General features: G+C 67.0%; 59 protein-coding genes (2 of these 59 only partly in view). 35 read left to right on the forward strand and 24 right to left on the reverse strand.

The genetic code is table 11. The annotated features are described in order from the left end of the window. The 5 genes from DFR24_RS21060 to ettA all read right to left on the reverse strand — a co-directional run. Positions 1–1566: the 5' portion of a serine/threonine-protein kinase gene (locus DFR24_RS21060; protein WP_133883407.1), read on the reverse strand. The gene continues 867 nt to the left of window position 1, outside the view; 1566 of the gene's 2433 nt are visible here — the first part of the coding sequence; it begins with the start codon at positions 1564–1566; its stop codon lies off the left edge, out of view. A 59-nt stretch (positions 1567–1625) separates the two neighbouring features. After that, on the reverse strand, positions 1626–2276 hold the full coding sequence (locus tag DFR24_RS21065; protein WP_133883408.1) for a response regulator transcription factor: 651 nt from the start codon (positions 2274–2276) through the stop codon (positions 1626–1628). Between the two features lie 98 nt (positions 2277–2374). Continuing rightward, positions 2375–4384 carry a hypothetical protein gene (locus DFR24_RS21070; protein ID WP_133883409.1) on the reverse strand — a complete coding sequence of 670 codons (2010 nt, stop codon included), beginning with the start codon at positions 4382–4384 and terminating at the stop codon, positions 2375–2377. 36 nt (positions 4385–4420) lie between these two features. Then, on the reverse strand, positions 4421–5443 hold the full coding sequence (locus DFR24_RS21075) for a hypothetical protein (protein WP_133883410.1): 1023 nt from the start codon (positions 5441–5443) through the stop codon (positions 4421–4423). 212 nt (positions 5444–5655) lie between these two features. Beyond that, the gene (gene ettA / locus DFR24_RS21080; protein ID WP_133883411.1) at positions 5656–7317 is read right to left on the reverse strand and encodes an energy-dependent translational throttle protein EttA; all 1662 of its coding nucleotides are present in this window, start codon (positions 7315–7317) and stop codon (positions 5656–5658) included. 168 nt (positions 7318–7485) lie between these two features. On the opposite strand from ettA, the gene DFR24_RS21085 reads away from it, so the two are divergent. After that, complete coding sequence (locus DFR24_RS21085; RefSeq protein ID WP_133883412.1) at positions 7486–8031, forward strand: DinB family protein; 546 nt, start codon at positions 7486–7488, stop codon at positions 8029–8031. Positions 8032–8134: 103 nt separating this feature from the next. Here the strand turns inward: DFR24_RS21085 and DFR24_RS21090 are convergent, their stop codons facing one another. The 3 genes from DFR24_RS21090 to DFR24_RS21100 are packed head-to-tail and all read right to left on the reverse strand — an operon-like array spanning position 8135 to position 10332. Further along, positions 8135–8590 (reverse strand): MaoC family dehydratase, encoded by a 456-nt coding sequence (locus tag DFR24_RS21090; RefSeq protein WP_133883413.1) that lies wholly within the window; start codon positions 8588–8590, stop codon positions 8135–8137. 39 nt (positions 8591–8629) lie between these two features. Further along, a complete protein-coding gene (locus DFR24_RS21095) occupies positions 8630–9376 on the reverse strand; it encodes an SDR family NAD(P)-dependent oxidoreductase (RefSeq protein WP_133883414.1) in 747 nt (248 codons plus the stop codon). 41 nt (positions 9377–9417) lie between these two features. Continuing rightward, positions 9418–10332: an SDR family NAD(P)-dependent oxidoreductase gene (locus DFR24_RS21100; RefSeq protein WP_162851359.1), complete on the reverse strand. Its 915-nt coding sequence runs from the start codon at positions 10330–10332 to the stop codon at positions 9418–9420. Positions 10333–10544: 212 nt separating this feature from the next. On the opposite strand from DFR24_RS21100, the gene DFR24_RS21105 reads away from it, so the two are divergent. The 4 genes from DFR24_RS21105 (at position 10545) to DFR24_RS21120 (ending at position 14988) form a co-directional block, all read left to right on the forward strand. Continuing rightward, the gene (locus DFR24_RS21105; protein ID WP_133883415.1) at positions 10545–11024 is read left to right on the forward strand and encodes a hypothetical protein; all 480 of its coding nucleotides are present in this window, start codon (positions 10545–10547) and stop codon (positions 11022–11024) included. Between the two features lie 94 nt (positions 11025–11118). After that, the gene (locus DFR24_RS21110; protein WP_133883416.1) at positions 11119–11493 is read left to right on the forward strand and encodes an FmdB family zinc ribbon protein; all 375 of its coding nucleotides are present in this window, start codon (positions 11119–11121) and stop codon (positions 11491–11493) included. A gap of 79 nt (positions 11494–11572) precedes the next feature. Next, positions 11573–13366 carry an aspartate--tRNA ligase gene (aspS, locus tag DFR24_RS21115; RefSeq protein WP_133883417.1) on the forward strand — a complete coding sequence of 598 codons (1794 nt, stop codon included), beginning with the start codon at positions 11573–11575 and terminating at the stop codon, positions 13364–13366. A 35-nt stretch (positions 13367–13401) separates the two neighbouring features. Next, on the forward strand, positions 13402–14988 hold the full coding sequence (locus tag DFR24_RS21120; protein ID WP_133883418.1) for a hypothetical protein: 1587 nt from the start codon (positions 13402–13404) through the stop codon (positions 14986–14988). A gap of 16 nt (positions 14989–15004) precedes the next feature. On the opposite strand, the gene xseA is transcribed toward DFR24_RS21120, so the two are convergent. Continuing rightward, positions 15005–16339 (reverse strand): exodeoxyribonuclease VII large subunit, encoded by a 1335-nt coding sequence (gene xseA, locus DFR24_RS21125; RefSeq protein ID WP_246051741.1) that lies wholly within the window; start codon positions 16337–16339, stop codon positions 15005–15007. Between the two features lie 58 nt (positions 16340–16397). On the opposite strand from xseA, the gene guaB reads away from it, so the two are divergent. Then, positions 16398–17864, forward strand: coding sequence for an IMP dehydrogenase (gene guaB, locus DFR24_RS21130; RefSeq protein WP_133883420.1), 1467 nt, complete (start codon positions 16398–16400; stop codon positions 17862–17864). A gap of 91 nt (positions 17865–17955) precedes the next feature. Further along, positions 17956–18954 carry an NAD-dependent epimerase/dehydratase family protein gene (locus DFR24_RS21135; RefSeq protein WP_133883421.1) on the forward strand — a complete coding sequence of 333 codons (999 nt, stop codon included), beginning with the start codon at positions 17956–17958 and terminating at the stop codon, positions 18952–18954. A gap of 21 nt (positions 18955–18975) precedes the next feature. On the opposite strand, the gene ygfZ is transcribed toward DFR24_RS21135, so the two are convergent. Continuing rightward, on the reverse strand, positions 18976–19674 hold the full coding sequence (gene ygfZ, locus DFR24_RS21140) for a CAF17-like 4Fe-4S cluster assembly/insertion protein YgfZ (RefSeq protein ID WP_162851360.1): 699 nt from the start codon (positions 19672–19674) through the stop codon (positions 18976–18978). Positions 19675–19961: 287 nt separating this feature from the next. Between ygfZ and DFR24_RS25430 the strand changes: the two genes are divergently transcribed. Genes DFR24_RS25430 through DFR24_RS21165 form a run of 5 tightly spaced genes read left to right on the forward strand, consistent with a single transcriptional unit; the run spans position 19962 to position 23564 of the window. Next, positions 19962–20081, forward strand: coding sequence for a DUF1674 domain-containing protein (locus tag DFR24_RS25430; RefSeq protein WP_366518957.1), 120 nt, complete (start codon positions 19962–19964; stop codon positions 20079–20081). Between the two features lie 44 nt (positions 20082–20125). Next, positions 20126–20533, forward strand: coding sequence for a succinate dehydrogenase, cytochrome b556 subunit (gene sdhC, locus DFR24_RS21150; RefSeq protein ID WP_133883424.1), 408 nt, complete (start codon positions 20126–20128; stop codon positions 20531–20533). A 15-nt stretch (positions 20534–20548) separates the two neighbouring features. Then, positions 20549–20926: a succinate dehydrogenase, hydrophobic membrane anchor protein gene (sdhD, locus tag DFR24_RS21155; protein WP_133883425.1), complete on the forward strand. Its 378-nt coding sequence runs from the start codon at positions 20549–20551 to the stop codon at positions 20924–20926. A 5-nt stretch (positions 20927–20931) separates the two neighbouring features. Beyond that, positions 20932–22734, forward strand: coding sequence for a succinate dehydrogenase flavoprotein subunit (sdhA, locus tag DFR24_RS21160; RefSeq protein ID WP_133883426.1), 1803 nt, complete (start codon positions 20932–20934; stop codon positions 22732–22734). Positions 22735–22778: 44 nt separating this feature from the next. Beyond that, positions 22779–23564, forward strand: coding sequence for a succinate dehydrogenase iron-sulfur subunit (locus tag DFR24_RS21165; RefSeq protein ID WP_133883427.1), 786 nt, complete (start codon positions 22779–22781; stop codon positions 23562–23564). A 167-nt stretch (positions 23565–23731) separates the two neighbouring features. Here DFR24_RS21165 and DFR24_RS21170 read toward each other — a convergent pair whose 3' ends face one another. After that, positions 23732–24640: a metal-dependent hydrolase gene (locus DFR24_RS21170; RefSeq protein WP_162851361.1), complete on the reverse strand. Its 909-nt coding sequence runs from the start codon at positions 24638–24640 to the stop codon at positions 23732–23734. A 153-nt stretch (positions 24641–24793) separates the two neighbouring features. Here DFR24_RS21170 and DFR24_RS21175 point away from each other — a divergent pair, with 153 nt between their 5' ends. Then, positions 24794–25183, forward strand: a complete 390-nt coding sequence (locus tag DFR24_RS21175) for a VOC family protein (RefSeq protein ID WP_133883429.1) — start codon at positions 24794–24796, stop codon at positions 25181–25183. Between the two features lie 90 nt (positions 25184–25273). On the opposite strand, the gene DFR24_RS21180 is transcribed toward DFR24_RS21175, so the two are convergent. Beyond that, positions 25274–25675 (reverse strand): hypothetical protein, encoded by a 402-nt coding sequence (locus DFR24_RS21180; RefSeq protein WP_133883430.1) that lies wholly within the window; start codon positions 25673–25675, stop codon positions 25274–25276. A 31-nt stretch (positions 25676–25706) separates the two neighbouring features. Further along, the gene (locus tag DFR24_RS21185) at positions 25707–26477 is read right to left on the reverse strand and encodes an NYN domain-containing protein (protein WP_133883431.1); all 771 of its coding nucleotides are present in this window, start codon (positions 26475–26477) and stop codon (positions 25707–25709) included. Between the two features lie 88 nt (positions 26478–26565). On the opposite strand from DFR24_RS21185, the gene DFR24_RS21190 reads away from it, so the two are divergent. From DFR24_RS21190 to DFR24_RS25210, 5 genes are all read left to right on the forward strand, one after another. After that, positions 26566–26811 (forward strand): succinate dehydrogenase assembly factor 2, encoded by a 246-nt coding sequence (locus DFR24_RS21190; RefSeq protein WP_133883432.1) that lies wholly within the window; start codon positions 26566–26568, stop codon positions 26809–26811. After that, positions 26808–27260, forward strand: coding sequence for a protein YgfX (locus DFR24_RS21195; RefSeq protein ID WP_133883433.1), 453 nt, complete (start codon positions 26808–26810; stop codon positions 27258–27260). Before DFR24_RS21190 ends, DFR24_RS21195 begins: the two co-directional genes overlap by 4 nt. Further along, the gene (locus tag DFR24_RS21200) at positions 27257–27811 is read left to right on the forward strand and encodes a lipocalin family protein (protein WP_133883434.1); all 555 of its coding nucleotides are present in this window, start codon (positions 27257–27259) and stop codon (positions 27809–27811) included. The genes DFR24_RS21195 and DFR24_RS21200 overlap by 4 nt, the downstream gene beginning before the upstream one ends. A gap of 143 nt (positions 27812–27954) precedes the next feature. Then, positions 27955–29400 carry a DNA-3-methyladenine glycosylase 2 family protein gene (locus DFR24_RS21205; protein ID WP_133883435.1) on the forward strand — a complete coding sequence of 482 codons (1446 nt, stop codon included), beginning with the start codon at positions 27955–27957 and terminating at the stop codon, positions 29398–29400. Continuing rightward, entirely contained in the window at positions 29397–29903 is a 507-nt protein-coding gene (locus tag DFR24_RS25210) for a methylated-DNA--[protein]-cysteine S-methyltransferase (RefSeq protein WP_133883436.1), read from the forward strand. The genes DFR24_RS21205 and DFR24_RS25210 overlap by 4 nt, the downstream gene beginning before the upstream one ends. Positions 29904–29979: 76 nt before the next feature. On the opposite strand, the gene nadB is transcribed toward DFR24_RS25210, so the two are convergent. Further along, the gene (gene nadB / locus DFR24_RS21215; RefSeq protein ID WP_133883437.1) at positions 29980–31575 is read right to left on the reverse strand and encodes an L-aspartate oxidase; all 1596 of its coding nucleotides are present in this window, start codon (positions 31573–31575) and stop codon (positions 29980–29982) included. Positions 31576–31686: 111 nt separating this feature from the next. On the opposite strand from nadB, the gene rpoE reads away from it, so the two are divergent. The 13 genes from rpoE to recO all read left to right on the forward strand — a co-directional run bounded on the left by rpoE (position 31687) and on the right by recO (position 43165). Continuing rightward, positions 31687–32265, forward strand: coding sequence for an RNA polymerase sigma factor RpoE (rpoE, locus tag DFR24_RS21220; RefSeq protein WP_133883438.1), 579 nt, complete (start codon positions 31687–31689; stop codon positions 32263–32265). Positions 32266–32379: 114 nt separating this feature from the next. Continuing rightward, a complete protein-coding gene (locus tag DFR24_RS21225) occupies positions 32380–32979 on the forward strand; it encodes a sigma-E factor negative regulatory protein (RefSeq protein ID WP_133883439.1) in 600 nt (199 codons plus the stop codon). Continuing rightward, positions 32976–34019 carry a MucB/RseB C-terminal domain-containing protein gene (locus DFR24_RS21230; RefSeq protein WP_133883440.1) on the forward strand — a complete coding sequence of 348 codons (1044 nt, stop codon included), beginning with the start codon at positions 32976–32978 and terminating at the stop codon, positions 34017–34019. Before DFR24_RS21225 ends, DFR24_RS21230 begins: the two co-directional genes overlap by 4 nt. 124 nt (positions 34020–34143) lie before the next feature. Next, complete coding sequence (locus tag DFR24_RS21235) at positions 34144–35604, forward strand: DegQ family serine endoprotease (protein WP_133883441.1); 1461 nt, start codon at positions 34144–34146, stop codon at positions 35602–35604. A 6-nt stretch (positions 35605–35610) separates the two neighbouring features. Beyond that, a complete protein-coding gene (locus tag DFR24_RS21240) occupies positions 35611–36978 on the forward strand; it encodes an adenylate/guanylate cyclase domain-containing protein (protein ID WP_133883442.1) in 1368 nt (455 codons plus the stop codon). Then, positions 36971–37231 carry a glutaredoxin family protein gene (locus DFR24_RS21245; RefSeq protein WP_133883443.1) on the forward strand — a complete coding sequence of 87 codons (261 nt, stop codon included), beginning with the start codon at positions 36971–36973 and terminating at the stop codon, positions 37229–37231. The genes DFR24_RS21240 and DFR24_RS21245 overlap by 8 nt, the downstream gene beginning before the upstream one ends. An 87-nt stretch (positions 37232–37318) precedes the next feature. Continuing rightward, complete coding sequence (locus DFR24_RS24760; RefSeq protein WP_210772474.1) at positions 37319–37675, forward strand: hypothetical protein; 357 nt, start codon at positions 37319–37321, stop codon at positions 37673–37675. 126 nt (positions 37676–37801) lie between these two features. Next, positions 37802–39604 carry a translation elongation factor 4 gene (gene lepA, locus DFR24_RS21255; RefSeq protein WP_133883444.1) on the forward strand — a complete coding sequence of 601 codons (1803 nt, stop codon included), beginning with the start codon at positions 37802–37804 and terminating at the stop codon, positions 39602–39604. An 8-nt stretch (positions 39605–39612) separates the two neighbouring features. Further along, a complete protein-coding gene (gene lepB, locus DFR24_RS21260) occupies positions 39613–40407 on the forward strand; it encodes a signal peptidase I (RefSeq protein WP_133883445.1) in 795 nt (264 codons plus the stop codon). Positions 40408–40437: 30 nt separating this feature from the next. Beyond that, positions 40438–40833, forward strand: coding sequence for a DUF4845 domain-containing protein (locus DFR24_RS21265; RefSeq protein ID WP_133883446.1), 396 nt, complete (start codon positions 40438–40440; stop codon positions 40831–40833). An 11-nt stretch (positions 40834–40844) separates the two neighbouring features. Then, positions 40845–41534: a ribonuclease III gene (gene rnc, locus DFR24_RS21270; protein ID WP_210772473.1), complete on the forward strand. Its 690-nt coding sequence runs from the start codon at positions 40845–40847 to the stop codon at positions 41532–41534. 24 nt (positions 41535–41558) lie between these two features. Continuing rightward, positions 41559–42443 (forward strand): GTPase Era, encoded by an 885-nt coding sequence (gene era / locus DFR24_RS21275; RefSeq protein ID WP_210772486.1) that lies wholly within the window; start codon positions 41559–41561, stop codon positions 42441–42443. Further along, on the forward strand, positions 42440–43165 hold the full coding sequence (recO, locus tag DFR24_RS21280; RefSeq protein WP_133883448.1) for a DNA repair protein RecO: 726 nt from the start codon (positions 42440–42442) through the stop codon (positions 43163–43165). The genes era and recO overlap by 4 nt, the downstream gene beginning before the upstream one ends. A 6-nt stretch (positions 43166–43171) precedes the next feature. Here the strand turns inward: recO and DFR24_RS21285 are convergent, their stop codons facing one another. Continuing rightward, positions 43172–43417 (reverse strand): hypothetical protein, encoded by a 246-nt coding sequence (locus tag DFR24_RS21285; protein ID WP_133883449.1) that lies wholly within the window; start codon positions 43415–43417, stop codon positions 43172–43174. A gap of 332 nt (positions 43418–43749) precedes the next feature. Here DFR24_RS21285 and astB point away from each other — a divergent pair, with 332 nt between their 5' ends. The 4 genes from astB to DFR24_RS21305 all read left to right on the forward strand — a co-directional run bounded on the left by astB (position 43750) and on the right by DFR24_RS21305 (position 48300). Beyond that, positions 43750–45117 (forward strand): N-succinylarginine dihydrolase, encoded by a 1368-nt coding sequence (astB, locus tag DFR24_RS21290; RefSeq protein ID WP_133883541.1) that lies wholly within the window; start codon positions 43750–43752, stop codon positions 45115–45117. Beyond that, positions 45114–45599 (forward strand): GNAT family N-acetyltransferase, encoded by a 486-nt coding sequence (locus tag DFR24_RS21295; RefSeq protein ID WP_133883450.1) that lies wholly within the window; start codon positions 45114–45116, stop codon positions 45597–45599. The genes astB and DFR24_RS21295 overlap by 4 nt, the downstream gene beginning before the upstream one ends. 48 nt (positions 45600–45647) lie before the next feature. Then, positions 45648–47420, forward strand: coding sequence for an ExeA family protein (locus DFR24_RS21300; protein ID WP_133883451.1), 1773 nt, complete (start codon positions 45648–45650; stop codon positions 47418–47420). Between the two features lie 91 nt (positions 47421–47511). Further along, complete coding sequence (locus DFR24_RS21305) at positions 47512–48300, forward strand: general secretion pathway protein GspB (protein WP_133883452.1); 789 nt, start codon at positions 47512–47514, stop codon at positions 48298–48300. Between the two features lie 184 nt (positions 48301–48484). Here DFR24_RS21305 and DFR24_RS21310 read toward each other — a convergent pair whose 3' ends face one another. The 9 genes from DFR24_RS21310 to DFR24_RS21350 form a co-directional block, all read right to left on the reverse strand. Beyond that, complete coding sequence (locus DFR24_RS21310; RefSeq protein ID WP_246051742.1) at positions 48485–49228, reverse strand: S-methyl-5'-thioinosine phosphorylase; 744 nt, start codon at positions 49226–49228, stop codon at positions 48485–48487. Further along, a complete protein-coding gene (locus DFR24_RS21315; protein ID WP_133883453.1) occupies positions 49225–49785 on the reverse strand; it encodes a hypoxanthine-guanine phosphoribosyltransferase in 561 nt (186 codons plus the stop codon). The genes DFR24_RS21310 and DFR24_RS21315 overlap by 4 nt, the downstream gene beginning before the upstream one ends. Next, positions 49782–50765: a beta-N-acetylhexosaminidase gene (nagZ, locus tag DFR24_RS21320; protein ID WP_246051743.1), complete on the reverse strand. Its 984-nt coding sequence runs from the start codon at positions 50763–50765 to the stop codon at positions 49782–49784. Before nagZ ends, DFR24_RS21315 begins: the two co-directional genes overlap by 4 nt. A gap of 29 nt (positions 50766–50794) precedes the next feature. After that, entirely contained in the window at positions 50795–51271 is a 477-nt protein-coding gene (locus DFR24_RS21325; RefSeq protein WP_133883454.1) for a L,D-transpeptidase, read from the reverse strand. Then, entirely contained in the window at positions 51261–51737 is a 477-nt protein-coding gene (locus tag DFR24_RS21330) for a CYTH domain-containing protein (protein WP_133883455.1), read from the reverse strand. Before DFR24_RS21330 ends, DFR24_RS21325 begins: the two co-directional genes overlap by 11 nt. Positions 51738–51800: 63 nt before the next feature. After that, entirely contained in the window at positions 51801–53141 is a 1341-nt protein-coding gene (rlmD, locus tag DFR24_RS21335; RefSeq protein ID WP_133883456.1) for a 23S rRNA (uracil(1939)-C(5))-methyltransferase RlmD, read from the reverse strand. Continuing rightward, positions 53138–53911, reverse strand: a complete 774-nt coding sequence (locus DFR24_RS21340; protein WP_133883457.1) for a 3'-5' exonuclease — start codon at positions 53909–53911, stop codon at positions 53138–53140. The genes rlmD and DFR24_RS21340 overlap by 4 nt, the downstream gene beginning before the upstream one ends. Positions 53912–54054: 143 nt before the next feature. Continuing rightward, on the reverse strand, positions 54055–54945 hold the full coding sequence (gene cysM, locus DFR24_RS21345; protein WP_133883458.1) for a cysteine synthase CysM: 891 nt from the start codon (positions 54943–54945) through the stop codon (positions 54055–54057). 156 nt (positions 54946–55101) lie between these two features. Continuing rightward, a protein-coding gene (locus tag DFR24_RS21350) for an FHA domain-containing protein (protein ID WP_133883459.1) crosses the window boundary here: on the reverse strand, positions 55102–55439 show its final stretch. Its footprint extends 385 nt past the window's final position; 338 of the gene's 723 nt are visible here — the last part of the coding sequence; its start codon lies beyond the right edge, outside the window; its stop codon occupies positions 55102–55104.

The following is a 55439-nucleotide window of genomic DNA, read 5'->3' on the forward strand; positions in this document are numbered from 1 at the left end:
GAGCAGGCGCTCTGCGTCGGCGCGCAGCGGCGCGGCGGCATCGGCGGCCTCGCGCGTGCGGCCGAGCGTGGCGACGGCGCTCAGCGCCTGGCTGCGTGCCTCGATCCACTGGCGCAGCGCCAGTGCATCCCGCGGCGCCTCGGGCCGCAGCAGCGGCTGGAGCTGCGCGAGCGCGTCGGCATACCGGCCCGCGGCCGCGAGAATCTCGGCGCGCGCCAGGCGAAGACGATCGCGCGTGTAGGCGTCGGCATTGCCGGCGGCGTCGAATGCGGTCTGCGCCTGGTCGATCAGCGCGAGTCCGCGCTCGACGTCGCCGCTGCGTGCGTAGGTGAGCGCCATCGTCCGCGCCGCGATCGCGCGTACCGGTGGCGGCATCGATAGATCCGAATCGAGCGACAGTCGCGCGGCGTCGAGAAAATCGCGCAGGTTGCGCGGGCGGCTTTGCGCGGCCTCGGGATCCGATGCGCTCAGGATGTTCTCGACGAAGGCGTTCGAGGCGTCGAGCTGCAGCGCACGCGTCTCGGCCTCCTGACGGGCCCTGCCTTCGAGCACGGCGAAGCGCAGCGACACCGCGCTGCCCGCGATCAGCGCGAGCGCGGCGACCAGCAGCGCCGCGGACACGCCGCGATGACGCCGCACGAACAATCCCAGCACGTAGGCGGCACCGGGCGCACGTGCCTCGATCGGCCGCTGGTCGATCACGCGCTCGAAGTCGACGGCCATTTCCGCAGCCGATCCGTAGCGCCGCGAGGACTCGGTCGCCATTGCCTTCATGACGACGGTCTCGATGTCGCCACGCGTCGCGGGTACGTGCCGCGACAGTCGCTCGGCACGGCCGGAGCGGATCATCGAGATCGCTTCGATGACGGTGGACTTCGACAGGCCCGGATATGGCAGGCGGCCGCTCAGCAGTTCGTAGGCGATCACGCCGAGCGAGTAGACGTCGCTGCGCGGATCGCTGCGCTCGGCGCCGCCGGCGAGCTGTTCGGCGCTCATGTACGGCACCGTCCCCAGCACCTGGCCGACGCGCGTCATCTGCGAGCCGTCGTCCTCGATCATGCGAGCGACGCCGAAATCGAGAATCTTGGGCTGGCCGTGCGCGTCGACCAGGATGTTGGCCGGCTTCAGGTCGCGATGGACGATGCCGCGAGTGTGCGCGTAGTGCACCGCGCGGCAGACCGCGGCCATCAGCGCGAGCTTGCCGTGCAGGTCGAGCGCGCGTTCGCGCGCGAAGCTCAGCAGATCGCCGCCGCGCACGTACTCGATCGCGAGATAGGGCTGCGGGCCTTTCTCGTCGTCGATCAGCCCGGCGGCGTAGAGCCGCGCGATGCCCGGGTGTTCGAGCGGTGCGAGCAGCGCCGCTTCGCGACGAAATCGCTGACGTGATTCAGACGACAGATCGATGCCGCGGAGCAGCTTGAGCGCGACTTCGCGTGCCGGCTCGGCCTGCTCGGCGAGATACACGCGGCTGGTGCTTCCCTCGCCGAGCAGCGACAGGATGCGATAGGGCCCGACGCGCGATGGCAGGCCGGCACCATCGCCATGCGTCTGCTCCTGCGCTGTCATGAGGTTCTCGAGGGGGTCAGCCGGAAATCATAGCCGAGCGCTGCATCGGTTCCCGGCGTTCACAGGTGCGGATTGATCAGTCCGCGTCGCGTGGCTTCGACCGCCGCCTGCGCGCGATTGCTGATGTTGAGCTTGCGATAGATGCTCTTGATGAAACCGTGGGCGGTGTTGCGGGTGATGCCCAGGCTCGTGGCGACTTCGGCGATCTTGTAGCCCTTGGCGATCAGCGCCAGCGTTTCGCTTTCGCGCGTGGTCAGGTGCTGAGCGGGTGCGCCGGATGCTGAAGGCCCGTCGGCGGCGAACAGGCGCAGCAGACGCCGTGCGATCTCGGCGGACAGCGGCGGCTCGCCGGCGGCGATGCCGCGCAGCGCGGCGATCGTCCGCTCCCGGGGCTGATCCTTGAGCAGGTAGCCGCTCGCACCCGCGGTCAGCGCGGGGAACAGGTGCCGATCGTCCGCGTAGATCGTGGTGACGACGCAATGACAGGCAGGCCCGCTGGCGCAGATCTCGCGGATCAGGTCGGTGCCGTTGCCGTCCGGCAGGCCCAGATCGATCAGCGCGATCTCCGGTCTTCGCGCCTGCAGGGCGCGCCGCGCCTCGGCCAGCGTCGCGGTCACCGTGATCTCGATGCCGGTGAAACTCTCGCGCAGCGTCTCGCCGAGCCATTGCGCGAGCGAGGGCTGGTCTTCCACCACGAGCCCGTACTTCATCGGAATGCCGATCGTTTTCTCATGCGCTTCAAAAAAAGCAGGCCCGGCTGATCATCAGCCGAGCCTGGGTGACGACGCCGCGAAGCGTCAAGAACGGATCAGGGCGCGCAGGTTCCGCGCTCGAGGCCGATCACGTAGTCCAGCGACACCGTCGCCTGCGTGACGGGGTCGAGCGCCACGACGTAGGTATAGCCGTTGGCGGAGACCCGCAGCGCCGATTTCGAATAGAAGAACGGCGCCGAGTCGTGAAGCAGGAACGTATGCGCGTCGGTGAACGTGAAGTTCTGCGAGGCCAGGTACTGCGCCGGCGTGATGCTCAGGCTGCCGAGCGTCAGGCCGCCGTCGCTGGCGATCGTGAACAGCGTCGGTCCTGCCGGGAGGCTGGCGGTTCCCGGGCAGTTCAGGGTTTCGCTCCTTGCGAACAGCGCCATCGCGTCGTCGACGAAGTCCTTGGTCGTGGTCGTCGAGCCCGAGACGGCGGTGCTGCAGGTCACTGGCGCCGCGCCGGCGGTGAACAGGATGGACGCCGAGGACACGCTGCCGTTGTTGAAGATCAGGCTGTAGCTGGGCGGCAAGGCGCTGCCCAGGTCGTCCGCGCGGCGTTCGAAGCTCACGACGTTGCCGCGGGTGCCGACGATGCCCGGATGTGTGCCGTCCACCACAGCGACACCGTTCACGCTGGACGTGCCGTCCGCGTTCACGACGATCGTCTGCTGGCCCCGGTCACCGCAACCCACCACGTAGGTGCCCTGGTAGCCCGCGCCGATCAGCGAGGCCAGCGTCGTGCCGCTCACCGGCGGGACGGTCGTGGAGACCTCGCCGATGCGGAAGTGACCGGTCACGGCGATCGAGTCCGGCAGGTTCACCGCCTGGCCGGTCTTGTAGAGCCGCGCGTCGAAGCTGCCTTCCACGGCGCCCTCGTAGGTTCCGCCGGGCGTGCGCAGGCCGGCCTTGGTGACGACCAGCGTGCAGTGGAAGCCGGTCGCGCCCAGGGTGCCCGCGGTGTTGTAGCCGTGACCGGCCGCGAAGCCGATCTCGATGTTGCGCGGACGCGTGACGCCCAGCGCGTCGCCGCAGTCGTAGGTGCCGGGTGCGTCGGGCAGGTTGCGGAAATTGACGTAGCTGTTGGGCGTGGGCCCGTTGGCGGTGACTTCGTCGAGGAATCCCGCGAGCGTTCCGGCGCTGATCGTGCCGGGACCCGGGAAGAAGCGCAGCGCATGGCTCTGGGCCGCGCCCTGCACCGTGCCGCTGGTCTCGAAACGCACGCCGGTTTCGTTCGCACCGAGCGCCGTGTCCGGCGTCTCCCCGACAGGGTCGGGATCGGGGCCAGGACCCGGACCCGGACCCGGACCTGGATCAGGACCAGGGCCGGGACCCGCACCCGGCGCGCGCGGAACCGTCGGTTGGGACGCCCGGCTGAAACCATCGAGCGCGGCCTGGTAGGCCTGGGGCGCGGTCAGTCCTTCGCCGGTGGCGGCGGCGATGCCCTGCGCGAAGGTTTCGAGGAACTGGTCGTAGATGTCGCCGGCGACGCCCGGCGCGATGGATGAGAAGAACGGATCGAACCCGCCCTGCGGATACGCGTAGCCGGCGTTGTCGAGCACGGTCTTGAGCAGGTCGCGCCCGGCCGGCAGCCCGGTGGCCACGTCCGAGAGCCGCGGCAGCGTCGTGGTGCCATTGCCGAACCAGGTCGCCATGTCGGCGCCGGTGGACAGGAAGACGGCGCGCGCGAGCGCGAAGTCGGTCAGCGGCGTGATGTTGGCCGTGGTCGTGGCGCCGGTGACGCCGCTCATCGAATACAGCGTCAGCAGGTTGGCGGGCCCACCGGCGCCGAGCGTGCCGCCGTTGACGCGCGCCACGCAGGGTAGTGCGGAGGTCGGCAAGGTCAGCGTCCAGCTTCCGTTGGCCGCAGTCGTCGTGTTGTCGGTGTAGGCGTTGCAGGTCGCCGCGACCGCGCCGCCACTGATCGGCAGGCCGACCGCTGCGACGCCGGTGATCGTGCTCCGTGGCATCGCGGGAAAATCGTCATCGTGGTTGGACGAACAGGCAGCGACCGCGGTCAGCGCGAGCAGCGGCAGGCCGTGGCGGAAAAGACGTTCGAGCGTCATGGGCGAGGCGATCCGGAAAATGGGGAGAGTGGGAACTCAGCGATTGGCCGCGAGCGTGCCGACGAGCGCCGTGGCGGCTTCGCCGATCAGCGCCTGATAGGTGCTGCGGTAGTTGTCTTCGTTCGAAACCGCGACCTCGTTGGCCTTGTTCTTCTCGGCGGCGCTGCTGCCGAGCAGGCTGCCGACGGCGTTGAACATGCCGTCGGCACGCTTGGTTTCGGCAGTGGTGGTCTCGGTCAGCGCAAACAGGTCGGCCACCGGCGAGACCAGCGGCTCGTCGAGATACACGGCGCCCGTGTGGCGCGGCCGCTTGCTGTTGGTGAACGTGCGCTTGCCGGCGGAGGTGACGAACTGGATCTGCGTTTCTTCGGCGACCAGCAGCGGCTTGGCGTCGATGGAGACGCGCGCCTTGCCGGCGATGCCGGCGAGCAGTCCGTTCTTCGTCGCCGAGGTTTCGCCGAAGCTGACGAGGTAGTTCACGTGCAGCAACGTGGCGCCGACCGCCTTGGCGAGTTCGCCCTCGCGATCGCCGCGCGCCTGGTTCTGCACGTCGATGCGCTGCCGCAGGTCGCCGCGGGCCTTGCCAGAGGCGATGAACACCTTCATGCCGGCGGGCGCGAAGATCCGGCTCAGCGAGGGCTGGCTGTCGACGATGCTGCCGTCGGAGAACAGGAACGGTGCGGGCTGGCCGTATTTCCCGGCCAGCTCCTGGTAGATCGGTTGCGACTGCAGCGCCGCGCTGTCCATCACCTGGAAGCCGGCGGCGGTGAGTGCCGACACCGTGTCGGCATAGGCCTGGTCGGTGATCGCCTGCAGGCTGGCGTCGCTCACGCCGACGAGGTGCGTGGTGATCGCGGCGCTGGCGCCGCCCGCGCGGCCCTGCGCATGGATCTGGGTGTAGAACTCGACGCCGAACTCGGCGATGACGACCTGGGTCTGCCCCTTGATCGAACCGGCGTTGTCCTTCGCGATGTCCGGCGCGGCCTGCGCGGTGGCGACGGACAGCGGGAGCAGCAGCGCCAGCAGCGGGCGCGAGAGGTGTCGCGTGAAAGGAAGCATTCGGAGGGGCGGGCTCGTGACGACGGAGAACTAAGGTCGTCGCTGATGCCCGACAGGGGCCACCCCCTGTTCTGGGGGTGCTCGCCGCGCGGTGCGGATGCGCAGATGTGCGGTCGCGGGTAGACGTGCCGCGGACAGCAAAAGCCCCGGACTTCGTCCGGGCTACGAGAGGCGCTTCCCCGTAGCCCGGACGAAGTCCGGGGCTTGTGACATCAGGCCAGCTTCTTGTGCCGCGACTTGCGGTTCACGCCCGGCTCGCTGCCGGTACGACGACGGAAGTCGTCTTCGTATTCGCGGTAATTGCCTTCGAGATACACGATCTCGCCGGAGTCCTCGAACGCGAGGATGTGCGTCGCGACGCGATCCAGGAACCAGCGATCGTGCGAGATCACGAGCGCGCAGCCGGAGAAGTCGAGCAGCGAATCCTCGAGCGCGCGCAGCGTTTCGACGTCCAGGTCGTTGGTCGGTTCGTCGAACAGCAGCACGTTGCCGCCGGAGAGCAGCATCTTGGCCAGGTGCAGACGGTTGCGCTCACCACCCGACAGGTCCTTCACGCGCTTCTGCTGCGAGTCGCCCTTGAAGTTGAAGCGGCCGATGTAGGCGCGCGCCGGCATCTCGAAGTTGCCGATGCGGACCAGGTCGCTGCCGCCCGAGATTTCCTGGAACACGGTCAGATCGCCGTTGAGCGCGTCGCGGCTCTGGTCGACGTAGCCGAGCTTCACGGTCTCGCCGATGCGGATCGTGCCCTCGTCCGGCTTTTCCTGGTCGAGCAGCATGCGGAACAGAGTGGTCTTGCCGCGGCCGTTGGCGCCGATGATGCCGACGATGGCGCCCTTGGGCACCGTGAAATCCAGGCCCTTGTAGAGCCAGCGATCGCCGTACTTCTTGCCGACGTTGCTGACCTCGATGACGACGTCGCCCAGGCGCGGGCCGGGCGGGATGTACAGCTCGTGCGTCTCGGAGCGCTTCTGGAATTCCTGGCTCGCCATTTCCTCGTAGGCCTTGAGGCGCGCCTTGGACTTGGACTGCCGGCCCTTGGCGTTCTTGCGCACCCACTCCAGCTCTTCCTTCATCGCCTTGGTGTGCGCGTCCTCCTGCTTCTGCTCGGTCTCGAGACGATTGCTCTTCTGCTCGAGCCAGGACGAGTAGTTGCCCTGCCAGGGGATGCCGTGCCCGCGGTCGAGTTCGAGGATCCAGCCGGCGACGTTGTCGAGGAAATAGCGGTCATGCGTGACCGCGATGATCGTTCCCGGGAAATCCTTCAGGAACTTCTCGAGCCACGCGACGGATTCCGCGTCGAGATGGTTGGTCGGTTCGTCGAGCAGGATCATGTCGGGCTTGGACAGCAGCAGCCGGCACAGCGCGACGCGGCGACGCTCGCCGCCGGACAGGCGCGTGACGTCGGCGTCCCAGGGCGGCAGGTTCAGCGCTTCACCGGCCTTGTCGAGCACGACGTCGATGTTCTCGCCGCCGCCGGCCGCGAGCTTGGACTCCAGCTCGGCCTGCTTGGCTGCGAGCTTGTCGAAGTCCGCGCCTTCCTCGGCGTAGGCCGCGTAGACGGCGTCGAGCTGCGCCTGCACGTCGGTGACGTCCGAGAGCGCTTCCATGACGTTCTCGCGCACGTTCTTCGCAGGATCGAGCTGCGGTTCCTGCGGCAGGTACCCGACCTTCAGGTTGGGCGCCGGGCGCGCTTCGCCGATGAACTCCTTGTCGATGCCCGCCATGATCTTGAGCAGGGTCGACTTGCCGGCGCCGTTGTAGCCGAGCACGCCGATCTTGGCGCCAGGGAAGAACGACAGCGAGATGTTGCGAAGGATTTCCTTCTTCGGCGGGACGATCTTGCCCACCTTGTGCATCGTGTAGACGTATTGCATGGCTTCTCGGTACGGGTGCGGGGCCTGGCGTCGACGGCAGCGCGACGCGGATCCGGCGGGGGGGGCTTCGACGCGTTGCGGGCGCAAGGGCGTCTTGGGGCGGGCATTATCCACGGCGCACCGGGGAATGTTGTACCCCCTGGCCCAAATTCCACCCAGGGAGACCGCATGGACCGCTGCGCGAACCTCAGGCTGCTCGCCGAATACAACCGCTGGATGAACGACAAGGTCTACGAGGCTGCCGGCCGCCTCGACGCCGGGGCGCTGGCGGCCGATCGCGGGGCCTTCTTCGGCTCGATCCTGGGCACCTTGAATCACCTCGTCGCGGCCGACCTGATCTGGCTGGGCCGATTCCGGGAGCATCCGGCGCGCCCCGCGCTGCTCGACGGGCTGGACGCCTGGCCGGTCCCGGCCTCGCTCGATCACCTGCTCTACGCGGATTTCGCCGAGTTGCGCGGGCATCGCCGAAGGCTCGATGCGCTGATCGTGGACTGGGCCGCCGCGCTGCGGGAGCCGGATCTCGACATCCCGCTGGAATACCGCAATACCCGGGGCGTGCTCGCCAGGCGCGATCTGGGCAGCCTGGCCGTGCACCTGTTCAACCACCAGACCCATCACCGCGGGCAGGCGACGACCTTGCTGACGCAGGCGGGTGAGGATGTGGGCGTCACCGACCTGCTGATGCTGATTCCGAATCTGGCGGAGATCGGCTGAAGGGGGTGTTGTAGCCCGGATGCAGTCCGGGACGGCGGCGCGAGGAGTGCGCGCGTTCTGCGAAGTGTCATCCCGGACTGCGTCCGGGCTACGGGGGCTGGGTTCAGCGATAGCGGCGCTGGATGAATTCCGCGATGCACACCGGCTTGGCCTCGCCTTCGCGCTGCACTTCCATGTTGAACGTGAGCTGCAGGCCGTCGTCGGGCACGGGTTCGCAGGCGCCGAGCACGACGCGGCAGCGCAGTCGGCTGCCGACCGGAACCGGCGCCGGGAAGCGCACCTTGTTGAGGCCGTAGTTCAGGCCCATGCGCGTGCCTTCGAGCCGCACGGCGGATGCAAAGAGCTGGGGCAGCAGCGACAGCGTCAGGAATCCGTGCGCGATCGTGCGGCCGTAAGGCCCTTCCTTCGCGCGCTGCTGGTCCACGTGGATCCACTGGTGATCGCCGGTGACGTCGGCGAACAGGTCGATCTGCGCCTGGGTCACGGTGACCCACTCGCTGATCGCGAGTTCCTGGCCGACGCAGGGGATCAGTTCATCGAGGGTCTTGAACGTTCTCATCGGGATCGTCCGGTCTTCAGCGTTCGCCGGGCGCGAGCCTCAGCCCACCATCGTCAGCCCGCCGCTGACGCTGAGCACCTGGCCGGTGACGTAGCTGGATCTCGGACTCATCATGAAGGCGATCGCGTTGGCGATGTCCTCCGGCTGCGCCAGGCGCCGGAACGGGATGGCATTCATCAGCGCCTCGCGCAGGTTCCCTTCCACCTGCGTGTTGAACAGCGGCGTGTCGGTGGGGCCGGGGCACACACAGTTCACGTTGATCTGGTAGCGCGCCATCTCGCGCGCCAGCGACTTCGTGAACGCGATCAGTCCGCCCTTGGTCGCCGCGTACACCGTCTCGCCCATGCTGCCCACGCGGCCGGCGTCGCTGGCGATGTTGACGATCTTGCCGGCCTTGGCCTCGATCATCGAGGGCAGCACCAGCTGCGTTAGGCGGATCGCGCCAAGCAGATTCACGGCGACCAGGCGATCCCACAGCGCGGGGTCGTTCTTCATGAACGGCCCGATCTTGTCGAATCCGGCGGCGTTCACCAGGCCGTCCACGCGACCGTGCGTCTTCATGATGGTGTCCGCGTAGGTCTTCACCGAGGCGGCGTCGGCCAGGTCCAGCGGGTAGGCGTGCAGACTCCCGGCGCCGGTGCCATCCGCTGCGGTGCGCTCGGCGCCGGCAACGTCGAGCTCGCCGATGCAGACGGTGGCGCCCTGCGAGGCGAGCAGCAACGCGGTGGCGCGGCCGATGCCGGAGGCGCCCCCGGTGAGCGCGATGATCTTGTTCTCGAGTTCCATCGTTGTCGTTCTCTTCAGTGATCGATCAGGGTTTCGTGCGGTCAGACGGGGTCCCAGCAGAACACGTCCTGCGAGCGCTCCAGTGGCGTGAACTGCGCCTGCAAGGCCGGCATCGCGTGCTGCGCGATGCGCTCCGGCGTCCATCCCCGTGCGTCGTGCACCGAGCGCACCGGGCGCGGTTGCGAGAACAGGAAGATCTCGTTGGCGCGCACACCGAAGATCTGGCCCGTGACCTGCGCCGCGAGGTCGCTGCCCAGGTACACGGCCAGCGGCGCGATTTTCGCGCTCTCCATCGTCTTGAGCCGCGCGACGCGCTCCACCTGGTCCGGCGTGTCGGTGGGAATGGCGCCGATCATGCGGCTCCACGCGAACGGCGCGATGCAGTTGGAACGCACGCCGAATTTCGCCATGTCGAGCGCGATGGAACGCGACAGTCCGGCGATGCCGAGCTTGGCGGCCATGTAGTTGGCCTGGCCGAAGTTGCCGATCAGCCCCGAGGTCGACGTCATGCTCACGACGGCGCCGCTGCCCTGCTTGCGAAAGTGCGGCGCGGCGGCGCGCGACATGAAGAACGAGCCATGCAGGTGCACGTCGATCACCGACTGCCATTCCTCGACCGACATGTTGAAGAAGAAGCGGTCGCGCAGGATGCCGGCATTGTTCACGAGCACGTCGATGCGGCCGAACGTGTCGACCGCGGTGGCGATGATGCGACTCGCCGATTCCCAGCTCGCCACGCTCTCGGTGCTGGCGATCGCGCTGCCGCCGGCCGCCACGATCTCGGCGACGACCTTGTGCGCGGTCGTCTGGTCGGCGCCTTCGCCGGAGAGCGACGCGCCGAGGTCGTTGATCACCACGCTGGCGCCGTCGCGGGCCATCGCCAGCGCGATGTCGCGCCCGATACCGCCGCCGGCGCCCGTGACCACGACCACCTTGCCTGCCATCAGCGATGTCATCCCGCCTCCCAGCGCATCGGTTTCACGGCGCGAACCTGCGACCCATGGAGATTCGCGCCGGTCCTCTCGTGCCATGCACCGTAGTTCACCCCTGAATCCAGCATCAATACGGACGCCCACCCGTCCGGCGTCGGGCCTGTGCGAACGCCCGTGTCAGGAGCGGCCGTCGCGGCGCTAGCGTGGCGTGGCGATCTCGAAGGGAGGTTTCGTCCATGCGCTGCCTGCTGGTCCTGTGCGTCCTGGCCATGATTCCGACGGCCGAGGCGGTCGTGTACCGCTGCGAGGTGGACCAGAGGCCGGTGTACACCGACCGGCCTTGTGCGGCCGGCACCGCGCCACACGACCTGCCGGTCATCAGCGTCCTGCCGTCGCCCGGCGAGGCCGACCTCGTGGCGGATCACGATGCGCGCCGCGAACGTCATCTGAAATCGAAGGCCGGGGACGACGCGAAATGGCTCAAGGATCACCGCAAGCGCAAGGCGACCGACGAGCGCCTGTCTGCGGCCGCTGCGGACCACAAGGTCCTGAAGGACATGAGCGCCGACCAAGTCCGCCGCGCTCTCGGCAGCCCGGACGAGGTCAAGCGCAAGGACGGCGTCGAGCGATGGACGTATGTCGACGGCAAGCAGCGGCGCACCGTGGTGCTGCAGAACGGCCGTGTTTCGAGCACCGGCGGACCCAAGGGCAAGTAATGGGGGACGCATCCGGCTTGAGTCCATGGCACCGCTCTTGAAACAATGACGGCAGCGTCCATTCCGGCGTCATCGATCCATCGCGTCTTTTGCCATGCCTCTCTACGAATACAGCTGCGCTGCCTGCGGCGCCACGTCGGAAATCAACCACCGGATGTCCGATCCTGCCCCGACCGATTGCCCGGTCTGCGGCGCGCCCAAGCTCTCCAAGATGATTTCGGCCGCCGGTTTCCGGCTCAAGGGCGCCGGCTGGTACGAGACCGACTTCAAGTCGGACGGCAAGCGCAACCTCGCGGGGGACAGCGGCGAATCCTCGGGCGCAGACAGCAAGTCGGCCGGCAAGCCGGCCGCGAAGCCCGCCGCCGATGCCAGTCCTGCGCCGGCCAAGGCCGAGACCAAGAGCGAATCCAAGCCTGCTGCAGCCCCGGCCGCCACATCGCCGAGCCCCGGCAGCAGCGCCGCCACCTGAGCTCCTCGCCGGGCCGCCAAGCAGGGGCAGGGGCACGCGGCTACAATCCGCGACTCTTTTTTAGCCGTGCCCTGCATACATGCGTTCCCATTACTGTGGTCAGGTCACGGAAGCCCTGACCGGTGAGACTGTCACCGTCTGTGGTTGGGTCCATCGCCGTCGCGACCATGGCGGCGTGATCTTCATCGACCTTCGCGACCGCGAGGGTCTGCTCCAGTGCGTGTTCGACCCCGATACCGCCGAGGCCTTCGCGCTCGCGGACCGGTTCCGGTCGGAATACGTGGTCAAGATCACCGGTCGCGTGCGCCCGCGTCCGGCCGGCACCGAGAACGCCAACCTGACCACCGGCAAGATCGAACTGCTGGCCAAGCAGGCCGAGCTGCTGAACCGCGCCGAAACGCCACCGTTCCAGCTCGACGACGACAACGTCGGCGAGGACACGCGCCTCAAGTTCCGCTACATCGACCTGCGCCGCCCGGCGCTGCAGAAGAGCCTGCGGCTGCGCCACGACGTCATTCGTCGCATGCGCAACTACATGGACGAGAACGGCTTCGTCGATGTGGAGACGCCGATCCTGACGCGCGCCACCCCCGAGGGCGCCCGCGATTACCTGGTGCCTTCACGCACCCATCCGGGCCACTTCTTCGCGTTGCCGCAGTCGCCGCAGCTGTTCAAGCAGCTGCTGATGGTGGGCGGACTGGATCGCTACTACCAGATCGCGCGCTGCTTCCGCGACGAGGATCTGCGCGCGGACCGCCAGCCGGAATTCACCCAGCTCGATATCGAGACCTCGTTCCTCACGCAGGTCCAGATCATGGAGATCGTGGAAGGCCTGGTGAAGGAGCTGTTCAAGTCCGTGCTGAACGTGGACCTCGGCCAGCTGCCGCACCTGGCCTACGACGAGGCCATGGCGCGCTACGGCTCGGACAAGCCGGACCTGCGCAACCCGCTCGAGCTGGTCGACATCAAGGACCTCGTCGCGGATTCCGATTTCAAGGTGTTCGCCAATCCCGCCAAGGATCCGAAGTGCCGTGTGACGGCGCTGCGCGTGCCGGGCGGCGCCGAGAAGCTGTCTCGCGGCCAGATCGATTCGTACACCGGCTTTGTCGGCCAGTACGGCGCCAAGGGCCTGGCCTGGATCAAGGTCAACGACACCAGCAAGGGCCGAGAGGGCCTGCAGTCGCCGATCGTGAAGAATCTCTCGGATGCGGCGCTGAACGGCATCCTGGAGCGCACCGGCGCGGGCAACGGCGACCTGCTGTTCTTCGGCGCGGACAAGTCCAGCGTCGTCAGCGACGCCCTGGGCGCGCTGCGCCTGAAGGTCGGTCGCGACGTCGGCCTGGTCTCCGAGGGCTGGAAGGCGCTCTGGGTGGTCGACTGGCCGATGTTCGAGCACGACGACAAGGAAAACCGCTGGATCTCGCCGCATCATCCGTTCACCGCGCCCAAGCAGTTCGATGCCGAAGCGATCCGGGCCAACCCTGGTGCGATCGTTTCGCAGGGTTACGATTTCGTGCTCAACGGCGTCGAACTCGGTGGTGGCTCGGTACGTATCCACCGCACCGACGTGCAGCAGGCGGTGTTCGACCTGCTGGGCATCGGGCCGGAGGAGCAGAAGGAAAAGTTCGGCTTCCTGCTGGAGGCGCTTTCCTACGGTGCGCCGCCGCACGGTGGCTTGGCGATCGGCGTGGATCGCCTGGTGATGCTGATGGCCGGCGGAGCCTCGATTCGCGAGGTCATCGCGTTCCCGAAGACGCAGACCGCGCACGATCCGCTGACCAATGCCCCGGGCACGGTCGACACCAAGAGTCTGCGCGAACTCAACATTCGCAGCACTTTCGTCAAGACAACTGAAACCACGGAGCCGCGGTGACGGTCCAAGCCCCCGCGAGCCTCCCGAGGAAGACAATGCCCAAGATGATCAAGACCGTTGCGGCCAGCTGCGCCGCTGTACTGCTGCTGGGTTCCTGCAGCGGTATCGGAGACGGCGCGAGCCCCGAATCGCTGAAGATCCTCCAGGTCACACCGGAGACGACGTTCGACGAGGCTTTCATCCGCGGCGAGCAGATCCCGGGCCAGGCTTACACCTGCGTCCGCGGGGTGCTGCAGGCTTTCATCTTCTTCGACGATGACGACGTCGGTAACTTCACGCGCCGCGTGAAGTGGAGCAGCAGCGACACGAGCGTCCTGACGGTCAGCAATTTCGACGAGGTCGTTCCCGGCAGTCCGGACAACCGGTTCGATTACGGCTCGATCGCGCCGCTGTCCCCCGGCACGGCCACGGTCACCGCGACGTACCTCAATATGACCGCGACGATCCCGGTCACCGTCGAGGAGGCCGGCGCGATCACGATCACGCCGAACGATCTGAAGATGGTGCCGCGCTCGTTCCAGCAGCTCCAGGCGACGGCGATTATCGCCGGGAAGAAGACCGATCTGACTGCACAGACCATCTTCGAATTCACCAACGCTGACCCGGAAGAGGTCGCGGAATTCGCGACGCTGTCCGAGACCGGGTCCATCGGGGCGATCGCGCCCAGCGCGCCGCTGCCCATCACCGCCAAGCTCAATGTCCGCGGCGGCGCCTGCGCCACGAAGCCGGCCACGACGGCCCAGGCCGATCTGCAGGTCATGGCGATTCCGACGCCTCCGACGCCGAATCCGCAGAAGCTGGGCCTGCGTCTCGAGCCCGAGGATGGTTACGTGGCGACCCTCGCGGAGGGCACCTCGCAGTTCCTCAAGCTGATCGCCCGCTTCGGCGATGCCAACGGCGACGGCGACTCGGACGATGCGAACGAGTTCCAGGACCTGTCCTTCCAGCCGGGTGCGGTGGGTGCGTTCACGTCCTCGGACACCGACGTCGCGACGTTCATCGGCTCGACCCTGCTGGGTCGCGGAACGCTGGTCTACGCCGTGCCCGACAATGCGACGACGGCGGGCACGCCCGAGTCGGACGGCACTTCGGACCTCAGTGCCGTCTTCGGCGCCAGACCCACGGATACGCCGCCGGTGGTGGGTACGACCTCGAACACGCTGCCGCTGCTGGTGCGCGACGTGCTGCTGCGGTCGATCGAGATTACCTCCAGTCCGCAGCGCAATTCGGAAGACGGCGTCTGCAAGGTCAACGAAACGACGTATGGCGCAGTCCCCGCGGAGCTCACCGGCGGCAAGTTCCTGTGCCTGCGCGCCACCGGGACTTTCGGGCCCGACGCGGCCGGTGCCGATTACGTCCAGGACATCACCAAGGACGTGGTGTGGACGACCAAGGCCAGCGGCACGCTGGGCATCACCAGCGGCCGCGTCCTGGGCGCCGGTATTCTTGCCAGCGCAACCAAGGCCCCGACCAGCGGAACGCAGTGCGTGAACGCGACGAGCTGTGCCGAAGAGATCACGGCGACGTTCACGACGAATCAGACCAACGCCACCACCGGCGTTGCGATCACGGTCGTCAAGACCGTTCCGATCACGGTCCTGATCCCCGCAGCGACCGACTGATCGATCGGCGCTCCGCTCAACCCGTGCGCTTCGCGCGCACGCGGTTGCGCGGCAGCGTGAGTTCGAACTCTTCGCCCATCGGCAGCGTGTCCGCGTCGCGGATCACCGTACCGTCCATCGTTCGCGCGATCGAATAACCGCGATCGAGAACCGCCGCGGGATTGAGGCTGCGCAGCAGGGCGTCGCTGCGCTCCAGGCGCTGACGCGTCAGCGCGAGCCTGGCCTTCAACGCCAGCGCACCGCGCACCTGCAAGGCATCGATCCGTGCGCTGCCAGCGGAAAGATCGGCGGCGTAGCGGGTGATCGACAACTGCTGCCGCGCGGCGTTGAAGCGGGACCTCGAGTCGCGCAGATGCCTGAGCATCGCGGCCGACAATCGTGCCTCGGCGTCGTCGACCCGTTGTGCACGCAGGTGCAGGGCACGCGAGGGATGAAGCTGGGCCAGGCGTTGCGTCATGCGCTGCAGGCGCTCGCCCGAGCGCGCCATCGAACGCGCCATCGCGCCTTCGATGGTGCTTGCCAGACCTTCGAGCCGGGCGCCCAGCACCGCGGCATCGGGGGTGATCAGTTCGGCGGCCGCAGTGGGTGTCGGCGCACGAAGATCAGCCACGAAATCGGCGATCGTGGTGTCGGTCTCGTGACCGACGCCGGTCACGACCGGAACCGCACACGCGCGGATCGCGCGCGCCACGCTCTCCTCGTTGAATGACCACAGGTCTTCGAGCGAACCGCCGCCGCGCACGAGCAGGATGGCGTCGACCGGCGCCCGTCGGGGCAGGCCGGCGAGGGCGCGCACGATGGCCGGCGCGGCCGCGGCACCCTGCACGGGGACGGGCCACAAGAACACGCGCAACAGAGGAAAGCGGCGCGCGAAGGCTGCCAGCACATCCTGTACGGCGGCGCCGGTGCCCGAGGTGATCAGGCCAATCGCGCGCGGAAGGCGCGGCAACGGTCGCTTGTGCGCGGCATCGAACAGGCCTTCGGCGAGCAGGCGGCGCTTGAGTTCCTCGAAGGCGCGCAGCAGCGCGCCTTCGCCCGCCGGCTCCATGTGTTCGCAGATCAATTGCAGGTCGCCGCGCGCGGCGTAGTAACTCGCCTGGGCGCGAACCAGCACGCGGTCGCCGTTCTGCGGCGGCGGTCGCACGAGGTAATTGGCGTTGCGGAACATCGCGCAACGGATCTGCGCCTGGGCGTCCTTGAGCGTGAAGTACCAGTGCCCCGAAGACGGGCGAGACAGGTTCGAGATCTCGCCCTCGACCCAGAGCCGCGGCAGCGAATCCTCGACGAGCGCGCGAAGGATTTCCGCCAGTTCGGAGACCGTGTGGACGGTTCGGGATGCGGGAATGTTCAAGAGAGGGCTAGGGACAAGGCGACCTGATCCGTATAATAGGTTCTCGACGGAGCCTTTCATGCGCATTCAAACCGAGGCCCTGACGTTTGACGACGTCCTGCTGCAGCCGGCCTATTCGGAAGTACTCCCGCGCCAGGTCAATCTGACCACGCGCCTTACCTCGCGGATCGTGCTCAACATCCCGCTGCTGTCGGCGGCGATGGACACGGTCACCGAAGCCAAGCTCGCCATTGCGCTCGCGCAGGAAGGCGGCATGGGCATCGTGCACAAGAACATGACGGCCGAACGCCAGGCCGCCGAGGTTCGCGCGGTGAAGAAGTACGAGTCGGGTGTGATCACCGACCCGATCGTGGTGCCGCCGAACATGACCATCGGCGAGGTGCTCAAGCTCACGCGCGCCAACCGCATTTCCGGCGTGCCGGTGGTCGACGGCGAGACCCTTGTCGGCATCGTCACCAGCCGCGACCTGCGCTTCGAGACGCGCTACGGCGAGCCGGTGAGCGTCGTCATGACGCCCAAGGAACGGCTGGTCACGGTCAAGGAAGGCGCGTCGCGCGAGGAAGTGATCGCCAAGCTCCACCAGCACCGCATCGAGAAGGTGCTCGTGGTCAGCCCCGGCTTCCAGCTGCGCGGCATGATCACGGTCAAGGACATCCAGAAGTCGAGCGACTACCCGCTGGCCTGCAAGGACGAGCGCGGTCGCCTGCGCGTCGGCGCCGCGGTGGGTACCGGGCCGGAAACCGAGGATCGCGTCGCAGGACTCGTGCAGGCCGGTGTGGACGTGGTCGTCGTCGATACCGCGCACGGTCACTCGCGTGGCGTGCTCGATCGCGTCACCTGGATCAAGCGCCATTACCCCGACTTGCAGGTCATCGGCGGCAACATCGCGACGGCCGAGGGCGCACTCGCACTGGCCGACGCGGGCGCCGATGCGGTCAAGGTCGGCATCGGTCCCGGCTCGATCTGCACGACGCGCGTGGTCGCCGGTGTCGGCGTGCCGCAGATCAGCGCCGTCATGGCGGTGGCCGAGGCGCTCAAGTCGCGCAACGTGCCGTTGATCTCCGATGGCGGTGTTCGTTATTCGGGCGATTTCTCCAAGGCTCTCGCGGCCGGCGCGCATGCCGTGATGGTCGGCTCGATGCTGGCCGGCACCGAGGAAGCCCCGGGAGAAGTGGAGCTCTACCAGGGCCGCTCGTACAAGTCGTACCGCGGCATGGGATCGCTGGGCGCGATGTCGCAGGCGCAGGGATCGAAGGATCGCTACTTCCAGGACACCACCAGCGAAGTCGAGAAGCTGGTCCCCGAAGGCGTCGAAGGCCGCGTGCCGTACAAGGGCCCGATGGCGGCGATCGTGCACCAGATGATCGGTGGGTTGCGTGCGTCCATGGGTTACACGGGCTGCGGCAGCATCGAGGATCTGCGCACGAAGACGCGCTTCGTGAAGATCACCGCGGCCGGCATCAAGGAAAGCCACGTCCACGACGTGACGATCACCAAGGAAGCGCCGAACTACCGCACGCAGTAGCGGCCAAGCGGGCGATCGCATCGATCGTCCGTCCGTTGTTCGTCGCCTGCAGCGGCGTGCCGCGCGGCCGAACCGGAGAGGATGTCGAGCGATGAAGGACAGCGCACGCACCGCGTTCGTGACCGGGGGCACCGGGTTCGTCGGCATCAACCTCGTGAAGCGGCTGACGAGCGAGGGCTGGTCCGTGACCGCCCTGCACCGGCCGACGTCGAATCTCGATCATCTGCGCCGGTTTCCCGTGCGCCTGGTGGCCGGCGACCTGACCGATACGGCCTCGCTCGAACGCGCGGTGCCCGAAGGCGTCGACACCGTGTTCCACGTTGCCGCGGACCTGAGCTTCGCGGCGGCGGGCGAGGAGCAGCAGTATCGAAGCAACGTGCTGGGAACCCGCCATCTGCTCGGGATCGCGCGCCGCCGCGGCGCCCGCTGCTTCGTTCACACCTCGACGCTGGGCACGTACGGCGGCCGCCCGGGCATCATCGACGAACGCTCGCCGCAGCTCGGCGGCACGTCCCCCCTGCATTACTCGCGTTCCAAGTGGCTCGCCGAGGAGGAAGTGCGTCGGGCCGCGAGCGAGGGCTTCAACGCCCTGATCCTGAATCCCGGCGGCATTCTCGGGCCGTACGATTCACGCACCTGGGGCACGTTCTTCTTCCTGGTGCGCGACGGCCTGCTGCCGTATGCCCCTGATCAGGGACAGATGGTGTGGTGCCATGTCGACGACGTCGTGGGCGCGCAGGTCGCGGCCTCCACGCGTGGCCGGCGCGGCGAGAACTACATCCTGGGTGGCGAATCGGCGCCGCTGCACGTGGTCGCAGCCGAGATGGCCGCGCTGCTGGGCATTCCCAACCGCACCCGCCCGTTGCCGACGGCCCTGCTGGCCGACCTCGCCCGGGCCCAGGCGGCGATCGCAGAGCACACCGGCGAGCCTGCGATCTACACGCCGGACATCGTCGAGGTGTTCTCCGACACCTACGTCTGCCGCTCCGACAAGGCGGTCGGCGAACTCGGCTATCGCACCCACACCCTGCGCGAGATGCTCACCGACTGCCATCGCTGGCTGTGCGACGAGGGCCTGCTCGCCCGTTGAGGCCGGCCCCCGGCCCCGGCGCTAGGGCGTGACCGGATCCGGGTAGCGATAGGCCTGCGGCCGCGACAGCGCGGCGTCGCCGCTGCGGTCGAGCACGAGGCTTGAGGACTCGGCGGCCGCCACCTGCAACACCGCGCTGGCCGTGAAGCCCGCGGCGTCGGCGACGGCATCGACGATGTCACCCACCGCCTGCCCGTCCCCGGCGGAATCGCGGATCGCGGTTCCGGGTGCGGGTACGGCGCCCTTTCCACTGACGCGGAACAGCCGCTTCTTGAGATTGCCCAGGTAGTGCAGACGCGCGACCACTTCCTGGCCCGTGTAGCAGCCCTTGGTGAAGCTGATGCCGCCGATCAGGTCGAGATTCGCCATCTGCGCGACCCAGCGGTCCTGGGTCTCCGGATACACCACGGGCACGCCGGCCTCGATCAGCTCGGCGCGATCGCGCGCGTCGGCGTGCTCGTCGGTCTCAGCAGGATCGGGCAGCACGAGGCTGACCTTCGATCGAAGCACGAACATTCGCAGGCGTCTGGCTACGGGCTCGACCAGGCTGCGCGGCATCCGCAGATCGATCGCATCGGCGCTCCGGACCACGCGTATCACGGCCAGCATGCGGCCCTTGGGACTGTTGTACGAGGCCCAGCCCGCGCATTCGGGCTTCACCGCGGCGACATCGGCGCTTAGCTGGCCCTGCAGGAAAATTTCGGCGTCTGCGCCGGACACGCGCACCGAGGCCCAGGAATCGAGCGCAAAACCAGCCTCCGCCGCGGATCGCGTCGTTAGCGGATGTGGCTCGGAAAGGGAATACGGATCGGTCATTCGTTGCGAGCGCGGCATCGGGTTTGCGAAAATACCAAGGTCCCGAGCCCAGTGTGCCCCGGCCGTCCATGAATGATCGCGTCGATCCCGTCGTCCGCAGCTTCAGACCGAAGCAGGACGATGTTGTTCCGCTCGCGGAATTTCTTGCGAATGCCCGGTTCACGCCAGAGCACTCGACGCCGGCACCGAAGCTGGCACCTGTAGCGACGCAGGCTCCAGGCGTCGTCCCGGAAATCGGCGGCCGCAGAAGCGGCCTGGATCCGACCCGCTACGGCGACTGGGAAAAGGACGGCCGCTGCATCGATTTTTAACCCACGTAGTCCGCGGCGCCTCGTCGCGGATCTTGAAGGTAACCATGTCCACACCCAAACCGTCGTCGGGTCCGAACCGGCCGCTGTCGCCGTTCATGATCGGGCCGTACTACAAGCCCCAGTTGACGTCGATGCTGTCGATCACGCATCGCGTCACGGGCATGGCCCTGAGCTTCGGCACGCTGCTGCTGGCCGGCTGGCTGATCGCGCTGTCGAACGGCCCGGACGCGTACCACGCGTACTCGAAACACGTGATGGCCTGGTACGGGCAGATCCTGCTGCTCGGCTGGAGCTGGGCGCTGCTCTATCACCTGTGCAACGGCATCCGGCACCTGTTCTGGGACGTGGGCAAGGGCTTCTCCCTGCCGGCGGCTTACCGGAGCGGCTATGCCGTCGTCGCCATTTCGGGTGTCCTGACCGTCGCGGTCTGGGCCCTGGCCTACCTGACCTGAGCTGAGGAGTTCGCCATGAGTCTTCGTTCTCCTCTGGGCCACGCGCGTGGCCTGGGTTCCGCCAAGGACGGCACGCACCACTTCTGGGTGCAGCGCGTGTCCGCCATCGCCCTGGTCCCGCTGACGCTGTGGTTCGTGTTCAGCGTCGCCAGGCTGCACGGCGCCAGCTTCGAGCAGGTGCACTGGTGGGTCAGCTATCCCGCCGTCGCCGTGACGCTGGTGCTGTTCATCGCAACGGCGCTGTACCACTCCATGCTCGGCGTGCAGGTGGTCATCGAGGACTACGTGGGAGGCGAAGGCATGAAGCTGACCGCCCTGCTGCTCTCGAAGTTCTTCCACGTCGCCGTTGCCGTCGCCGCGATCTTCGCGGTGCTGAAAGTCGCGCTGAGCTGATCGACATGACCGCTTCCACTTCCTACGAAATCGTTCACCACGAATACGACGTGGTCGTCGTCGGCGCCGGCGGTTCCGGCCTGCGCGCGACGCTGGGCCTGGCCGAATCCGGCCTGAAGACGGCCAACATCACCAAGGTGTTCCCCACGCGCTCGCACACCGTTGCGGCGCAGGGCGGCATCTCGGCGGCCCTGTCCAACATGGGCAAGGACGACTGGCGCTGGCACTTCTTCGACACCGTCAAGGGTTCCGACTGGCTCGGCGACCAGGACGCCATCCAGTACATGACGCGCGAGGCCATCCCCGCGATCATCGAGCTCGAGCACTACGGCCTGCCGTTCTCGCGCACGCCCGAAGGCAAGATCTACCAGCGCCCGTTCGGCGGCATGACCACCGAATACGGCGCGGGCCCGCCGGCACAGCGCACCTGCGCCGCCGCCGACCGCACCGGTCACGCGATGCTGCACACGCTTTATCAGCAGTCGCTGAAGTGCAAGGCGCAGTTCTTCATCGAGTACTTCGCGCTCGATCTGCTGATGGATGCCGACGGCGCCTGCCGTGGTGTCATGGCCTGGGACCTGTCGACCGGCAAGCTGCACCGCTTCCGCGCGCAGATGGTGATCCTCGCCACCGGCGGCTACGGTCGCGCGTATTTCTCGGCGACCTCGGCGCACACCTGCACCGGCGACGGCAACGCGATGGTGCTGCGTGCCGGCCTGCCGCTGCAGGACATGGAATTCGTGCAGTTCCATCCGACCGGCATCTACGGCTCGGGCTGCCTGATCACCGAAGGTGCGCGTGGTGAAGGTGGATACCTGACGAACAAGAACGGCGAGCGCTTCATGGAGCGCTATGCCCCGAGCGTGAAGGACCTGGCGCCGCGCGACATGGTGAGCCGCTCGATGGCCACCGAGATCCGCGAAGGCCGCGGCGTCGGCGCCGAGGCCGATCACATCCACCTGCATCTCGAGCATCTGGATCCGGCGCTGCTGCACGCGCGCCTGCCCGGCATCTCCGAGAGCGCGAAGATCTTCGCGGGCGTGGACGTCACGCGCGAGCCGATCCCGGTGGTGCCGACCGTGCACTACAACATGGGCGGCATCCCGACGCTGTTCACCGGCGAAGTCGTGACGCTCAAGAACGGCCAGCCCGACACCGTCGTGCCGGGCCTGATGGCGGTGGGCGAGGCGGCCTGCGTGTCGGTGCACGGTGCCAATCGCCTGGGCTCGAACTCGCTGCTCGACCTCGTGGTGTTCGGCCGCGCCGCGGCGATCCAGTCGGCCAAGCTGGTCAAGCCCAGCGAGCCGCACAAGCCGATTCCGAGTGCCTCCGAGGACGCCTGCATCGCACGCCTCGACAAGCTGCGCAACGCCAAGGGCAAGACGCTCACGGCGAACCTGCGCCTCGACATGCAGAAGACCATGCAGAAGCACTGCGCGGTGTTCCGCGACGGCCCGACGATGCAGGAAGGCGTGGCGAAGCTGAAGACGATCGTCGAGGTTTTCTCCAACGACCTGTCGGTGGTCGATCGCTCGCTGGTGTGGAACTCCGATCTGGTCGAAGCGCTGGAGCTGGACAACCTGCTGGGACAGGCGCTGGTCACCATCGTCTGCGCCGAGAACCGCAAGGAATCGCGCGGCGCGCACGCCCGCGACGACATCAAGGACCGCGACGACCACGAGTGGCAGAAGCACACGCTCGCGTGGCGCGAGTCCGACACCGGCGTGAAGATCGACTATCGCCCGGTGCACATGAACACGCTGGACTCGGACGTGGACGTGATCCCGCCCAAGAAGCGCGTGTACTAATCAAAGCAAGCAAGCGCGACCTACGCGGATAGCCGAGCAAGCCCATGGCCCAGTTCACCCTTCCCAAGAATTCCACGATCAACCAGTCGGCCGGCCGGAAGTATCCGGCCGCCGCGGGTGCCAAGAAGGTGCAGACCTTCAAGGTGTACCGCTACGACCCGGACACCGGCGAGAACCCTCGCGTCGACAGCTACGAAGTCGACATGTCGCAGTGCGGGCCGATGGTTCTCGACGCGCTGATCAAGATCAAGAACGAGATCGATCCGACGCTCACGTTCCGCCGCTCCTGCCGCGAAGGCATCTGCGGTTCGTGCGCGATGAACATCGACGGCACCAACACGCTGGCCTGCATCAAGGGCTGCGACGAGGTGAAGGGCGACGTCAAGATCTACCCGCTGCCGCACATGCCGGTGGTGAAGGATCTGGTGCCGGACATGACGCACTTCTACGCGCAGCTCGCGAGCGTCGAGCCCTGGCTCAAGACCGATTCGCCGGCGCCGACGCGCGAGCGTCTGCAGAGCGAGGAAGACCGCGCGAAGCTCGACGGTCTGTACGAGTGCATCCTGTGCGCCTGCTGTTCGACGAGCTGCCCGAGCTACTGGTGGAACGGCGATCGCTACCTGGGCCCGGCGATCCTGCTGCAGGCCTATCGCTACATCATCGACTCGCGTGACGAAGCCACCGGCGAGCGTCTCGACCAGCTCGAGGATCCGTTCAAGCTGTATCGCTGCCACACGATCATGAACTGCACGAAGACCTGCCCGAAGGGTCTGAACCCGGCGAAGGCGATCGCCGAGACCAAGAAGATGCTGGTCGAACGCCGGACCTGATACCGCGCGTTCATCGGTTCAAGAAAAGGCCCCGCATGCGGGGCCTTTTCACTTTTCCTCGAAGAACTCGATCGGACTCGTGCGCCCCTAGCCCGGACGAAGTCCAGGGCTGTTCCCCGTCCTTCCTTCCGGCGTCCTATGGAACGCGACCCCGGACTTCGTCCGGGCTACGCAGGCTTTGCGGCGACGCCCAGCATCTGCGCCATCCGCTCGTGGTCGATCTTCAGCACGTCGCCATCCGCCGCCTCGAAGCGCCGCCACGCGACCTGGATCGGATCCTGCGCGGTCGTCGCGATCGGATGCTTGCGCGGATCGTAGTTGCGGCGAAATACCGGCAGTGCGGCGTGCAGCAGTCGCAGCAGCATGTGCACGCAGAACCAGAGCTTTGCGGCGCCCTTGAACGGATTGCGCAGCCAGCCTTCGACTTTCGCCATGTGCGGATAGGTCTTCAGCGTCTGCACCGCGATGTGCGTGAGCGCATGCAGGATCGTCCACTTCCGGTACCACTCGTGCTGGCCGTAGAGCTGCTTGTACACGTCGAACGCGACCGCGCCGTGTTCGATCTCCTCGACCTGGTGCCACATCCACATGGCTTTGAGCGTGGGATCCGAATCCGCGAACCAGCGCTCGTAGTTCTTCAGGATGATGATGCCGGCCAGGAATGTGAAGGTCTCGTAGCCCGCGGTGAATCCGACGAGCTGCTTGAGTGAATCCTTCTCCGCGCGATCGGCGAAATCCTTCGCGGCCTCGGCGTCGTGCCGTCCGACTTTCGGATAGCGGCGCGCGAGTGCCGCGTTGAAGAGCAGGAAGTTCTTCGCGTGGTGCGCTTCCTGTCCGATGATCGCGGTCATGTCGCGACGTAGCTTCGGATCGGTGATGTGCTCGCGGGCCGCGCGCATCGCCTTGATCAGGTAGCGCTCGAAGTGCGGGATGTGCAGCGCGAGTGCGTTGATGAACACCGCGAACTCGGGGCAGGTGCGGCTCCAGACGACGCCTTCGCCCTCCGCCGAGCCCAGGTCGAACGTGAGCGGGCGGACCGGAAAATCGTCCATCGGATGCGATGCGAGCTTGCGCATGAGAAATCTCCCCGCTGGCTGCACTCTGGGTGCGGGGGAGTATCTGCCGATCGGTATGGAAAAGCATCGCGACAGGGCGTGCCCCAGGGGGCTGTTCGTGACCGCGGGAGCGGGATATATCGACGGCTGACCGATCGGAACAGGAGATCGCCCGTGGCCGTGCAGCTCAATCACACCATCGTCTGGTGCCGCGACCAGAAGATCTCGGCTGACTTCCTGAGCGAGATGCTTGGCCTGCCGCCGCCGCGGCGTTTCATGCATTTCCTCGTCGTCGATCTCTCCAACCGCGTGTCGATGGACTACTACGAGACTGGCAAGGCGCCGTCACCGCAGCACTACGCCTTCCTCGTCAGTGATGCGGAGTTCGACGCGAGCTTTCGGCGCATCCGCGATCGCAGGCTCGAGTTCTGGGCCGATCCGGCGCGCACGAAGCCCGGCGAGATCAACCATCACTTCAGCGGACGTGGTGTCTACTTCCGCGACCCGGATGATCACCTGATGGAGCTCATCACGAAGCCGTACGGCGATCCGAAGGACCTCTGACCGTAGCCCGGGTGCAACCCGGGGTTTTTCTCGTCGGATGCGAGCCAGAAGCCCTGGGGTGCACCCGGGCTACGGGATGTCGGTCGCGTCTCAGCGAGCGGATGCAGGAGACGCGGACGCGCCGGCGCGGGGCCAGGCCAGCCACAGCATCAGGACCGCCGGCAGGATCACCAGCACGCAGTCCTGCAGGAAGAAATTCAGCGTGGTGCGGCCGGCCAGAAGATCCCAGACGTGCAGGAACGAATGCGCGATCTGCAGTACCGCGGCCGCGATCGCCGCTGCCGCGCCACGCAGCGGGTCGAGCACGAACCAGATCAGCGCCCAGCTGCAGATGAGATAGGCCAGGCCGATGTCGCGCACGAAGTGCGGATTGAACGGCCCCGTTGGCGGCACGCTGGGCACCAGTTGGTACCAGGTGTCCGGCAGCAGCAGCATCGCCAGTCCATTGATGCCCAGGATCACGGCGACCGTCCAGGTCAGGGCTTTACGCAAGGGCCTCTCCTCCTTTTTTTCTATGTGTGTCTCATGAACTGTCGCGCGACGCCTTCTGCTTCTCGCGCACGTAGTGAGCGCTGAAGCCGCCGTCGGGACGTTTCCGATGTTCCACGTCGAACAGCCCGATCGCAATGACCAGGTCGCTCAACTTCCGGTACGACCAGGTTCGGGAGTCGAAATCGGGTGCCTGTTTCGAGATGTGCTGACCAACGGCGCCCAGGTGCGCCCAGCCGTCGTCGTCCGACTTGGCCTTGATGCCGTTTCGCAGCAGGCTCATCAGCCGGGTGTCGTTGCGCAGTTCCTTGACGCCCTTCTTCTTCGGGGCAGCCTGCTCGGTCGCTTCCTCGGCCGGGGCGAGCAGCTCGGTATAGATGAACTTGTCGCAGGCCGACACGAAGGGCTTCGGCGTCTTCTGCTCGCCCAGGCCGTAGGCCGTCAGGCCGGCCTCGCGGATACGCACGGCGAGCCGCGTGAAATCCGAGTCGCTGGACACGATGCAGAAGCCGTCGAAACGGTTCGTGTACAGCAGGTCCATCGCGTCGATGATCAGCGCGCTGTCCGTCGCGTTCTTGCCGGAGGTATTCGCGAACTGCTGGATCGGCTGGATCGCGTGCTCGGCCAGCACCTTCTTCCAGGAGGCGAGGTTGGGCTGCGTCCAGTCGCCGTAGATGCGCTTGACGCTGGCCGTCCCGTATTTTGCGATTTCGGCGAACAGCGCCTCGGTCATCGGCGCCAGCTTGGTCGTGTTGTCGGCATCGATCAGCACGGCGAGCCGCGCGGTATGGGGGGTTGCGGACATTCGATTCTCCCGTGGCCACCCCAGCCTAGCCGATGCGAACGCCGATCGGCGGGCTGCGCCGCCTGTCCGCATCGTCGACAATTACCGCATGGAAGACGAACGAAGACTGCGCTGGTTGCTGCGTCGCGGCATGAAGGAACTCGACGTGATGGTCATGCGCTACCACGCGAGCCGCTATGCCGAGGCTCCGGCCGCGGAGCGCGCGGCGTTCGCGCAACTCCTGAAGACCGCCGAAGACCCGGATATCTGGTCCTGGACGATGGGCTATGTCGAGACGCCGGCGGAATACCGCGAGCTGATCGAGCAGTTGCGCATCTACCGGGAGGCGCCATGAGTCTGGCGCTGGACGTGACACTCAAGCCCTCGGCGCGTGCCCATCAGCTGATGTTCTGGCTGCACGTGCTGCCGCTGGCGCTGTTGCCGATGGCGATGGAAACCGGTGCGTGGATGGTCGGCGTGGCCTTCGCCATCGGCCTGTCCTGGGTCCGGGTGCGCCGGCATGCGGCGTTCGGCTTCGGCCCGGCCGCCATCGTGCGCATCGCAGTGGATCCCGAGGGCCAGTGGTCGATCTGGAACCCGGCCGGGACGCGGCTCGACGTGAAGCTGCGGCACGACAGCGTGCTGTGGTCCGCGTTGCAGATCCTGAATTTCCGCGACGCCGACGGCCGACGGCGGACCCGCGTGCTGCTGGGAGACGAGGCGGATCCCGATGCGCTGCGCCGGCTGCGCACGCAGCTTGCTGCCGGCGTGCAAGATCCCTCCGATTCGAAAGCCGCTCCATGAAGAAGATGCTGCTGCTGGCCGTGACCATCCTGCTCGGAGGCTGTGCGATGTTCGCGTCGGCGCGTGAACCCATTCCGCTGGCTCCCCACGTCGAGCTGCCGCGTTTCATGGGCGACTGGTACGTGATCGGATTCATTCCGATCTTCCCCGAGCGCAATGCGCACAACCCGGTCGAGAGCTACCGGCTCGACGAGGACGGCACCATCGCAACGACCTACCGCTACCGCGACGGCTCGTTCGACAAGAAGCTGACGAAGAACACGCCGAAGGGTTTCGTCGTGCCCGACACGAACAACGCGCTGTGGGGCATGCAGTTCCTGTGGCCGTTCAAGGGCGAATACCGCATCGCCCACGTGGAGCCGGATTACTCGGTGACGATCGTGGCGCGCAACAAGCGCGACTACGTGTGGCTGATGTCGCGACGGCCGGAGATGGACGACGATTCGTACTCGCGCTATCGCGGCATGATCGCGGCGATGGGCTACGACATGGCCGAGTTCAAGCGCGTGCCGCAGCAGTGGCCGGAGAAGGAGCCGCGGCCGCCGCTGTAGCAGTCCGTAGCCCGGACGAAGTCCGGGACGGCGGACGCCGTGTAGGAAAAGCCCCCGGACTTCGTCCGGGCTACGCAATCCACACGGGCGACCGCGTCCGAAAACGGCCAGACCGCTGCGCCCCGCCGCGCCACAATAGCGGCATGCAACTCGACCCCGCGCTCTGCTACGAGGCCATCAAGTCGCGCGACGCGCGCTTCGACGGCCGCTTCTTCGTCGGCGTGTCCACCACGCGCATCTACTGCCGGCCGGTCTGCACGGCGCGCACGCCGGGTCGCGATCGCTGCACGTTCTTTTCCCACGCCGCAGCCGCGGAAGGCTCCGGATTTCGCCCCTGCCTGCGCTGCCGGCCGGAGCTGGCGCCGGGCGTTGCACCCGTCGATGCGTCGCGTAGCGCAGCGCACTGGACGTTCGCGCGCATCGAGTCGGGCGCGCTCAACGAATCGGATTTCGAGCGGCTCGCCAAGGAGTACGGCCTGTCGTCGCGCCAGCTCCGGCGCGCGGTGGTCGGCGAGTTCGGCGTGACGCCGATCCAGCTCGCCCAGACGCGACGCCTGCTGCTGGCCAAGCACCTGCTCACCGAGACACGCCTGCCGATGGCGACGCTCGCGCACGCCAGCGGGTTCTCCAGCGTGCGGCGCTTCAATGCCTTGTTCACGTCACGCTATGGACTCAATCCGATGCGTTTCCGGAAGACCTCGGGCGAGGCGGCGGGGCAGGGTGTGACGTTGAGACTCGCCTATCGTCCGCCGCTGGCCTGGGTCGAGCTGCGTTCCTTTCTCGTCGGTCGTGGTGCCGTCGGCGTCGAGTGCGCGGAGGGCAACCGCTATCTGCGCACCGTGCATCTGGATGGCCGTCGCGGCTGGATCGCCGTGCAGCCGGCCGAGGGACGCAACCTGCTCGAGGTGGAGATTTCGGCCGACCTGGTGCCGGTGCTGGCCAAGCTGCTGCCGCGCATTCGCCGGCTGTTCGATCTCGACGCGCACCCCGGGCTGATCGATCAGACCTTGTCGCAGGATCCTCGCCTCGCGCCGCTGGTGGCGGCACGTCCGGGTCTGCGTGTGCCGGGTGCGCTCGACGGATTCGAACTCGCGCTGCGCGCAGTGCTCGGGCAGCAGGTCACCGTGAAAGCCGCGACGACCTTGTTCGGGCGTTTCGCGCGCGCCTACGGAGAGCCGGCGCAGACGCCGTACGCGGGACTGCTGTACTACGCGCCGCAAGCCGAGCGCATCGCGCGCGCCGAACTGCAGGAACTGATCGACCTGGGTCTCACGCAGCGACGCGCGCAGACGATTTCCGACATGGCGCGTGCGGTGGCCAGCGGAGAACTGGATCTCGACGGTGGCATGCGCATCGAGGCCAGCCTCGAGCGATTCCAGAAGATTCCGGGCATCGGGCCGTGGACCGCACAGTACGTCGCGATGCGCGCACTGCGCGACCCCGACGGGTTTCCGTATTCCGATCTGGGCGTCATGAAAGCGGTTGGACTCACGCGTCCGGCGCAGGTCATCGCCACCGCGGAGCGTTGGCGGCCGTGGCGTGCGTACGCGTCGTTGCACCTGTGGCTGGGACTCGCATCCGGGGGATGAGCAACATCATGGAAACCACGCGCCGTCATACGCGTATCGACAGCCCCATCGGGCCGATCCTGCTGATCGCCGAGGACGGCCTGCTGTGCGGGCTGTACATGAAGATCGAAACCGGCTGGTTGCCGCGCACCGAGCTGGGGCCGCGCGACGACGGCATCGTGCCAGAGGCGCGTCGCCAGCTCGCCGAGTACTTCGCGGGCGAGCGCCGGGAGTTCGATCTCGAGTTGAAGATGCTGGGGACCGAATTCCAGAAGCGGGTGTGGGAAGCGCTGCTGGAAATCCCGTTCGGCGAGACGCGCAGCTACGGCCAACAGGCCCGGCGCATCGGTCTGCCGGATGCGCCGCGCGCGGTGGGCGCGGCCAACGGACAGAACCCGATCTCGATCATCGTGCCCTGCCATCGGGTGATCGGCGCCAACGGCGCGCTGACGGGTTACGGCGGCGGGATCGAGCGCAAGCGATGGCTGCTCGCGCACGAGGGACAGCAGCAGAACCTCATCTGAGTAGCCCGGACGAAGTCCGGGGTCGTCGCCGTCGATGTAGCGGCCATCCCGGACTTCGTCCGGGCTACAGGTCCGATCAGGTGTCGCGACCCGGCAGCACGGTGGGAAGCGCAGCGTCGACCTTGTCCGGGTAGTCGAGCGTGTAGTGCAGCCCGCGGCTCTCCTTGCGCATCAGCGCCGAGCGCACGATCAGCTCGGCGCAGACCACGAGGTTGCGCAGCTCGATCAGGTGGTGGCTGACGCTGTAGTTGCCGTAGTAGTCCTGGATCTCGCGCTTGAGCAGTTCGATGCGATTGAGCGCGCGCTCGAGGCGCTTGGTCGTGCGCACGATACCCACGTAGTCCCACATGAACGTGCGCAGCTCCAGCCAGTTGTGCGAGACCACGACGTCCTCGTTGGAATCGCGCACGCGCGAGGCGTCCCAGGGCGTGAGCGCTGGCGGCTCCGGCAGCTTGTCGAGCCGGTTGAGGATGTCTTCGGCGGCCGCGGTGGCGAACACCAGGCATTCGAGCAGCGAGTTCGATGCCAGGCGGTTGGCGCCGTGCAGGCCGGTGCAGGCGACTTCACCGATCGCATACAGATTGCTGATGTCGGTGCGCGCGCGAAAATCCGTCACCACGCCGCCGCAGGTGAAATGCGCGGACGGCACCACTGGAATCGGTTCCTTGGTGATGTTGATGCCCAGTTCCAGGCAGTGTGCGTAGATCCCGGGGAAATGATTCTTCAGCAGGTCCGCCGGCAGGTGCGTGACGTCGAGCAGCACGTGGCGCAGGCCCAGGCGCTTCATCTCGTGATCGATGGCGCGGGCCACGATGTCGCGCGGGGCGAGTTCGGCACGTTCGTCGAACCGCAGCATGAAGCGCTCGCCCGGCGCACCGTTCTCTCCCGGCAGGCGCAGGTAGCCGCCTTCGCCGCGCAGCGCCTCGGTGATCAGGAAGGCGCGCGAGTCCTTGTGATACAGGCAGGTCGGATGGAACTGCATGAATTCCATGTTCGACGCGCGGCAGCCCGCGCGCCATGCCATCGCGATGCCGTCGCCCGACGCGCCGTAGGGATTCGACGAGTACAGGTAGACCTGGTTGGCGCCGCCGGTGCACAGCGCGACGACCTTGGCGGGCACCGCCTCGACCTCGTGCGTCGAGCGATCGTAGAGATAAACGCCCTGCACGGATTTCGATGTGCGGTCGACGATCAGGTCGAGCGCGACCGCGCGTTCGCGGATGCGGATGTTCGGGTGGTTGGAGGCCAGCGATGCGAGCGTGGTCTCGACGGCGCGGCCGGTGGAATCGGCCGCATGCACGACGCGACGATGGCTATGGCCGCCTTCGCGCGTCAGGTGCAGGCGCGAACCCGAGGGGTCGTCGTCGTCGCGGGTGAAGGACACGCCCTGGGCGACCAGCCAGCGGATCGCGTCGGGGCCGCGCTCGACGGTGAAGCGCACGGCCTTCTCGTCGCACAGCCCGCCGCCGGCGATCAGGGTGTCGCGGACATGGGCTTCGAGCGAGTCGCCCGCGTCCAGGACGGCCGAGATGCCGCCCTGCGCCCACAGCGTGGAGCCGGACTCCAGCCGCGTCTTGGAGACGACCGTGACCTGCCGTCCCGCCTGCGCCAGGCGCAGGGCCAGGGTCAGGCCGGCGGCGCCGCTGCCCAGAATCAATACGTCCGAACCCATCCCCGACGAGCCCCGCTTGGTAGACTTGCGGGATTATGAACGCGGAACGAGGGAGCGATGGCTGGTGAAGGCCATCGGACTTAGGACGACCGTTCCGCAACACCCCTGTCGATGAGCGAAGAACCACCTGGAATCGACGAGCAGCTCGTCGAACGTGCGCAAGCGGGTGACCGTCGCGCGTTCGAACTGCTCGTCAGGAAGTACCAGTACAAGATCATTCAGTTGGTCGGGCGTCTCGTGGGCGACGCCGACGCGCCGGACGTCGCACAGGAAACCTTCATCAAGGCCTGGCGCGCGCTCAATGGTTTCCGCGGGCAGAGCGCGTTCTACACCTGGCTGTACCGGATCGGCATCAACACCGCCAAGAACCACCTCGTTGCGCGTGGGCGCCGGCCGAGCAATCAGGACATCGATGTCGAGGATGCCGAGCAGTTCGGGCATACCGAGCAGATGAGCGACGTCGACACGCCCGAGGCGGTGCTGCTGTCCGAGGAGATCAAGGACAAGGTCACCCAGACGATCGCCAAGCTGCCGCCGGATCTGCGCCAGGCGATCACGCTGCGCGAACTCGAGGGGCTTTCGTACGAAGAGATCGCCGAGGTCATGAATTGTCCGATCGGTACCGTTCGCTCGCGTATCTTCCGGGCGCGCGAAGCCATCGATCTCGTGCTCAAGCCACTCATCGAGTGATTGATGGAAAACCCTTCCTTTCGTCGTGCGCGCGGAACTTTCCCGTTAAGCTGCGGTTTAGCTGAGGTACGTCGTGCGAACCGTGGCGAACTGACCTAGAAGATGGTGTCCCCAATGCCTCAGGATTCCCTGTCTGCGTTGCTTGATGGCGAATGTTCCAGCGCGGAGCTGGATCGCCTTCTGGACGAACTGGACCGTTCGCCCGAGCTGGGCGTGCAGTGGAGCCGCCTTTGCCTGGTGCGCGAAGCCGGCGTCGGTACCCGTATCGCCAAGCAGCAGCCCTGCATCTGCGCTGACGTGATGGGCAAGCTGGACGCCATCCCCGCCACCGCCAACGCCAAGGTCGTGGACCTTGCCGTGCACAAGGCCAACCGGCGCGGCCGCATGGCCTCCATCTGGAAGCCCGCCATCGGGTTCGCCGCCGCCGCTTCGGTCGGAGCCGCCGCGGTGATGTTCATCCAGCCTCAGAACGGTCCGGCCAGCGGTGGCCGTGACTCCAACATGATTCCGGCGGGCACCGTGGCCAGCTGGTCGCAGACACCGGAGTTGCGCACCGTCGCGACGACCGACGACGCGCACTCGCAGATGCTCCGCGAGTATTTGATGGATCACAGCAACGCGATCGCCGACGAAGGCGTGGGTGGCACCCTGAGGTACGCGCGCTTCGCCGCGCACACGGCCGAATACCGGTCGCAGACGGACGATCAGCCTTGAAGAGCGCTCGTCGTCTCGCGTGTCTTGCGGCCGGCCTGGTGCTGGCTTCCGGAGCGCGGGCCGGAGACGAGGCCGGCGACTGGCTGGTGAAGATGAGCCAGGCGGCCCGGATGGCGAATTACGAGGGCGTGCTGGTGTATCGGGGCGACGACATCCTCGAGACGTTCCGCGTCACGCACCGGTTCGAGGACGGCTCCGAGCGCGAGCGCGTGCAGTCGATGACGGGCGAAGTCCGCGAAGTCCTCAAGCAGAACAACAAGGTCACCTGCCTGCTGCCCAAGGACCAGCGCCTGACGGCGAATCGTCCGACCACGCCCAAGAGCCTGTTCAAGCCTCTTTCGCAGGAGCGGCTGAAGCAGATCGCCGGTGTCTACGAACTCAAGGAACTGGGCAAGGCGCGCGTGGCGGGCCGCAACTGCCGCGGTATCGCGATCGCGCCCCGCGACGAGTTCCGCTACGGCTATGAACTGTGGGCCGACAGCGAATCCCGAGTTCCGCTCAAGCTGAGTCTGGTGGCGCCGGATGGCCGCCTGCTCGAGCAGATGTTCTTCACCGAAGTCCGTTTCCCGGCCAGCATCCCCGAATCCGCGTTCGCGCAGGACGTGCCGGCCGACCAGGCCCGCCAGTCCACCGCAGCCGCCGCGGATGCCATCGCGCAGGCCCATGAGCGCGAGCCGGTCGCCGAGGAGACGACCGCCGAGGCGGCTTCGGCCCAGTTCAGCAAGTTGCCGCCGGGTTTCCGCGTCGTTCGACGCGAAATCCGCGCGTCTCCGGCCGGTGTACGCGAGCATCTGCTGCTGTCGGATGGGCTGAGCGCGATTTCCGTCTACCGGGTACTACGCACTGCGCCGGAAGCGACCACCACCGCGTCGGCGGACCACCGCATCGACCAGATGGGTCCGTTGAATGCCTACAGCCGTTCGGTCGGACAAGTGCAGATCACGGTCGTCGGTGAGGCGCCGCGCCGCACCATCAAGATGATCGGCGACAACATCGATACCGCCTTTGCGCCGTTGACGGCGCAAGCCTCGACGCCCTGACGGGCGCAGACGTTCCACCAGGGCCGGCTTTCGCCGACCGGGACGCGCAGGCGGAGGGAGACGGGCGATTCGCTAGAATCCGCCCGGTGCTTCGCCCTCTCGAAGCTTTCTACCGGAGTGATGGATGCCAGCCCTGCGGACGTCCGTATTCGCACTGACGACGCTGCTGCTGGCCGGCAGCCTGGCGAGTTGCTCGCGAAACGATCACGGACTTCCTGATTTCGCGGACCTGGTCGAGAAGAACAGTCCCTCGGTCGTCAACATCAGCACGGTGGCGTCGGAACAGGTCAGTGTCGCGCCCGAGGCCGACGAGCAGAATCCGGAATGGTTTCGTCGGTTCCTCGAAGAGCATGCGCCGCCAGGGCAGGGTGGAGACGAGCCCGCCGAAGAAGCCGATGTCCCGCAGGCCGAGCCGCTCGGTTCGGGGTTCGTGCTGTGGGAAGAGGGCTACGTGCTGACCAATTACCACGTGGTCCAGGGTGCGCGGGAAGTGATCGTGCGGCTGATGGACCGGCGTCAATTCACGGCGCGGATCGTGGGAACCGACAAGTCGACCGATCTCGCCCTGCTCAAGGTCGATGCCAAGGGATTGAAGGCAGTCAAGATTGGCGACACGCGCAAGCTGCGGCCGGGACAGTGGGTCTTCGCGATCGGATCGCCGTTCACGTTCGACTACTCGGTGACGGCCGGCATCGTGTCTGCCAAAGGACGCAACCTGCAGTCCGAGCAGTACGTGCCGTTCATCCAGACCGACGTGGCGATCAACCCGGGCAATTCCGGCGGGCCGCTGTTCAATCTCGATGGCGAAGTGGTCGGCATCAATTCGCAGATCTACTCGCAGTCCGGCAGCTTCCAGGGCGTCAGCTTCTCGATCCCGATCGATGTGGCGGCCAAGGTCGCGCGCCAGCTGCGCGATACCGGCAAGGTCACGCGCGGCTGGCTGGGCGTGGTCGTGCAGGAGGTGGATCGCAACCTTGCCCAATCCTTCGGCATGGACAAGCCCGAGGGTGCGCTGGTGTCGCGCGTGATGCCCTCCAGTCCTGCGGAAGAAACAGGCATCAAGCCGGGCGATGTGATCCTTTCGTTCAACGGCGAACCCTTGCCGACGTCGGGCAGCCTGCCGCCGCTGGTGGGCAGCGTTGATCCTGGCCAGATCGTGTCGCTGAACATCGTGCGTGACGGCAAGCCGATCGAATTCAAGGTGGAGATCGGCGTCCTCGACGAGTCCGACGCCGGGCCGGATCCCGAAGTGCCGAAGTCTCCGCCACCCCGCGTCGAGCCCCCGCGGGATGCGCCGATCGGCCTTGTCGTCAGTCCGCTGACGGACGAGCAGCGCCGCACCTTGCGCGTCCTGTCGGGCGGCGTGCGCGTGGAGCAGGTTTCCAGCGGCGGCCCCGGGTTTGCGGCCGGCGTCCGCCCGGGCGATGTGATCCTGACCATCGCGGGCCAGGAAGTGAACTCGCGGGAGCGATTCGCCGACGTCGTCCGCCAGCTCACGCCGGGGGCGACGGTGCCGATGCTGGTCAGTCGTGACGGAGCGCCGTCGTTCTTCCCGCTCGAGCTGCCGCCGGCCGGCGGCGGCTGAGACCCGGTGGAGCCGCCGCAGACACGCTACGCGACGGCCGCGGGCGCGCAGATCGCGTACCAGACGTTGGGTGCGGGACCGATCGACCTCGTCTTCATCGGCGGACAGCTCACGCAGATCGACCTGATCTGGGACCTGCCGGAGATGGAGCGCTTCCTGCGCCGGCTCGCCAACTTCAGCCGCGTCATCCTGTTCGACCGGCGCGGCGCCGGCATTTCGGATCCGTTGGCGGCGGGCGACACGCCGGATGCCGAGCACTGGGCCGCCGATCTGCTCTGCGTGCTCGATGCGGTCAAGGCGACCCAGGTCGCCCTGCTGGCCGAGCGCGATGCCTGCGCCGTCGCCTTCCATCTGGCCGCGCACCATCCGCAACGCATCGCATCGCTCGTGCTCGGGAATCCTTCGGCCCGCTTTTCAGTGGCGCCGGATTATCCGGAAGGAGAGCCGGAGGCTTCGGCGGAGCAGTTGTGCGCCCTGTTGAGCGAGCACTGGGGAACGGAAAAGCTGGTGAGTGTCACGGTTCCCAGCCGCGCCGACGACGCCGCATTCCGTCGGCTCGCGGCCCGGTTCCAGCGCGCCTCGGCGACGCCGCTGCGGGCGGCCGCCCATTACCGCCAGTTCCTGAATCTCGATTCGCGCGCGCTGCTGCCGCGGGTGACCTGTCCGACCCTGCTGCTCCATCGGCCGCAGCTTCCGTTGTTCCACAGCGGGCGCCATGCGCGATACGTGGAGCGCAACGTTGCGGGCAGCCGTCGTGTGGAACTGCCGGGTTCGAGCCTGTTCTTCACGTTCGAGCACGCCGACGAGGCGCTTGGCGCGATCGAGGAATTCCTGACGGGCGCCCGCGAGCACGCAGATGCCGGGCGCAGTCTGCTGACGGTGCTGTTCACCGACGTCGTCGGATCCACCAAGCTTGCATCGGAACTCGGCGACGCGGCCTGGCGCGACCTGGTGGCGCGCGTGCAGCAGATGCTGCAGACCCGGGTCGACCGCTTTCGGGGTCGCGTCGTCGATACCGCGGGCGATGGCCTGTTCGCCGTGTTCGAGACACCGACCAGCGCGCTGCGCTGCGCGCAGGCGCTGCACGATGCGGCGTCGGCGATGAACATCGGCATTCGCACCGGGTTGCACGCCGGCGAATGCGAAGTCTCGGGCGAATCGGTGCGTGGGCTGGTCGTCCACATCGGCGCGCGGGTTGCCGGTGAAGCCAGGCCGCATGAAATCTGGGTCACGGGCACCTTGCGCGATCTCGTCGCCGGCAGCGATTTCGAGTTCGCCCGTCGCGGCAATTTCCGCTTGAAGGGCGTCGAGGGTGCACGCCGCCTGTTCGCGCTCGCGCGACCCGAGCCTGGCGAGGACGAGGCCGATGACTGAGATCCTGTTGCTGCTCGGCCGCCCCGAGTGCGGGCTCTGCGAGGAGATGGAAATCGCGCTTCGCTCCCATCACGCCTTCGAGGGCGTGGAGCTGCAGCATGCGGACGTCGACTCGCAGGCCGACTGGCAACGGCGTTACGGGCTGCGCGTGCCGGTCCTGCTCGATCGCTGGGGCGACGTCGTTTGCGAAGGCCATTTCGACACCGATGCGTTTTCGGCGTGGCGCCTCGAAATGGCGCGTCGTGGCGCCTGAGGTGATCTGGGCAATTTGTGGCCGCGTCCGCTGGCACCTACCATGGCCTTGCGTCCAGATCGGACGCCTCGGGACAGGAGACAACGCATGGCTGCGAAACTGAAGCTGGACGGGTTGCCCGGCGAACTCGCCGATCGTGCCCGCGCGGTGTTCGGCGGCGTCGTGAACGATCTGGACCAGTTGCTCAAGAAACTCGGTGGCTTGCTCAGCACCGGCGCAGGGCCTTCACGCAAGGAATTGCTGCGTCTGATCAGCGCCCTGCGCAAATCGCTGGATGCGCGCTTGTCGGCGCTCGAGCGTGCGGTCGGAGGTTCGCCTGCCAAGAAGAAGCGGCCGGCGGCCCGCAAGGCGGCCGCGAAGAAAGTCGCCAAGAAGGCTGCGACGAAGGCCGTGAAGAAAGCTGTGCGCAAGCCGGTGAAGAGTGCGGCGCGCCGCAAACGCTGATGGCTTTGACGCCGCGGCTGGCGCAGGCCGGCCGCGGCCGTCGATTCATTTGCCGGAGCGTCCGCGAGGAGGGCGCACCCGGTATACTCCGCGACCTTTTCGCCTGAACTTTCCTCAGCTTGCGCCATGAATCTGGCGAACATCCGCAACTTTTGCATCATCGCGCACATCGATCACGGTAAATCCACGCTCGCCGACCGCTTCATCCAGTACACGGGTGGACTCGAAGAGCGCGAAATGACCGCGCAGGTGCTCGACAACAATCCGATCGAGCGCGAGCGCGGAATCACCATCAAGGCGCAGGCCGTGTCGCTGGACTACAAGGCGCGCGACGGGCAGGTGTACCAGCTCAACCTCATGGACACGCCGGGCCACGTCGACTTCAGCTACGAGGTCAGCCGCTCGCTGCAGGCCTGCGAGGGCGCGCTGCTGGTGGTGGACGCGAGCCAGGGTGTCGAAGCGCAGTCGGTGGCCAACTGCTACACCGCGCTGGAAATGCACCTGGAAGTCCTGCCGATCCTCAACAAGATCGATCTGCAGAACGCCGAGCCCGAACGCGTGGCCGACGAGATCGAGCAGGTCATCGGTATCGAAGCGACCGACGCGCTGCGCATCTCGGCCAAGACCGGCCTGGGCGTCGCCGAAGTGCTCGAAGCGGTGGTGCTCAAGCTGCCGCCGCCGAAGGGCGACCCGGCGGGCAAGCTGCAGGCGCTGATCGTCGATTCCTGGTTCGACAATTACCTGGGCGTGGTCTCGCTGGTGCGCGTCATCAACGGCCGGATCCAGAAGGGCCAGAAGATCAAGGTGATGTCCACCGGCAAGGACCACGAGGTCTCGATGCTCGGCGTGCACACGCCCAAGCGCGTGTTCAAGGATGCGCTGGAGACCGGTGAAGTCGGATTCGTCATTGCCGGCATCAAGGACATCTTCGGCGCGCCGGTGGGCGACACGCTGACGCAGGCGATCAACCCCTGCACCGAGATGCTGCCCGGTTTCCGCAAGATCCAGCCGCGCGTGTTCGCCGGCCTGTTTCCAGTGGACGCCGAGGACTTCGAAGACTTCCGCGACTCGCTGTCGAAGCTGCGACTGAACGATTCGGCCTTGCAGTACGAGCCCGAGAACTCCACCGCGCTGGGCTTCGGCTTCCGCATCGGCTTCCTCGGCATGCTGCACATGGAAATCGTGCAGGAGCGCCTGGAGCGCGAGTACAACCTGAACCTGATCACCACCGCGCCCAGCGTGGTGTACGAGATCGTGTCGGGCGACGGAGAAGTGCGCCGCATCGACAACCCGGCCGAACTGCCGGACGGCAGCGAGTTCCAGGACCTGCGCGAGCCGATCATCACGGCGCGCGTGCTGATGCCGCACAGCTACGTCGGCCCGGTCATGCAGCTGTGCATGGAAAAGCGCGGCGTGCAGAAGAACCTGCGCTACCTCGGCGCCCAGGTGCAGCTCGAGATCGAGATGCCGCTGGCCGAAGTCGTGCTCGATTTCTTCGACCGGCTCAAGAGCGTCTCGCGCGGCTACGCCAGCTTCGAGTACGAGTTCACGCGCTTCCAGACCGCCGACCTGGTGCGGCTGGACGTGCTGGTCAACGGCGACAAGGTCGACGCGTTGGCGAGCATCGTGCATCGCGACGCCTCGTATACGCGCGGACGCGACCTGTGCGAGCGCATGCAGGAAGTGATTCATCGCCAGCAGTTCGACGTGGCCATCCAGGCCGCGATCGGCGCCAAGATCATCTCGCGCAGCACCGTCAAGGCGCTGCGCAAGGACGTCACGGCCAAGTGCTACGGTGGTGACGTCAGCCGCAAGCGAAAGTTGTTGGAGAAGCAGAAGGAAGGCAAGAAGCGCATGAAGCAGGTCGGCTCCGTGGAGATTCCGCAGGAAGCCTTCCTGGCCGTGCTCGGTGTGGACCGCAAGAAGTGAGGAACTAGATGAAGCTGCCGCCGGACGTGCATTTCGATTTTGCAGTCCTGTTGACGCTGCTGACGATCCTGACCGGGATCGGCTGGCTGATCGACGTGCTCTGGCTGGCGCGCAAGCGGCGCAACCTGATCGGCGGCAAGGAGAAGCCGGGCTGGCTGATCGACTTCTCGCGCTCGTTCTTCCCGGTGATCGTGGCCGTGCTGGTGCTGCGATCGTTCGTGGCCGAGCCGTTCCGCATTCCCTCCGGTTCGATGATCCCGACGCTGCTGGTCGGCGATTTCATCCTGGTCAACAAGTTCGCGTACGGCCTGCGCGATCCGGTCTTCCACAACGAATTCCTGAAAGGCGACCGCCCCAAGCGCGGCGACATCGTGGTGTTCCGCTGGCCCAACGACCCGTCGGTGGATTTCATCAAGCGCATCGTTGGCCTTCCCGGTGACCGGATCGCGTACCGAGACAAGGTGCTCTACATCAACGGAGAGGCCCAGCCGCAGACCGCGGACGGCGTCTACACGGCGCCCAAGCTGCCAGGCGGAACGGCCTACCGTCTGCGCGAGGACATGCCGGACCACGTCCATCACATCATCGTGAATCCCGAAGAGCCGGCCCGTGACTTCGAGATGGTGGTGCCCGAGAAGGAATACTTCGCCATGGGCGACAACCGCGACGGCAGCTTCGACTCGCGGGGCTGGGGCACGGTGCCCGAGCACAATCTCGTGGGCCGGGCGTTCTTCGTCTGGATGAGCTGGGACGGCGCCCGCATGCGGCCCAACTTCTCCCGAATCGGGACAAGCATCCGCTAAGCTTGGACTGCGCATCCAGGGAGGAGCCGCATGTTCAAGTCATTGAAGCGTCAGCGGGGTATGGGGTGGTTCGGGTTGACGTTCCTGTTCGGCACGATCGCGTTTTTCGCGATCATCGTGATCAAGGTCGGCCCGCTGTATCTGAATCAGGGCAACGTGATCAAGGTCGTGAAGGGCGTTGCGGACAGCCCCGACTACGCGAACGCCTCCCCGCAGGAGATTCGCACCACGCTCGAGCGGCGCTGGGACATCGACTACATCAACCAGATCGACGACAAGGACGTGAAGATCAAGCGTAGCGCCAACGGGCGCATGCTTTCTTACGACTACGAAGCCCGCGTCAACCTGTTCTACAACGTGTTCGTCGTCATCCACTTCAAGGATGATTTCGTCATGAAGCAGGGAAGCGGTGACGCGGATTCCTGAGCCTGGGGCCGGTGGAAGCAGGACGGCGCGACGCTGAACTGGCGACGAAGCTGGGCCGCGAATTCCGCGACCCGGCTTTGCTCGCCCGTGCACTGACCCACCGCTCGTTCAGCGGGGTCAACAACGAACGGCTCGAATTCCTCGGCGATGCGCTGATCGGTTTCTTCATCGCCGACGCGCTGTATGTGCAACGGCCGCGCGCGGAAGAGGGGGACCTCTCGCGCTGGCGTTCCAGCCTCGTCCGTGAGCGATCGCTGGCGACGATCGCCCGACGGCTGGGACTCGGCGATCATCTTCGCCTGGGCGAAGGCGAGCTCAAGAGCGGCGGGTGGCGGCGCGATTCGGTCCTCGCCGATGCCGTCGAAGCCGTCGTCGCGGCGGTCTATCTGGATGGCGGTTTCGAGGCGGCGACGCAGACCTGCCGCACGCTGTTTGCGCAGGATCTGGCCGACCTGCCGGACGCGGAAACGCTGAAGGATCCCAAGACCCGGCTGCAGGAATGGCTGCAGGGCCGCAGCCGGCCGCTGCCGGTCTACGAGGTGCTGGAAGAATCCGGACCGGCGCATCGGCGATACTTCCTCGTCCGGGCCAGCCTGACCGACGAGGATCGTGCCTCGGACGCCAGCGGCAGCAGCCGCCGGATCGCGGAGCAGCAGGCCGCCTCGGCGCTGCTCGAATCCCTGCAAAGTTCCACGACCTGACGTCTCTTGAATTCTCCAACCTCCATGCGCAGCGGCATCGTCACCCTCGTCGGACGTCCCAACGTCGGCAAATCCTCGCTGCTCAATGCGCTGGTCGGTCGCAAGCTCAGCATCGTGTCGCACAAGCCGCAGACCACGCGACACGCCATCCAGGGCGTCGTCCATCGAGAAGAAGGCCAGATCGTCTTCGTGGACACGCCGGGTCTGCATCTCAACGGGAAGCGTGCGCTCAACCGGGCCATGAACGACGCGGCCTCCGGCAGCCTTCACGACGTGGACCTGGCGATCTTCGTCGTCGAGTCCGGCCGCTGGACCGAGGAAGACCAGGCGGTACTCGAGCGTCTCGCCATGGTGTCCGCCCCGGTGGCGCTGGTGATCAACAAGATCGATCGCGTCACCGACAAGGCGAAGCTGCTTCCCGAGATCGAGAAGCTGTCCGCCCGTCGCGAGTTCGCGTTCGTGGTGCCGCTGTCCGCTCTGCGCAAGCAGAACGTCGACGCGCTCGCCGACGAGATCATGAAGCGGCTACCCGAGGGCCCGCCGCTGTACCCGCCGGACATGATCGCCGGGTTCGACAACGAGTTCCTTGCCGCTGAACTGGTGCGCGAGAAGCTCACGCGCACGCTCAACCAGGAGCTGCCCTACGCGTTGACGGTGGCCATCGAGTCGTACGCGCTCGAAGGCACCATGCATCGCATCAGCGCGGTGATCTGGGTCGAGCGCGAAGGCCAGAAGAAGATCGTCATCGGCGAGAACGGCGTGTCGCTCAAGCGCGTCGGCACGACGGCGCGCAAGGAACTCGAGCACCTGCTCGGCGCCAAGGTCTTCCTGCAGCTCTGGTGCCGTGTCCGCGAAAACTGGAGCGATGATCCGAAGGCGCTCAAGCTGTTCGGAATCGGCGGCGAGTGAGTCGCGCCAGGATCCAGCTCCAGCCGGCCTGGGTCCTGAAGGCTTCCGCATACAGCGACACCAGCCTGCTGGTCGAGGCTTTCACCCCATCACATGGTCGTATCGGCCTAGTGGCGCGCGGCGCGCGTACCGCCAAGTCGCGGCCGCGCGCCTTGCTGCAGGCCTTTCGCCCGCTGCTGCTGTCGTGGACCGAGGCTGGCGATCTGGGCACGCTGACCGGTGTGGAGGCATCGCCCGCGGCCGCTTTCGAGTTTCGCGGCGAGACGGTCTTCAGCGGCTGGTATCTCAACGAGCTGCTGCTGCGCCTGCTGCAACGCCATGACGCACACCCGGTCCTGTTCGAGGCCTACGGCGAGGCGCTGGCGGCACTGATCCCGACCGGCGAGCGCGCGCTGCGGCGATTCGAAATGACCTTGCTGGCCGAACTGGGCTTCGGCATCGACCTGCCGCCGGATCTGGATCCTTCGCTGCACTATTTCCATCGGAACGGCGAGGAGCCGGTTCCCGGTGCGGCCGATGCGGAAGACAGCTATTCCGGACGAACGCTGATCGCCTTGCGTGATGATCAGCTGGAGACCGTCGAAGACCTTCGCGCGGCGCGTCGTCTGCTCAGGGGCGCGCTGGCCGAGCATCTCGGCACCAAGGGCCTGAGTACCGCGACGATGTTGCGCGACCTGCGGCGCAGCCTGGAGCGCGTTCCGACGCCGGGTTCCGGAAGCTGAGGCGATTCAGCGTGTCGTCATCTGGTGGCGCGCGAACGCCGCGATGCTGGCGATCAGCCAGCCCGTGAACGACACGGCCACCATGACCGCCGAGGCGAGCACCATCGATCGCAGCCACGGCGGGCCGGGGTCACTGTGCAGATAGGCCAGCAGGCCGGCGCCCGACGTGAGCAACGCGGCCAGGGAGATGAAGCAGACCTGGCTGAATCGGCGGGCCGCGGCGTTTTCGAATCGCTGGAATTTTGCGGTCATGCCGAGCCTCCAATGTCGTTGCGCGTGGAATCAAAAATCGGCGCGACCGGAAAGCCGGCCGTGCCGAGTCGACGACTCAGCGGGGAGAGCGCCGTCGAAAAATCGAAGGGTCGTGTCGCGGCCCTGTTCTGTCGTTGCCTGCGTGCTAGCGCCTTCCGTGCCGTCGGCCCGGCGGCACGCACTTTTTTCCAAGACAAGCACTTGCGCGCGCAGGGCCCGCGGATACGCAGCGCAGGTGTCACCTGGCTCTGCCCTCATTGGTCGAAGACTGACAATCGGTGGCAAGCACCGACGGCTGCGTTAAGGTGATGGCGATGAACGAAATTACCCATCTGACGGCCATCGAGGCCAACTTCGACGGCCTCGTCGGCCCCACGCACCACTACGCGGGCCTGGCCCAAGGCAACCGCGCATCGGCCCGCAATGCCGCGCAACGTTCCAACCCGCGCGAGGCCGCGCTGCAGGGGCTGGCCAAGATGCGGGCGCTGGCGGACCTGGGCCTCGCGCAAGGCGTGCTGCCGCCGCAGGAGCGACCGCATCTGCCGACGCTGCGGGCGCAGGGGTATCGGGGTCGCGATGCCTACGTGCTCGACCACGTTCGCCGCGACGACCCGGATCTGCTGCTGGCCGTCGGCTCGGCCTCGAGCATGTGGGCGGCCAACGCCGCGACGGTTTCGCCGTCGGCCGACACGGCCGACGGACGCGTGCATTTCACGTCGGCCAACCTGGTGTCGCACCGACACCGCGCGATCGAGGCCGCGACGACGGCGCGCGTGCTGGCGAAGCTGTTCGCGGACCCGGAGCTCTTCGTGCACCACGGTCCCTTGCCCGCGATGCCGGCCACGGCGGACGAAGGGGCGGCCAATCACATGCGTCTGTGCAGCGACGTCGGTGAGGCCGGCCTGGAGGTCTTCGTCTACGGGCGCGATGCGAAGGACCCGATCGATGTCGTCGCCGACGATGCCGATCCCGACGCCGCACCGGTGGCGCCGGCACGACAGGCGCGCGGCGCCGGCGAAGCGATCGCGCGCCGCCACCGGCTGCGTCCGGCACGCGTCGCGCATCTGCGGCAGGCGCCGAGTGCGATCGCGGCCGGCGCTTTCCACAACGACGTCGTGGCGGTGGCGCATCGCGGCCTGCTGCTTCATCACGAGCACGCCTTCATGGACCTCGAGGCGCTGCGTACGCAGGCCGGCAAGGCGCTCGGCCCCGAGTTCCGGCCGCGCTTCGTCGAAGTGCGCGACAAGCAGCTGAGCCTGGACGATGCGGTTGCGTCCTACCTGTTCAACAGCCAGATCGTCGACGTGCCCGGCCGCGGCATGTGGCTGATCTGTGCGCAGGAATGCAGGGAGATGACGCGTGCCTGGAATCTGATCCAGGAGTGGATCGCCGATCCGACGTTGCCGATCCGCGGCGTCGAGGTCTTCGACTTGCGCCAGTCGATGCGCAATGGGGGAGGGCCCGCCTGCCTGCGGCTGCGCGTGGTGCTGACGCCGCAGCAGCAGGCCGCTGTTCACGCGCCGTGCTGGATCACGCCGGAACGGCACGGGCAGCTCGTCGACTGGGTCAGGCGGCATTACCGCGATCGGCTGGTCCCCGCCGATCTCGCGGACCCGCAGCTGCTCGACGAGTCGCGCACGGCGCTCGATCGCCTCACGCAGCTGCTCGGACTCGGGAGCCTGTACGAGTTCCAGCGATGAGCGTGACCTTGCGCTGGGTGGCCTGGACGGCATTCGACCCGGATTCGCTGTACGCGCTGATGCGGCTGCGCAGCGCGGTGTTCGTCGTCGAGCAGGCCTGCATTTTTCACGAGATGGATGGTCTGGATCCGCGCTGCGAGCACCTGCTGGCGACCGATGCCCAGGGTGACGTCGTCGGCTGCCTGCGTCTCGTGCCACCGCGTCTGCAGCGTCCGCACAGCACCGCCCCGGCGGCGGACGGCCCTGCGCTGGGGCGGCTCGTCACGGCGTTGTCCGAGCGGGGCACGGGCCTTGGCCGGCGTCTGATGGCGGAGGGCATCGCCCGCTGCGAGCGCGATTTTCCAGGGGCGGCGATCCAGCTTTCGGCGCAACAGCCCCTCGAGTCCTTCTATTCATCCATGGGATTCGAGGCGATGCGCGAGCCCTACGACGAGGACGGCATCCTGCACGTCGACATGCGACGACAGGGCGCGATGGACTGAGCGGCGGCTATACTTCCGCCGCCCCGTTCAAAGTCCGACGAAACAGGCGTGTACACGCAGTTCTTCAACCTCCGGGAGATGCCGTTCTCGATCACTCCCGATCCGGCGTATCTGTATATGTCGCCGCGCCATCAGGAGGCGCTCGGGCATCTGCTGTACGGGACCGGACAGTACGGCGGATTCGTGCAGCTCACCGGCGAAGTCGGGACGGGCAAGACGACGATCGTGCGCACGCTGCTCGAGCAGAAACTCGACGGTGTCGAAGTAGCGATGGTCCACAACCCGCGCCAGAGCGAACGTGAATTCGTGCAGTCCATCTGCGACGAACTGCGGGTCACCTACGACCGCACGCAGACGCCGACGCTCAAGGACCTGATCGACGCGCTGAACCTGCACCTGCTGACCAACCATGCGCAGGGCAAGCGCACGGTGCTGATCATCGACGAGGCGCAGAACCTGGCGCCCGGTGTGCTCGAGCAGGTGCGCCTGCTGACGAATCTGGAGACCCACAAGGAAAAGCTGCTGCGCATCATGCTCGTCGGCCAGCCCGAACTGAGTGATGCGCTGGCGAGCCAGGAGTTGCGCCAGCTCGCCAGCCGCATCACGGCGCGCTATCACCTGACGCCGCTCGAGGAAGACGAAACCGCCGAATACATCCGGCATCGCCTCGGCGTGGCCGGTACGCAGGAAGAGCTGTTTCCGCCCGAGGCGGTCGCCGAGATCCACAAGCGCACGCGCGGCGTGCCGCGCCTGATCAACGTGCTGTGCGACCGCGCGCTGCTCGGCGCGTATGGCAGCCACCAGCATCGCGTCAGCGCCGAACTGGTTCGCGGCGCTGCGCTCGAGGTGCTGGGGCAGGAACGCGATGGCGTCCTCGGCGATCGGCGCACCGGCGGCTGGAGCCGCCTGGATCGCCGGACGCGTGGCGGTCTGCCGCTGTTGTCGCTGACCTGGTTCGAGGGGGCGCTGATCGCGCTGGCGCTGATGATCGGTGGCGCGCTGATCTACCAGACGATCGTGCGCCGCGTGCAGTCCGTGCCGCCGGCCGCGGAGTCGACCCACGCACCCGCGGCCGCCGCTGCTGCCGCAACCGCGCCGACCCGTCCAGCTGCGGTGCAGCAGCAACAGCCTGCCGCCGCAGCGCCGACTGCGGCTGCCGCAGTGCCGAAGCCGCCAGCGGCCATCTCGCGGGTGCCGGTCGTGAAGCCGCCGGATTCGGCCGCGATGAAGACCGTGTTCGCAACCACCCAGAATCTGACGCAGCTCACCGGCCAGCTGATCCGGCTGTGGGACGCGGGGGTTCGCGTCGGTGCCGGAGACAACGTGTGCCGCTCTCTGCGGCGGCAGGGCATCGAGTGCTACCGGACCACCGGTGGTCTGAAGGACCTGCGTCAGATGGATCGCCCCGCCATCCTGACGATCACGGACGAGGCGGGTGCGACGAAGTACGCGCTGGTCACGCAGCTCACCGAGGATCGCGCACGCGTCGAGACGCCGAAGGGCGGCGTCGATGTGGCCATCGTCGACCTCAGCCGCGCCTGGAATGGCGAGATCTTCGTGTTGTGGCGGCGCGAGACCAAGGAAGTTCAGCTCAGCCCCGGGATGCGCGGGCCCAGCGTCGTCTGGCTGCGTCAGAGGCTGGCGGAAATGATGAGCAAGCCGGCGGCGCGTTCGGATCGCTACGACGACGATCTGAAGGAAGAAGTGCGGCTGTTCCAGGAAGCGCGCGAGTTGTTCGCCGATGGCGTCGTCGGAATCCGCACGCGCATCGCACTGTCCGATCCCGCTCCGGGAACGCCGACCTTGAAGTTCCACCCCTGAACCAGGATGAGCGCCGGGTCGACGTCATGACGGTGGTGAGGCCAGCACGAATCCCGCGCGTGATGCTTGTGGCCTGCCTGGTGGAATCCCCATGAGCTACATCCTCGACGCCCTGCGCAAGGCGGAAAGGGACCGCAATCTCGGACGGACGCCGTCGCTCGGTGACGTCACGTCGCCATCGGCACGGGCCCCGGTTTCGAGTGGGCCGTCCCGGCGCGTGCTCGCGTTGATCGGGTTGGTGCTGGGCATGCTGGCTCTCGCGATCCTGCTGTGGCCGCCCGCTCCCGAGGTCGCGACACCGCCGCCGGTGATCGCCGCTGCGCCGCCCGCTGCAGCCCCTGTTCCCGCACCGGCCGCGCCGCCGCCGGAAGAGACGGTGGTCGCGGCGCAGAATTTTCCCGAGGAGCCCGCCGCCGATCCGACGGTGGGCGCCGATGTCGCCGCCGAATCGATCGACGACCTGATGGACGATGCGGGCGCCGAAGCGCCGCTCGATGCGAACGAGCTGCCGCCGGACCCCGGCGTTGCGGTGGCCGCGAAGCCGCCCGCGGTCACGCGCACGCCGGCGGTCCCGGCGGAGCCCGCGCCGAAGCCGGCGGTGGTCGCCGAGGCACCCGCGCCGGAATCCGAGGCCGTCCCGTCCGACGGCATTCCGCTGCTGAGGGACATGCCCTCGGACTATCGCGGCGCATTCCCCGAGCTGCGCGTGGACGTGCACGTCTATGACGACGATCCCGAGCGACGCTGGACCTTGATCAACGGCAAGAAGGCGGTCGAAGGGTCGACGCTCCCCGAGGGGCCGACGATCTCGGAGATCAGGCCGGACGGTATCGTGTTCGACTTCCGAGGCCAGGCTTCGCTGTTCCCGCTCGGTCGCTAGCGATCCCAAAGCGCCGATCGCGGGATGAGTGCGCGCTTCGGTCGGATGGGGTGCTACCGGTTCGAGGCGCAGCCGGTGCGCGAGTGACGAGGGGCGGCATCGACGCGCAGGCCGGGCGAAGCCCGGGATTGCACGCTGTACTCGGAAAGACCCCCGGACTTCGTCCGGACTACGACCTGCGGCTTCAGCCCGCGGCCGCGAGAAACCGCACCAGGGTTCCCTGGACCTTGAGCATGCCGCGCTCGATGCTCTCGCGGATCTCGTCGTGGATGCCGCCGGTGCCGATGCCGGCCGCCCAGTTCACCGAGACGGCGATGCAGGCGTATTCGAGTCCGAGTTCGGCGGCCAGTGCGGCCTCGGGCATGCCGGTCATGCCGACCATGTCGCAACCGTCGAGCTTGAGGCGCTGGATCTCGGCGGGCGTCTCGAGACGCGGCCCTTGCGTGATGGCCATCGTCCCGGCGCCGCTGACGACGACATCGGCGGCGCCCGCGGCCTCGAACAGGGTCTGTCGCAGCGACGGCGTGTAGGGATACGTGAATTCGATGTGGTGAAGCTCGGTGCCGGGCACGCCATCGTGATAGGTGTGCTCGCGACCCCAGGTGTAATCGATCAGGTCGCGCGGCAGCGCAATCTCGCCGGGCGCGAACCATTCGGCGATGGCCCCCACCGCGGCGATCGCGAGTACCTGCTGTGCGCCCGCGTTCTTCAGCGCCCACAGGTTCGCGCGGTAATTGATCTTGTGCGGCGGGATCTTGTGACCCTCGCCGTGGCGCGCGAGGAACAGGACCGGGTGCCCGTTGATGTGGCCCCGGACGACGGGGCCGGTGGCCAGCCCGTAGGGCGTGCGCACTTCCTCGCTCGACTCGATGACCAGGCCCGGCCACTGGTTCATGCCGGTGCCGCCGATGACCGCAATGGTTTTCACGAAGAAGATTCCTTCACCGCGTAGATCGCGGGTAGCTGGCGCCAGTATTCCTTGTAATCCATGCCGCAGCCGAACACGTAGCGATCCTCGACGGCCAGGCCGATGTATTCGGCGTGGGCATCAGGTGCGCGACGATCGTGCAGCTTCTCGGCCAGCACGGCCACGCGCAGCGAGGCCGGACGGAATTCCGTCAGCGCCCGGCGGATCGCGACCAGCGTGTGGCCTTCATCCAGGATGTCGTCGATGACCAGCAGGTCGCGACCGGTGATCGACTGCGCTTCCGGCTGGCGCTTCCACACCAGTCCACCGCCGGCCGTGGCGCCGCGATAGCGGGTCGCGTGCAGGTAGTCCTGTTCGAACGGAAGCTCGAGCCGGCGCGTGATCTCCGACGTGGGGTAGAGACCGCCATTCATGACGCACAGCACCAGCGGATTTTTCTGCGCGTAATCCGTTTCGATGCGCGCGGCGAGGACATCGAAGGCACGCTGCACGGCAGCGGCATCGTGCAGGCAGTCGGCCTGCGCGCGGACCTTCAGGGCGTCGTCGAGCCGGTTCATCTGGGTCCTTCGGTGCGGAACAGCGTGGCCAGGCGACGGCTGCGCGCCGGGCTGGGTGCCACGTCGCGCAACTCGTCGAGCAACTTGATCGACGTCGGGCGATCGTTGCAGACCGGCAGCATGTCGCAGCCAGATGACAATGCCAGGAGCGCCCGCTCGGTCACGGTCCCGACGACCGCGGCCCCGTTCATCGACAGGTCGTCACAGAACAGCGCGCCGCGAAACTTGAGCTTGCGGCGCAGCGTCCCGGCGATCCACTTGCGCGACAACGACGCCGGAATCTGGTCGACCGCGGTGTAGCGCACGTGCGCCATCATCAGCGACTCGATGCCGTCGTCGATCAGCGGACGGAACGGCGCGAGTTCGGTGCGCTCGATCTCCGGCAGCGAGCGTCGATCGACCGGCAGTTCGAGATGCGAATCCGCGGCCACCGCGCCGTGTCCCGGGAAATGCTTGCCGGTGGCGGCCATGCCGGCGCGATTCAGACCCGCGCGGAATGCGCGCGCGAGTTCCACGATGACCTCGATCTTCGTCGCGAAGGCGCGATCGCCGATCACCCCGGAGACGCCGATATCGCGATCGAGCACCGGCGCGAAGCACAGGTCGATGCCATAGCTGCCCAGTTCCGATCCGATCGTGAAGCCGTGCGCCTGCGCTTCGTCGGTGGCGGCCTTGACGCTCTCCTCGTGCAGCTTCCCGAGCGAGCGCATGGCCGGGATGCGCGAGAAGCCCATGCGGAAGCGCTGCACGCGACCACCCTCGTGGTCCACCGCCAGCAGCAGGCGCGGATCGCGCTTGATGTCGAGGATCGCGGCGCACAGGGCGCGCAACTGGTCCGGGTCGCGGTAATTGCGCGTGAACAGGATCACGCCGCCGACCAGCGGATGGGCCAGCACCTCGCGATCTTCCGGCGTGAGTTCCAGACCGCCCACGTCGAGCATCAGCGGCCCGATGGGTCCGCGCGCAGCCTTGCCTGCCATGAAACTCCGTTTCCTAGTTTGCTTCCCGACTACTCGTGCAGATTCACTTCGGCGCCGATGGGCAGGCGGTCGTAGAGCTCGACGATATCGTTATTGGCGACGCGGATGCAGCCCTTGGAGCCGGGTATCCCCAAGCGCGTCGTGGGAGGCGTGCCGTGCAGGTAGATGTAGCGACGGAACGTGTCGACACAGCCCAGCCGGTTACGGCCCCGCTCGGTTCCCGAAAGCCAGAGGATACGCGTCAGGATCCAGTCCCGCCCCGGGAACTTCGCATGCAGCTCGGGCGACCAGATCTCGCCGGTCGGCCGGCGTCGCGTGAACAGCGTGCCCGCGGCGGCGCCGTCGCCGACCTTGGCACGGATCACGTGGCGCCCACGCGGCGTGCAGCCCGATCCGTTGATCTCGCCGATGCCGTTGGCGCCGGTAGAGACCAGGCACTCGCGCAGGACGCGGCCCTCGTTCCAGAGCTGCAGGCGCTGACGTCCGAGGTCGATCTCAATGTGCATGCCACGAACGGAACGGTTTCAGCGACAGGCTGTGGTTGTAGTACTTGGGTTCTTCGGTGACTTCGCGCCCCAGCCAGGCCGGGCGCGGAATTTCCTGTTGCGGATCGATCAGCTCGACCTCCGCCACGACCAGGCCATCGTTGTCGCCATGGAACTCGTCGACTTCCCAGGTCAGTCCGTCGCGATCGATGTAATGCCGCGTCTTCTCGAGGCGACCGATGCACAGGTTGTCGAACATCTCGCGACCTTCTTCGAGCGGGATCTCGTACTCGTACTCGGCGCGCACGGCACCCATGACCGCCGCCTTCACGTTGAGCAGCGCGCGCTTTCCTTCCAGGCGCACGCGGATCGAGGCCTTGCCGCCGGGCGCGCCCAGATAACCCTGCTGCATCGCACGGTGTCGTGACACTTCCCAACGCCAGGTGTCATCCACGACGAGGAATTTGCGTTCGATTTCCACCGGCATGAGGTTCCCGGGTTGAGGATCGTTGCGGAAGGCTAAGCCAAGGCCGCAGCAAGTCAATCGGGGTTACGCACGTTCGAACAAGGCCATCGATTCGACGTGCGAGGTGTGCGGAAACATGTCCATGACGCCCGTACGCACCAGCCGATAACCGTGTCCATGGACGAGCAGCCCGGCGTCACGCGCCAGGGTTCCCGGATGGCAGGAGATGTAGAGGATCCGGCCGGGTTTGCGGGCGCCGATGACCGGCATCATCGCTTCGGCGCCGGCGCGCGGCGGATCGAGCAGCACCGCGTCGAAAGGCGCCTGCAGCCAGGGCGCATCGGCCCTGGGCTGGAACAGGTCGGCGGCATGGAAGTCGATCTCCAGGCCGAGCGCCTGCACGTTGGTCCGCGCCCGCGCCACGAGGGCCGCGTCTCCCTCGACGGCCGTCACGCGTGCACCGCTGCGCGCCAGCGGGATCGAGAAATTGCCCAGGCCGCAGAACAGTTCGAGCACCGGCTCGCCCGGCTGCGGACGCAGCCATGCGAGCGCCTGGCGCACCGCCTGCTGGCTGACCGCCGCGTTGATCTGGATGAAGTCCGTGGGCTGGAACTGCAGCCGGTCGGCCGAGCCGTCGGGCGAGTAGTCGAGCCTCGAAGCCGGCGGCGTCATCGGGGCGACGGTGCCGGGGCCGCCGGATTGCAGGTAGAGCTCGAAGCCGTGCTCCTGTGCGAGCTGCGCCAGCCGCGCGCGGTCCGCGACGGTCGGTGGCTCCATGACGCGCAGCACCAGCGCGACGGAGTCGGCGCAGGCGATCTCGATCTGCGGCAACTCGCGGCGGATCGAGAGCTCCGACAGGCATTCGCCGATCGCGCGCAGCTTCTCGCCCACGCGCGGGTCGAGCACGGCGCAGCTTTCCAGCGCCGCGAGGAAGGGGCTGGATCGCTCGCGGAAACCCACCAGCGCGGTGCCACGCTTGTCGACGAACTTGGCGCCGAGCCGCGCGCGGCGACGGTAGCCGAGCGTGGGGCCGATGATCGGCGGCGCGACCGCTTCGGGTTCCACCTTGCCGACACGGCGCAGGGCCTGGACGAGCTGCTGCTGCTTGTGCGCGATCTGCGCCGCCGACGCCAGATGCTGCAGCGAGCAGCCGCCGCAAACGCCGAAGTGAGGGCAGGGCGGATCGACGCGATCCGGCGAAGCCACGAGCACTTGCGTGGTCTCGCCTTCATCGGCGTCGCGGTGCTTGCGCGTGTAGCGGAACTTCACGCTCTCGCCGGGCAGCGCGCCGTGGATGAAGCAGACCTTGCCTTCGATGCGCGCCACGCCGCGGCCGTCTTCTGCGAGATCGACGATGCCGGCTTCGAATTCGCCCTCTGGCAGCGGCTTGCTGCGGCGATTGCCGCCGCGAAACGGCCGGCTCATTCGGTCCAGGCCGCCGCGAACTCCGCCCAGTGCGCTGCGCCGTTGCCTTCCAGGAAGTCGCGCGCGAGCAGGATTTCCTGTTCGTACTCGTCTTCGGACAGGTGTCCGCGCATGAACTGGAAGCGCAGGTACACCAGCCAGGTGTTCATCACGTCGGTCTCGCAGTACGCGCGGATCTCGTCGAGCTTGCCGGCGCGGTAGGCGTCGAAAACCATCGAGCCGTCCATGCCCAGCTTGCCCGGCAGGCCCAGCAGCAGGGCGATCTCGTTGAGCGGCGCGTTCTGGCGTCCGGTGTAGAGCGCCAGCACGTCCATCAGGTCGGTGTGCCGGAACTCGTACCGCTTGAGGTAGTTGTTGTACTTCGACTCGCGGTCGAAATGGCCGTTGTCCCAGTAGGCCTGCGCGCGCACGCCGTGGATCAGGCCCCGGTAGTTGAGCACCGGCAGGTCGAAGCCGCCGCCGTTCCAGGACACCAGCGTGGGCTTGTACTTCTCCACGCCGTTGAAGAATTTCTGGATCAGCTCGGCTTCCTGCGCCGTCTCGTCGCCGATCGACCAGCAGTGCAGCGTGTCGCCGCTGCGCAGCACGCAGGAGATCGCGACGATCTTCTGAAGATGCGCCGGCTGGAACTCGGTGCCCTTCTCGGCGCGGCGCAAGGTGCGCATCGCGTTCCAGATCACGTTCTCGTCGGTCGACTCGATGCCCAGGATGCGGCGCGCACCCTCGAGGTCAGGGATGGTTTCGATGTCGAAGACGAGGGTGGGAGTCATGGCTTGGTGGCTGAAAAAATCACGCTGAAACGCAAAGGCGCAAAGGACGCAAAGGAAACGAAACGACGCCGGATCCTGTGTGCGGCCATTCCTTTTTCTTGCTCGGCGTCCTTTGCGCCTTTGCGTTCAACCTTTTCGTCACTTCACGCCGGGAACACGCCCGTCGACACGTAGCGATCGCCACGGTCGCAGATGATGCAGACGACGGTGGCGTTCTCGACGCGCTTGCAGACTTCCACCGCTGCGAAGATCGAGCCGCCGGAGGAGGGGCCGCAGAACAGGCCCTCGGTGCGCGCGACGGTGTGCATCATGCCTTCAGCGTCCTTGGCGTCGACTTCGAGGATGCGGTCGATCTTGGTGACGTCGTAGATGCCCGGCTCGTATTCCTTGGGCCACTTGCGGATGCCCGGGATCGAGGACTCGCCGGCAGGATGCACGCCGATCAGTTCGATCTTCGGGTTGACCTCTTTCAGGAAGCGTCCGGTGCCCATGATCGTGCCGGTGGTGCCCATCGTCGCGACGAAGTGCGTGACCTTGTGGTCGGTGTCGCGCCAGATCTCCGGTCCCGTGCCCTCGTAGTGCGCGCGCGGGTTGTCCGGGTTGGCGAACTGGTCCAGAACGCGGCCCTGGCCTTCCTTCTGCATCTGCAGCGCCAGATCGCGCGCGTACTCCATGCCCTGTTCCTTGGTCACGAGCACGATCTCGGCGCCGAAGGCCTTCATCTGCGCGCGACGTTCCGCGCTCATGTGCGCGGGCATGATCAGCACCATGCGGTAACCGCGCATGGCCGCCGCCATCGCCAGCGCGATGCCGGTGTTGCCGGACGTCGCCTCGATCAGTGTGTCGCCGGGCTTGATCTCGCCGCGCTCCTCAGCGCGCTTGATCATCGAGTACGCCGGCCGGTCCTTGACGGAACCCGCCGGGTTGTTGCCTTCGAGCTTGGCGAGCAGGGTGTTGTTGCCGATGCCGGGCAGGCGCGTCAGGCGCACGAGAGGCGTATTGCCGATGGTCTCGGCGAGCGTCGGGGTGTTCATGGGGCGCGAGTTTAGCCCGCCTGTCCGGGGGATCGCCCGGGAATCGGCGGCGGGGCGCGAGGTTGAATCGGAGGGCCGGACCGTAGCCCGGACGAAGTCCGGGGAGCATCGGCCCGATCGAGGGAATCCCGGACTTCGTCCGGGCTACGGGAGAGGTCAGCCGATCAGCACGAAATCCATCTGCGTGCCGGCGAGCTCCACGCGGTCACGATCGGCCAGCTTGCGCGGCTGCGGTTCGACCTCCGCGCCGTTGATGCGCAGCTTGCGGCCGCTGGCCGAGTCGACCTGCACGATGTAGTAGCCATCGCTCCTGCGCGTGATCGCCGCGACCTGCACGCCGGGCTTGCCCAGCGTCGTGAGCGGCTTGCTCAGCTCCATCTCCTTGCCCTGATTGGGACCACTGGCGATGCGCAGCTTGCCCAGCACCGGCTTGCCGGCCGCCACCAGCCCCGGATTGATCGGCGGCCGCGGTACCGGTGCGGCAGCCGGCATCG

It is taken from the genome of Panacagrimonas perspica, from assembly GCF_004364935.1.
GTDB classification, from domain to species: Bacteria; Pseudomonadota; Gammaproteobacteria; order Nevskiales; family Nevskiaceae; genus Panacagrimonas; species Panacagrimonas perspica.

Bases quoted from the DNA above. Each gene is read 5' to 3' on its own strand.
- DFR24_RS25210 (WP_133883436.1), top strand. From the start codon at position 29,397: ATGAGCAACATCATGGAAACCACGCGCCGTCATACGCGTATCGACAGC.
- DFR24_RS21110 (WP_133883416.1), top strand. From the start codon at position 11,119: ATGCCTCTCTACGAATACAGCTGCGCTGCCTGCGGCGCCACGTCGGAA.
- lepB (WP_133883445.1), top strand. From the start codon at position 39,613: ATGAAGCTGCCGCCGGACGTGCATTTCGATTTTGCAGTCCTGTTGACG.
- sdhA (WP_133883426.1), top strand. From the start codon at position 20,932: ATGACCGCTTCCACTTCCTACGAAATCGTTCACCACGAATACGACGTG.
- DFR24_RS21120 (WP_133883418.1), top strand. From the start codon at position 13,402: ATGCCCAAGATGATCAAGACCGTTGCGGCCAGCTGCGCCGCTGTACTG.
- DFR24_RS21135 (WP_133883421.1), top strand. From the start codon at position 17,956: ATGAAGGACAGCGCACGCACCGCGTTCGTGACCGGGGGCACCGGGTTC.
- aspS (WP_133883417.1), top strand. From the start codon at position 11,573: ATGCGTTCCCATTACTGTGGTCAGGTCACGGAAGCCCTGACCGGTGAG.
- DFR24_RS21075 (WP_133883410.1), bottom strand. From the start codon at position 5,443: ATGCTTCCTTTCACGCGACACCTCTCGCGCCCGCTGCTGGCGCTGCTG.
- DFR24_RS21090 (WP_133883413.1), bottom strand. From the start codon at position 8,590: ATGAGAACGTTCAAGACCCTCGATGAACTGATCCCCTGCGTCGGCCAG.
- DFR24_RS21200 (WP_133883434.1), top strand. From the start codon at position 27,257: ATGAAGAAGATGCTGCTGCTGGCCGTGACCATCCTGCTCGGAGGCTGT.
- DFR24_RS21285 (WP_133883449.1), bottom strand. From the start codon at position 43,417: ATGACCGCAAAATTCCAGCGATTCGAAAACGCCGCGGCCCGCCGATTC.
- DFR24_RS21100 (WP_162851359.1), bottom strand. From the start codon at position 10,332: ATGACATCGCTGATGGCAGGCAAGGTGGTCGTGGTCACGGGCGCCGGC.
- DFR24_RS21085 (WP_133883412.1), top strand. From the start codon at position 7,486: ATGGACCGCTGCGCGAACCTCAGGCTGCTCGCCGAATACAACCGCTGG.
- DFR24_RS21190 (WP_133883432.1), top strand. From the start codon at position 26,566: ATGGAAGACGAACGAAGACTGCGCTGGTTGCTGCGTCGCGGCATGAAG.
- DFR24_RS24760 (WP_210772474.1), top strand. From the start codon at position 37,319: ATGGCTGCGAAACTGAAGCTGGACGGGTTGCCCGGCGAACTCGCCGAT.
- DFR24_RS21095 (WP_133883414.1), bottom strand. From the start codon at position 9,376: ATGGAACTCGAGAACAAGATCATCGCGCTCACCGGGGGCGCCTCCGGC.
- rpoE (WP_133883438.1), top strand. From the start codon at position 31,687: ATGAGCGAAGAACCACCTGGAATCGACGAGCAGCTCGTCGAACGTGCG.
- DFR24_RS21065 (WP_133883408.1), bottom strand. From the start codon at position 2,276: ATGAAGTACGGGCTCGTGGTGGAAGACCAGCCCTCGCTCGCGCAATGG.
- sdhC (WP_133883424.1), top strand. From the start codon at position 20,126: ATGTCCACACCCAAACCGTCGTCGGGTCCGAACCGGCCGCTGTCGCCG.
- DFR24_RS21170 (WP_162851361.1), bottom strand. From the start codon at position 24,640: ATGCGCAAGCTCGCATCGCATCCGATGGACGATTTTCCGGTCCGCCCG.
- DFR24_RS21185 (WP_133883431.1), bottom strand. From the start codon at position 26,477: ATGTCCGCAACCCCCCATACCGCGCGGCTCGCCGTGCTGATCGATGCC.
- DFR24_RS21340 (WP_133883457.1), bottom strand. From the start codon at position 53,911: ATGACTCCCACCCTCGTCTTCGACATCGAAACCATCCCTGACCTCGAG.
- cysM (WP_133883458.1), bottom strand. From the start codon at position 54,945: ATGAACACCCCGACGCTCGCCGAGACCATCGGCAATACGCCTCTCGTG.
- nagZ (WP_246051743.1), bottom strand. From the start codon at position 50,765: ATGGCAGGCAAGGCTGCGCGCGGACCCATCGGGCCGCTGATGCTCGAC.
- DFR24_RS21245 (WP_133883443.1), top strand. From the start codon at position 36,971: ATGACTGAGATCCTGTTGCTGCTCGGCCGCCCCGAGTGCGGGCTCTGC.
- ettA (WP_133883411.1), bottom strand. From the start codon at position 7,317: ATGCAATACGTCTACACGATGCACAAGGTGGGCAAGATCGTCCCGCCG.
- DFR24_RS21165 (WP_133883427.1), top strand. From the start codon at position 22,779: ATGGCCCAGTTCACCCTTCCCAAGAATTCCACGATCAACCAGTCGGCC.
- DFR24_RS21195 (WP_133883433.1), top strand. From the start codon at position 26,808: ATGAGTCTGGCGCTGGACGTGACACTCAAGCCCTCGGCGCGTGCCCAT.
- DFR24_RS21205 (WP_133883435.1), top strand. From the start codon at position 27,955: ATGCAACTCGACCCCGCGCTCTGCTACGAGGCCATCAAGTCGCGCGAC.
- guaB (WP_133883420.1), top strand. From the start codon at position 16,398: ATGCGCATTCAAACCGAGGCCCTGACGTTTGACGACGTCCTGCTGCAG.
- nadB (WP_133883437.1), bottom strand. From the start codon at position 31,575: ATGGGTTCGGACGTATTGATTCTGGGCAGCGGCGCCGCCGGCCTGACC.
- DFR24_RS21235 (WP_133883441.1), top strand. From the start codon at position 34,144: ATGCCAGCCCTGCGGACGTCCGTATTCGCACTGACGACGCTGCTGCTG.
- DFR24_RS21070 (WP_133883409.1), bottom strand. From the start codon at position 4,384: ATGACGCTCGAACGTCTTTTCCGCCACGGCCTGCCGCTGCTCGCGCTG.
- DFR24_RS21330 (WP_133883455.1), bottom strand. From the start codon at position 51,737: ATGCCGGTGGAAATCGAACGCAAATTCCTCGTCGTGGATGACACCTGG.
- rlmD (WP_133883456.1), bottom strand. From the start codon at position 53,141: ATGAGCCGGCCGTTTCGCGGCGGCAATCGCCGCAGCAAGCCGCTGCCA.
- sdhD (WP_133883425.1), top strand. From the start codon at position 20,549: ATGAGTCTTCGTTCTCCTCTGGGCCACGCGCGTGGCCTGGGTTCCGCC.
- DFR24_RS21265 (WP_133883446.1), top strand. From the start codon at position 40,438: ATGTTCAAGTCATTGAAGCGTCAGCGGGGTATGGGGTGGTTCGGGTTG.
- DFR24_RS21105 (WP_133883415.1), top strand. From the start codon at position 10,545: ATGCGCTGCCTGCTGGTCCTGTGCGTCCTGGCCATGATTCCGACGGCC.
- lepA (WP_133883444.1), top strand. From the start codon at position 37,802: ATGAATCTGGCGAACATCCGCAACTTTTGCATCATCGCGCACATCGAT.
- DFR24_RS21305 (WP_133883452.1), top strand. From the start codon at position 47,512: ATGAGCTACATCCTCGACGCCCTGCGCAAGGCGGAAAGGGACCGCAAT.
- DFR24_RS21325 (WP_133883454.1), bottom strand. From the start codon at position 51,271: ATGCACATTGAGATCGACCTCGGACGTCAGCGCCTGCAGCTCTGGAAC.
- DFR24_RS21225 (WP_133883439.1), top strand. From the start codon at position 32,380: ATGCCTCAGGATTCCCTGTCTGCGTTGCTTGATGGCGAATGTTCCAGC.
- DFR24_RS21295 (WP_133883450.1), top strand. From the start codon at position 45,114: ATGAGCGTGACCTTGCGCTGGGTGGCCTGGACGGCATTCGACCCGGAT.
- era (WP_210772486.1), top strand. From the start codon at position 41,559: ATGCGCAGCGGCATCGTCACCCTCGTCGGACGTCCCAACGTCGGCAAA.
- DFR24_RS21315 (WP_133883453.1), bottom strand. From the start codon at position 49,785: ATGAACCGGCTCGACGACGCCCTGAAGGTCCGCGCGCAGGCCGACTGC.